Annotated in this window: 52 protein-coding genes and 1 pseudogene (2 of these 53 only partly in view); 31 read left to right on the top strand and 22 right to left on the bottom strand. The window is 61.3% G+C overall.

Features of this window, described 5'->3' with window-relative positions; translation table 11 throughout:
* Positions 1-25 carry the 5' end (the start) of a GAP family protein gene (locus ACFRFQ_RS06945; RefSeq protein ID WP_378654799.1) on the bottom strand. It extends 689 nt beyond the left edge of the window, so only the first 25 of its 714 coding nucleotides appear in the window; the start codon lies at positions 23-25; its stop codon lies off the left edge, out of view.
* A gap of 16 nt (positions 26-41) precedes the next feature.
* Positions 42-698 (bottom strand): GAP family protein, encoded by a 657-nt coding sequence (locus ACFRFQ_RS06950; protein ID WP_378654801.1) that lies wholly within the window; start codon positions 696-698, stop codon positions 42-44.
* A 198-nt stretch (positions 699-896) separates the two neighbouring features.
* On the opposite strand from ACFRFQ_RS06950, the gene ACFRFQ_RS06955 reads away from it, so the two are divergent.
* Positions 897-1109 carry a hypothetical protein gene (locus ACFRFQ_RS06955; protein ID WP_378654804.1) on the top strand — a complete coding sequence of 71 codons (213 nt, stop codon included), beginning with the start codon at positions 897-899 and terminating at the stop codon, positions 1107-1109.
* Between the two features lie 86 nt (positions 1110-1195).
* Here the strand turns inward: ACFRFQ_RS06955 and ACFRFQ_RS06960 are convergent, their stop codons facing one another.
* Positions 1196-1606 (bottom strand): hypothetical protein, encoded by a 411-nt coding sequence (locus tag ACFRFQ_RS06960; RefSeq protein WP_378654807.1) that lies wholly within the window; start codon positions 1604-1606, stop codon positions 1196-1198.
* 115 nt (positions 1607-1721) lie between these two features.
* Positions 1722-3683: a BTAD domain-containing putative transcriptional regulator gene (locus ACFRFQ_RS06965; protein WP_378654810.1), complete on the bottom strand. Its 1962-nt coding sequence runs from the start codon at positions 3681-3683 to the stop codon at positions 1722-1724.
* A gap of 82 nt (positions 3684-3765) precedes the next feature.
* Here ACFRFQ_RS06965 and ACFRFQ_RS06970 point away from each other — a divergent pair, with 82 nt between their 5' ends.
* Positions 3766-4644 (top strand): alpha/beta fold hydrolase, encoded by an 879-nt coding sequence (locus ACFRFQ_RS06970; RefSeq protein WP_378654813.1) that lies wholly within the window; start codon positions 3766-3768, stop codon positions 4642-4644.
* A 3-nt stretch (positions 4645-4647) separates the two neighbouring features.
* On the opposite strand, the gene ACFRFQ_RS06975 is transcribed toward ACFRFQ_RS06970, so the two are convergent.
* On the bottom strand, positions 4648-5625 hold the full coding sequence (locus ACFRFQ_RS06975) for an ABC transporter substrate-binding protein (RefSeq protein WP_378654815.1): 978 nt from the start codon (positions 5623-5625) through the stop codon (positions 4648-4650).
* A 251-nt stretch (positions 5626-5876) separates the two neighbouring features.
* Positions 5877-7223 carry a DUF222 domain-containing protein gene (locus ACFRFQ_RS06980; protein ID WP_378654817.1) on the bottom strand — a complete coding sequence of 449 codons (1347 nt, stop codon included), beginning with the start codon at positions 7221-7223 and terminating at the stop codon, positions 5877-5879.
* A 202-nt stretch (positions 7224-7425) separates the two neighbouring features.
* Here ACFRFQ_RS06980 and ACFRFQ_RS06985 point away from each other — a divergent pair, with 202 nt between their 5' ends.
* A complete protein-coding gene (locus ACFRFQ_RS06985) occupies positions 7426-7698 on the top strand; it encodes an Atu4866 domain-containing protein (protein WP_378654820.1) in 273 nt (90 codons plus the stop codon).
* The gene (locus ACFRFQ_RS06990) at positions 7691-8422 is read left to right on the top strand and encodes an SDR family oxidoreductase (protein WP_378654822.1); all 732 of its coding nucleotides are present in this window, start codon (positions 7691-7693) and stop codon (positions 8420-8422) included. The genes ACFRFQ_RS06985 and ACFRFQ_RS06990 overlap by 8 nt, the downstream gene beginning before the upstream one ends.
* 36 nt (positions 8423-8458) lie before the next feature.
* Here ACFRFQ_RS06990 and ACFRFQ_RS06995 read toward each other — a convergent pair whose 3' ends face one another.
* Both ACFRFQ_RS06995 and ACFRFQ_RS07000 read right to left on the bottom strand, forming a co-directional pair.
* Positions 8459-9325 carry a helix-turn-helix transcriptional regulator gene (locus tag ACFRFQ_RS06995; protein WP_378654824.1) on the bottom strand — a complete coding sequence of 289 codons (867 nt, stop codon included), beginning with the start codon at positions 9323-9325 and terminating at the stop codon, positions 8459-8461.
* 95 nt (positions 9326-9420) lie between these two features.
* Positions 9421-9981: a CHAP domain-containing protein gene (locus ACFRFQ_RS07000; RefSeq protein ID WP_378655090.1), complete on the bottom strand. Its 561-nt coding sequence runs from the start codon at positions 9979-9981 to the stop codon at positions 9421-9423.
* Positions 9982-10148: 167 nt separating this feature from the next.
* Here ACFRFQ_RS07000 and ACFRFQ_RS07005 point away from each other — a divergent pair, with 167 nt between their 5' ends.
* The 4 genes from ACFRFQ_RS07005 (at position 10149) to ACFRFQ_RS07020 (ending at position 13335) form a co-directional block, all read left to right on the top strand.
* The gene (locus tag ACFRFQ_RS07005; RefSeq protein ID WP_378654827.1) at positions 10149-10664 is read left to right on the top strand and encodes a toxin-antitoxin system HicB family antitoxin; all 516 of its coding nucleotides are present in this window, start codon (positions 10149-10151) and stop codon (positions 10662-10664) included.
* Between the two features lie 65 nt (positions 10665-10729).
* On the top strand, positions 10730-11590 hold the full coding sequence (locus ACFRFQ_RS07010; protein ID WP_378654830.1) for a DUF4097 domain-containing protein: 861 nt from the start codon (positions 10730-10732) through the stop codon (positions 11588-11590).
* 15 nt (positions 11591-11605) lie between these two features.
* Positions 11606-12547 (top strand): ATP-binding cassette domain-containing protein, encoded by a 942-nt coding sequence (locus tag ACFRFQ_RS07015; protein ID WP_378654833.1) that lies wholly within the window; start codon positions 11606-11608, stop codon positions 12545-12547.
* Positions 12544-13335 carry an ABC transporter permease gene (locus tag ACFRFQ_RS07020; protein ID WP_378654836.1) on the top strand — a complete coding sequence of 264 codons (792 nt, stop codon included), beginning with the start codon at positions 12544-12546 and terminating at the stop codon, positions 13333-13335. The genes ACFRFQ_RS07015 and ACFRFQ_RS07020 overlap by 4 nt, the downstream gene beginning before the upstream one ends.
* On the opposite strand, the gene ACFRFQ_RS07025 is transcribed toward ACFRFQ_RS07020, so the two are convergent.
* On the bottom strand, positions 13290-14084 hold the full coding sequence (locus tag ACFRFQ_RS07025; protein WP_378654839.1) for a 2-phosphosulfolactate phosphatase: 795 nt from the start codon (positions 14082-14084) through the stop codon (positions 13290-13292). The genes ACFRFQ_RS07020 and ACFRFQ_RS07025 overlap by 46 nt on opposite strands.
* 104 nt (positions 14085-14188) lie before the next feature.
* On the opposite strand from ACFRFQ_RS07025, the gene ACFRFQ_RS07030 reads away from it, so the two are divergent.
* Complete coding sequence (locus ACFRFQ_RS07030) at positions 14189-15202, top strand: ABC transporter substrate-binding protein (RefSeq protein WP_378655092.1); 1014 nt, start codon at positions 14189-14191, stop codon at positions 15200-15202.
* Here the strand turns inward: ACFRFQ_RS07030 and ACFRFQ_RS07035 are convergent.
* Positions 15177-16469, bottom strand: coding sequence for an MFS transporter (locus ACFRFQ_RS07035; RefSeq protein WP_378654842.1), 1293 nt, complete (start codon positions 16467-16469; stop codon positions 15177-15179). The genes ACFRFQ_RS07030 and ACFRFQ_RS07035 overlap by 26 nt on opposite strands.
* A 39-nt stretch (positions 16470-16508) precedes the next feature.
* Complete coding sequence (gene pip / locus ACFRFQ_RS07040) at positions 16509-17477, bottom strand: prolyl aminopeptidase (RefSeq protein ID WP_378654845.1); 969 nt, start codon at positions 17475-17477, stop codon at positions 16509-16511.
* A gap of 150 nt (positions 17478-17627) precedes the next feature.
* Here pip and ACFRFQ_RS07045 point away from each other — a divergent pair, with 150 nt between their 5' ends.
* The 11 genes from ACFRFQ_RS07045 to ACFRFQ_RS07095 all read left to right on the top strand — a co-directional run bounded on the left by ACFRFQ_RS07045 (position 17628) and on the right by ACFRFQ_RS07095 (position 32321).
* A complete protein-coding gene (locus tag ACFRFQ_RS07045; protein WP_378654848.1) occupies positions 17628-18056 on the top strand; it encodes a hypothetical protein in 429 nt (142 codons plus the stop codon).
* 61 nt (positions 18057-18117) lie between these two features.
* Positions 18118-18576, top strand: a complete 459-nt coding sequence (locus ACFRFQ_RS07050) for a hypothetical protein (protein ID WP_378654851.1) — start codon at positions 18118-18120, stop codon at positions 18574-18576.
* A 2-nt stretch (positions 18577-18578) separates the two neighbouring features.
* Positions 18579-19175 (top strand): hypothetical protein, encoded by a 597-nt coding sequence (locus ACFRFQ_RS07055; RefSeq protein WP_378654853.1) that lies wholly within the window; start codon positions 18579-18581, stop codon positions 19173-19175.
* Positions 19176-19259: 84 nt separating this feature from the next.
* Positions 19260-19868: a TetR/AcrR family transcriptional regulator gene (locus tag ACFRFQ_RS07060; RefSeq protein WP_378654856.1), complete on the top strand. Its 609-nt coding sequence runs from the start codon at positions 19260-19262 to the stop codon at positions 19866-19868.
* Positions 19869-19877: 9 nt separating this feature from the next.
* Positions 19878-20738, top strand: coding sequence for a 3-hydroxyacyl-CoA dehydrogenase (locus tag ACFRFQ_RS07065; protein ID WP_378654859.1), 861 nt, complete (start codon positions 19878-19880; stop codon positions 20736-20738).
* A gap of 152 nt (positions 20739-20890) precedes the next feature.
* Positions 20891-21934 (top strand): ParB/Srx family N-terminal domain-containing protein, encoded by a 1044-nt coding sequence (locus tag ACFRFQ_RS07070; RefSeq protein ID WP_378654861.1) that lies wholly within the window; start codon positions 20891-20893, stop codon positions 21932-21934.
* Between the two features lie 181 nt (positions 21935-22115).
* Positions 22116-27584 (top strand): glutamate synthase-related protein, encoded by a 5469-nt coding sequence (locus ACFRFQ_RS07075; protein ID WP_378654864.1) that lies wholly within the window; start codon positions 22116-22118, stop codon positions 27582-27584.
* Between the two features lie 33 nt (positions 27585-27617).
* Complete coding sequence (locus ACFRFQ_RS07080; protein ID WP_378654867.1) at positions 27618-29390, top strand: sulfite reductase subunit alpha; 1773 nt, start codon at positions 27618-27620, stop codon at positions 29388-29390.
* Between the two features lie 37 nt (positions 29391-29427).
* Positions 29428-30330 carry a hypothetical protein gene (locus tag ACFRFQ_RS07085; RefSeq protein ID WP_378654870.1) on the top strand — a complete coding sequence of 301 codons (903 nt, stop codon included), beginning with the start codon at positions 29428-29430 and terminating at the stop codon, positions 30328-30330.
* A gap of 266 nt (positions 30331-30596) precedes the next feature.
* Positions 30597-31712, top strand: coding sequence for an agmatine/peptidylarginine deiminase (locus ACFRFQ_RS07090; protein WP_378654873.1), 1116 nt, complete (start codon positions 30597-30599; stop codon positions 31710-31712).
* Positions 31713-31748: 36 nt separating this feature from the next.
* Positions 31749-32321, top strand: a complete 573-nt coding sequence (locus ACFRFQ_RS07095; RefSeq protein ID WP_378654876.1) for a TetR/AcrR family transcriptional regulator — start codon at positions 31749-31751, stop codon at positions 32319-32321.
* A gap of 3 nt (positions 32322-32324) precedes the next feature.
* Here ACFRFQ_RS07095 and ACFRFQ_RS07100 read toward each other — a convergent pair whose 3' ends face one another.
* A complete protein-coding gene (locus tag ACFRFQ_RS07100; RefSeq protein WP_378654878.1) occupies positions 32325-32972 on the bottom strand; it encodes a TetR/AcrR family transcriptional regulator in 648 nt (215 codons plus the stop codon).
* Between the two features lie 175 nt (positions 32973-33147).
* Between ACFRFQ_RS07100 and ACFRFQ_RS07105 the strand changes: the two genes are divergently transcribed.
* From ACFRFQ_RS07105 to ACFRFQ_RS07130, 6 genes are all read left to right on the top strand, one after another.
* On the top strand, positions 33148-34536 hold the full coding sequence (locus tag ACFRFQ_RS07105; RefSeq protein WP_378654881.1) for a flavin-containing monooxygenase: 1389 nt from the start codon (positions 33148-33150) through the stop codon (positions 34534-34536).
* Positions 34533-35687, top strand: a complete 1155-nt coding sequence (locus ACFRFQ_RS07110) for a serine hydrolase domain-containing protein (protein ID WP_378654884.1) — start codon at positions 34533-34535, stop codon at positions 35685-35687. The genes ACFRFQ_RS07105 and ACFRFQ_RS07110 overlap by 4 nt, the downstream gene beginning before the upstream one ends.
* Entirely contained in the window at positions 35684-36724 is a 1041-nt protein-coding gene (locus tag ACFRFQ_RS07115) for an NAD(P)-dependent alcohol dehydrogenase (RefSeq protein WP_378654887.1), read from the top strand. Before ACFRFQ_RS07110 ends, ACFRFQ_RS07115 begins: the two co-directional genes overlap by 4 nt.
* Positions 36725-36785: 61 nt before the next feature.
* Positions 36786-38405, top strand: a complete 1620-nt coding sequence (locus ACFRFQ_RS07120; protein WP_378655095.1) for a class I adenylate-forming enzyme family protein — start codon at positions 36786-36788, stop codon at positions 38403-38405.
* Positions 38402-40147 carry an amidohydrolase family protein gene (locus ACFRFQ_RS07125; RefSeq protein WP_378654890.1) on the top strand — a complete coding sequence of 582 codons (1746 nt, stop codon included), beginning with the start codon at positions 38402-38404 and terminating at the stop codon, positions 40145-40147. The genes ACFRFQ_RS07120 and ACFRFQ_RS07125 overlap by 4 nt, the downstream gene beginning before the upstream one ends.
* Positions 40137-40925 carry an SDR family NAD(P)-dependent oxidoreductase gene (locus ACFRFQ_RS07130; protein WP_378654893.1) on the top strand — a complete coding sequence of 263 codons (789 nt, stop codon included), beginning with the start codon at positions 40137-40139 and terminating at the stop codon, positions 40923-40925. Before ACFRFQ_RS07125 ends, ACFRFQ_RS07130 begins: the two co-directional genes overlap by 11 nt.
* 2 nt (positions 40926-40927) lie before the next feature.
* Here the strand turns inward: ACFRFQ_RS07130 and ACFRFQ_RS07135 are convergent, their stop codons facing one another.
* The 3 genes from ACFRFQ_RS07135 to ACFRFQ_RS07145 are packed head-to-tail and all read right to left on the bottom strand — an operon-like array spanning position 40928 to position 43244.
* Complete coding sequence (locus tag ACFRFQ_RS07135; protein ID WP_378654896.1) at positions 40928-41407, bottom strand: carboxymuconolactone decarboxylase family protein; 480 nt, start codon at positions 41405-41407, stop codon at positions 40928-40930.
* The gene (locus tag ACFRFQ_RS07140) at positions 41388-42521 is read right to left on the bottom strand and encodes a dihydrodipicolinate reductase (RefSeq protein ID WP_378654899.1); all 1134 of its coding nucleotides are present in this window, start codon (positions 42519-42521) and stop codon (positions 41388-41390) included. Before ACFRFQ_RS07140 ends, ACFRFQ_RS07135 begins: the two co-directional genes overlap by 20 nt.
* 51 nt (positions 42522-42572) lie before the next feature.
* Entirely contained in the window at positions 42573-43244 is a 672-nt protein-coding gene (locus ACFRFQ_RS07145) for an NUDIX hydrolase (RefSeq protein ID WP_378654902.1), read from the bottom strand.
* 60 nt (positions 43245-43304) lie between these two features.
* Here ACFRFQ_RS07145 and ACFRFQ_RS07150 point away from each other — a divergent pair.
* From ACFRFQ_RS07150 to ACFRFQ_RS07160, 3 genes and pseudogenes are all read left to right on the top strand, one after another.
* Positions 43305-44147 (top strand): annotated as a pseudogene (locus tag ACFRFQ_RS07150) (ADP-ribosylglycohydrolase family protein); the annotation flags it as partial.
* A 111-nt stretch (positions 44148-44258) separates the two neighbouring features.
* On the top strand, positions 44259-44768 hold the full coding sequence (locus ACFRFQ_RS07155; RefSeq protein WP_378655097.1) for an O-acetyl-ADP-ribose deacetylase: 510 nt from the start codon (positions 44259-44261) through the stop codon (positions 44766-44768).
* 326 nt (positions 44769-45094) lie between these two features.
* Entirely contained in the window at positions 45095-46171 is a 1077-nt protein-coding gene (locus ACFRFQ_RS07160; RefSeq protein WP_378654905.1) for an alpha/beta hydrolase, read from the top strand.
* On the opposite strand, the gene ACFRFQ_RS07165 is transcribed toward ACFRFQ_RS07160, so the two are convergent.
* From ACFRFQ_RS07165 to ACFRFQ_RS07190, 6 genes are all read right to left on the bottom strand, one after another.
* Positions 46142-46816, bottom strand: a complete 675-nt coding sequence (locus tag ACFRFQ_RS07165; RefSeq protein ID WP_378654908.1) for a YoaK family protein — start codon at positions 46814-46816, stop codon at positions 46142-46144. The two genes, ACFRFQ_RS07160 and ACFRFQ_RS07165, sit on opposite strands and share 30 nt — an antisense overlap.
* Before the next feature lie 29 nt (positions 46817-46845).
* Positions 46846-50589 (bottom strand): NAD-glutamate dehydrogenase domain-containing protein, encoded by a 3744-nt coding sequence (locus ACFRFQ_RS07170; protein WP_378654911.1) that lies wholly within the window; start codon positions 50587-50589, stop codon positions 46846-46848.
* A 99-nt stretch (positions 50590-50688) separates the two neighbouring features.
* Complete coding sequence (locus ACFRFQ_RS07175) at positions 50689-52017, bottom strand: MFS transporter (protein ID WP_378654913.1); 1329 nt, start codon at positions 52015-52017, stop codon at positions 50689-50691.
* 79 nt (positions 52018-52096) lie between these two features.
* Entirely contained in the window at positions 52097-53098 is a 1002-nt protein-coding gene (locus tag ACFRFQ_RS07180; RefSeq protein WP_378654914.1) for a biotin-dependent carboxyltransferase family protein, read from the bottom strand.
* A complete protein-coding gene (locus ACFRFQ_RS07185) occupies positions 53095-53823 on the bottom strand; it encodes an allophanate hydrolase subunit 1 (RefSeq protein ID WP_378654916.1) in 729 nt (242 codons plus the stop codon). Before ACFRFQ_RS07185 ends, ACFRFQ_RS07180 begins: the two co-directional genes overlap by 4 nt.
* Complete coding sequence (locus tag ACFRFQ_RS07190) at positions 53820-54629, bottom strand: LamB/YcsF family protein (protein WP_378654918.1); 810 nt, start codon at positions 54627-54629, stop codon at positions 53820-53822. The genes ACFRFQ_RS07185 and ACFRFQ_RS07190 overlap by 4 nt, the downstream gene beginning before the upstream one ends.
* Positions 54630-54905: 276 nt before the next feature.
* Between ACFRFQ_RS07190 and ACFRFQ_RS07195 the strand changes: the two genes are divergently transcribed.
* Together ACFRFQ_RS07195 and ACFRFQ_RS07200 are read left to right on the top strand one after the other, a co-directional pair.
* On the top strand, positions 54906-56072 hold the full coding sequence (locus ACFRFQ_RS07195; protein ID WP_378654919.1) for a pyridoxal phosphate-dependent aminotransferase: 1167 nt from the start codon (positions 54906-54908) through the stop codon (positions 56070-56072).
* Positions 56073-56228: 156 nt separating this feature from the next.
* Positions 56229-56831, top strand: coding sequence for a TetR/AcrR family transcriptional regulator (locus tag ACFRFQ_RS07200; protein ID WP_378654921.1), 603 nt, complete (start codon positions 56229-56231; stop codon positions 56829-56831).
* 46 nt (positions 56832-56877) lie between these two features.
* Here the strand turns inward: ACFRFQ_RS07200 and ACFRFQ_RS07205 are convergent, their stop codons facing one another.
* Positions 56878-57671: the 3' portion of a glycerate kinase gene (locus tag ACFRFQ_RS07205; RefSeq protein ID WP_378655100.1), read on the bottom strand. The gene runs 169 nt beyond the window's last position; only the last 794 of its 963 coding nucleotides appear in the window; its start codon lies beyond the right edge, outside the window; the stop codon is at positions 56878-56880.

Consider the following 57671-nt stretch of genomic DNA (forward strand, 5'->3'; position numbering starts at 1 on the left):
TCTGCTGCAACAACAACGATCCCATGTCTATCTCCGCTCGGTCAGAACCCGCCGATTCCCTTACCGATCAACACAACCCCGATAACGAGTATCAGCACGCTCATCACCGTCGCGTTGTTGTCCTGCAGCCAGACCTTCAGCTCGGCCAGCGGCGTACGCAACCGATCTGCCGCTATCAGATACCCGATCACGGGTAGGCAGACAGTCGACGCCGAGATGACGGTGAAAACCGCGACAGCGATGACTATCTGTCCAGTCGGCAATGTTGCAGCGCCGATCGAGATGCCGGCGGCGATACACATCATCAGATTCTTGGGGTTGATTGCGGCCAACGCGAATCCGAGCCCGAATCCCTTGGCTGCGGTCATGTCGTCGATGGCCTGCATCCATTTGGGGGTCTCGTGTTCACCGCCACGTCCGCGCCACTGCTTTGCCCCGAACATAAGGAGGAGAACACCCAAGGCGATCTTGATCCACGAGACACCGGCTGAAGAATCGGTTGATTTCTCCAATTGATTCGACAGGAGAACGAATATCACCGTTGCAACGACGATTCCGACTATCCAGCCCAGCGCAAACCCGATGCTGGTACTTCCCGCCCGCTTGGACAGGAGCATCAGGATGGCCGCGATGATCGGAATCGGCGAGATCGCCACTCCCACCGCAAGTGGCAACAGATCTCCGATGACAGAACCCATTTCGGCCTCTTCTCTCTCTCGGTAGAGAGTAGGCAGAAGAGTCTGATCTGACATCACACGAAACGGATGAACGCAGCGTAGGCCCTTTGCGGTATGGCATTCACCCGAAGGGGATGACGTATTCATCACTCATGGAAGCGAAAATGGATGGGATACAGGCTAAGTCGATGAGTGATGACCTGATGGGAGAGAGAAACGATGACTGCTCCCACTCGCTACCAATTTCTCATCGACGGCGAAGTATCAGACCGGGTGAAGGCGGCGTTCCCCGAACTGAACGTGGCACCATCCGCCGGCGGCTACACCAGCTTGTACGGTCCCGTTGCCGATCACAGCGCGATGCGCAGCATCATGGCGCGGCTTGATTCACTGGGGCTGACCGTCGCCGAATTACGCAGACTCCCAGACTGATCGATGTTCACATGGCTGAGGCCCCGGCCGGGGGGAAGCGGTCGGGGCCACAGTGTCTTATGTGGTGATGTGTCTGATGTGACGATCTACGCGGTATCCCACGTTGCAACTGCCCAAATAACCACGATGTCAAGCGCAATCACCAGGATCGACCACATCGGGTAATACGGCAGCCACAAGAAATTCGCGATGATGGAGAGTGACGCAATCACGATTGCCGACGCTCTTGCCCATACCGCACCCGTGAAAAGGCCCAGTGCCACCAAAATTCCGATGATGCCCAGAACGATGTGGATCCAACCCCACGTCGAGATATCGAATTTGTAGGTGTAGTTGATTCCGACGACAAACAGATTGTTGTCGGCGACAGCAGCGATCCCTTGCAGGAGGGCAACGATGCCGGCAGTCAGCAGCAGAATCGCCGCTGCGAACGTCGTACCGACCGCGAACCCCTGTTTGACAGGGTGCTCGGCGGGTTCTCGTGGTGGAGCAGTCATCAGCGTTCCTTTCGACGAGAAAGCACTTCCCCCACTTAGTCTCGAGTACCCATTCAGGGAAGACATCACCCATCGCGGATGAATCCCATCCCCCCAGCGGTCACGGCCCGGGAACTCAGCTGCGCTCGCTGCACCTCGCGAGGTAGTCCGAGACCGGGCCGGCCGTGAGCATTCCACTGCCTGCGCCCGCAATTTCGCCGTCAGCGGGCAAAAGCGCAGCCCGCGCTCGCTCCATAACCTGACGGTCGCCCACAGCGACCGCGGCTGCGGCGATGAGGCACCACAGCGCTTCGGCGAGCAGGTCTTCTGGTGGGTTCGGCAACGCATTCACTGCCTCTGCGGCCTCGTTCACTTTCCCGTGCGCGAGAAGGAGGTGTGGCCGGGCCCAAGATTCGTACGGGCCCCAGTTCGTTTCGGGGTCGAATATCGCCGGTACGCCGCGCCATACCCTGAGCGTCAGAATTGCGAGCGGAAGAATTCCATCCTCGAGGCCGGGCATGCCGGAGCCGGAAAAACTGGCCGCCGCAGCTTCGTACAGCATCTCGCAGTGCGTGGCTTCCGCACCGGTAGCGGCCGTTCGCACGGCGCGGAACCAGGTGGTGAACACCGCTGCCAACGGCCGTTCGTGACGTCCGGCCAATCGATCAACTGTCTCGGCATGTAGCTCTGCCGCATCGAATTGCCCCAGTGCGCTGAGGGCATGCATGCGGATCAGATGGCCGAGGATTTCGAAGGTGGCGAGGCCGTGTCGAACGGAAAGGTCAACCAATTCACGGCCGATGCCCTCCCGCTCGGAAGCCAGGCCCGTTGTCCAGAACGTCTGCATGAACAACCCGTTCAGGGCGAAGGCCAAGAGCCCTGGATCGTCGAGGGCCCGACCGATCTGTACTGCTGCGCGGGCACATTCGAGCCCCTGATCGCCGGGCAGTCCGCGTGATTCGAGTGCGATTGTCGCCAACAGTCTGGCCCGAGCGAGTTCGTTCCCGTCAGGAAGTCGATCGATGGTGCGCTGAGCGGCGTCGATGATCTGCGCGGCCTGCCGAGGATCATCGGATCGCGTCCAGATCCCGGGCACGTCGTAGTTGCCGATAATCCGTGCGGTGAGTTCGACGTCGTCCAATTGCTCAGCAGCACTGATGATCTTCAGTCGCTGCGCTCTAGCAGTCTCCAGCCCACTTCCGCCCGCTACCGCGAGACTTCGGAGCAGGCCGACGGTTGACTCCAATCTCGACTTGGATCCTGCCGCGACAGTTCGGTCGTACTCCGCCGATACCTGAGCGAATATCTGTTCTGCCGCTCCAGGATCCAGGTAGCCCTCGCGGCGAAGAATGTCGGACTCGAGGTCGGCCAGCCGGGGACCGGGGTCGATGCCCAACTCTTCGGCGAGTAGCTTCCGGGCGCGGCGCAGGACTGCCAGAGCGTCGCCCTGACGATCGCAGCGATACAGGGCGAGAGCGAGTAGTCGCCAACCATCCTCTCGCCAAGGGTGTTCCGTCACGTGAGCATCCAGATCGGGAATCGCATCCGCGGCAAACCCGAGATCCAGTTGCGCGGAAGCGAGGCGTTCGACCGCTGTCAGGCGCAGTTCCTCCAAGCGTGATCGTTCCGAACGAACCCAAAGCTCTTCCGCGTACTCCGCATACGCCGGTCCACGCCACAGCTCGAGGGCGACTCGGAGCAGTTCGAGTGATTGCGCCGGCGCCGAATCGGCGGCTTCACGCACCAATCTTTCGAATTTCCAAGCGTCGACCGCGTCGGGTGCGGCATGAAGGGCATAGCCGGGCCCCTCGGTGACAATGGCTTTCGGCTTCGTTCGCGGCGGACGACCGGGTTCGAGCGCACGCCTCAGTGCGGAAACGAACGTACGTATTGCGCTGGTCGCACCGGCCGGAGGATCAACCCAGAGATCATCGACAATCAGGTCCACTGGAACGACGCGCCCACGAGCAACTACGAGGCGAGCGAGGACCGCTCGATGTCGTGGACCTTTGAGATCGATCGGTTCACCCGATTCGTTCCACGCAACCACCGGACCCAGAACTCCGAAATTGGGTCCGCCGACAGTGTGGTCTCGCATCTCTCCACGCTATCGCGCTCATCGAATGCTCATCGAGTGCGGCAAGGCTGATTGCCATCACCCCGACAAACGAGAGCGACCGATGACGATCACGATTCCAGGCTTCGACTACCAGCAGATTTCCACAACTGACGGCGTGCGACTCAACGTCGCCGTCGGTGGAAGGGGAACACCACTCGTTCTTCTTCACGGTTTCCCCCAGACTCACCTCATGTGGCGTCACGTGGCCACCGCATTGGCGTCGGATCACACCGTCATCTGCCCGGATCTTCGCGGATACGGTGCCAGCGACAAACCGGTGGAGGAAAACTCCGACACCTATTCCAAAAGAACAATGGCTGCCGATATTGTCACGGTGGCGAAGAAACTGGGACACGAGAAGTTCGCCCTCGTCGGCCACGATCGCGGCGCATTGGTTGCCGTCAGAGCGGGGCTGGACCATCCGGATGTGATCACGCAACTCGGTTCGTTGGACGTGCTCCCCACCTTGGATATGTGGGACATCCTGCACGGATCGGATGCCGCTGTGGCATTCCATCTCTATCTCATGGCCCAGCCACCCGGCCTCCCCGAGCAGATGATCAGCGCCAGCGCGGACGCGTTCTTCGAGTACTTTCTCGACGTGTGGACGCAGAACCGCGAAGCGATTCCGGCTGACGTGCGGGCGGAATACTTGCGCGCCTCTCGGGAGGCGGTGCCGTCGATCGTTGCCGATTACCGCGCGTCGGCCGGCATCGACATCGAACACGATCAGGCCGATCGGGATTCGGGCAACCAACTGCACATGCCGGTCACGGTCATCCAGCAGGACTGGGGTTCCATGCTCGGCTACGACGCCGAGGCTCTGTGGAAAGCGTGGGCACCCGATCTCGAGCACCGCACGCTGTCCGCAGGTCACTTCATGGCGGAAGAGGCGCCCACCGAAGTGGTCGATGCGATCCGCACCCTGCTGAAGAGGTAGTTTCTAGCGCTTGACCCCGGCCGCCAAGTCGTCGACCAGAACCTTGGCGGTCAGGGCGTATCCCGCGGCCTTGTAGTAGTCGAACGGAATCACTCGGCCGGCCTGTGCGGCGGGCAGTCGCAGCCACGTCGGCGAGGTGTACACGCTGCCGGTGGCGCTGCGATCCAAGGCGAAGATGACGTCGGCCTCTTCCAGACGGTTGAACTGCTCCGGTCCGAGCATCACGCGGAGGTCGGGGCCTTCACGCAAAACCTCGAACCCCAAGTCCTCGGCGACGGCAGTGCGGAAATCGTTCTGGAACCACGCGATCTGGTCCTCCGCGGCGGCGACAAATGCAACCTTCTTGCCGGTCATCAGTGGTTCGACAGTCGGGCGGACCTGGGCCACGTGAGCGTCGTAGTCGGCCAGCACTTCTTCGGCGCGATCACTGCGCCCGATGCCGGTGAGGAAGTCCACCATGACCTTTCGCCACTCCGGGGTGAAGTCCTTTCCGACAGGCAGGACCGGAGCGATCTGCTGCATCCGGTCGTTGCCGTACGACCCGGTGTCCCACCAACCGGCACTGAGCACAAGAAGGTCTGCGCCGAGGGTCGAAATGTATTCGAAGTTGGGATCCGAAGCACCTTCGGCAAAGATCTCGACACCAGTGGCATCCGGTACCTCGCGGCGCAAGTGCTCGGCCGCGCCGGACGGGTAAGCGGTTACCGGGTATCCGGCGAGGATCGACAATTCGAGGCCGTCCCGCGGATCGAGGGCAACCACGTTCTGCGGGTCCGTCGGAATGATCAGCTTCTCGTCGCCGCGCGTGAATTCGAAGGTCTCCGTATTTTCCGGCGTCGAACTCTCCGAACTACTGCACGCAGCGAGAAATGCAGTGGCAGCGACACCGGCTCCGATACCGAAGAATCCGCGTCGGGTCAGGTTGTCCACGATCGCCCAGTAGTCGCGATCGGCGGCGGAGGGCGCAAGGAGTCGAGTCATGCTAATTAGGTTAGCCTTAGAATCTGTCGTCAGGAATGGTGGAACAGCTCCTGTGAGCGCCAAGAAATACGGCGAATACGCCAACTGCCGCAGATGAATCCCGTAGATGAATCCCATTGCGCCGCACTCACCTCTTCAGTTCAACGGGGGAATGCGTTGGACCGAAATAGGGACGAGGGGCATGCGTGTCGGCTTCGCATCGTCTTGATGCGAAGCTTCGCGCGCGGTCTGTGGTTCCGGCAGAGCCGGTTTCAGTCCCGGTGGACGGGGCCGTGGCGGGTGGTGGAGCGTCGGCGTCGTTGTTTCGGGTCGATCGCGGCCGGTGGGATGAACCAGGGTTTGTGATCATCGCCCATCGTGATTTTCCAGATTCCGCGGAACCCGCTGGTGCTGTGCATCAACGTGTGATGACTGCGGCAGAGCAAGGTGAGGTTGTCCATCACCGTCACACCGCCCGTCGACCACGGTTTTATATGGTGCGCGTCGCACCACGCCGGCACCGCATCACAGTTCGGGAAGGCGCAACCCTTGTCCCGGGCAATCAACGCAATCCGCTGCTCGGCCGTGACGAGACGCTTGAGCGGTGTCGCATCCAACGGTGCGCCCTTGCCGTCCATCAACACGGTCGAGAGCATGCAGTCACACGCCAGCATCCGAGTTTTGCTGACGCTCAGTGGTCCCATCCACGGCATGTACCCGACATCGAGATCCTCGAACACAGACTCGTCATCCAGATCAGGCGCGTCATCACCCTCGGCTCGCATGGTGGCGCATTCCCGATGCTCCGCAAGATCTTTCGCGGTGATATGCACATTCACATGCGGACGCTGACCACCATCCACGCCGGTGACAGCGTTGTTCAGATAGCGGCGGATCAACTCCGTGAACGCATCGGCGGTACGTTTCGCTGCCGACCGAGCATCCGGGGTCCCGTCCGCAGCAGGTTTTGGCATCGACAGACCCGACAGCGCAGACAGGAGCATTTCACCGGTCAACGCGTCGAAATCGCCCTTGATGACAACCCGACCGTTCAATGTCGGCGCGATGCGTAACGCATTCAGATCGTTGTCCTCGCCGGGCGGGGGCTCGTCGGATTCGAAGATCCGCTCCAAAACCGCGATCGCATACCGCAGCTTCGTGGTGGTCGCTTCCACTCCGGATGCGGCGGCAAGAAGAGTTTTCAGGCTTGGCATTAACGCGATGTCCGGCATCCCTTTTGGTGGCGATTCACAGAACGCGGCGATCAACGCCGCATGATCGAACGACAGGTCACCCGCCTCGAACTGCGCCGCAATATCGGGGAACGACCGCAGTGCGGCACCGAGAGCGGCGATCTTGTTGCCGGCCGAGTCCTGCAGCATCGTATTGGCCGCCAACCACCGACCCACACCGCGGTAACAGAGCACCTGCTCGTCCGGATTGAGTGCCAGCTCGTCGATCGCGGCAACCCGAATTGCTTCCAACCGAAGAATTTCCGCAGACACCGACACCGCAACGTCTCGAACCTCGGACGGACGCAACCGCCACAACCTGCCACGCACACCCACAGCCGAACCGGCTACAACATCCCCCACCGAAGTTGAATACGTCGTTGTCATCAAGGCCTCCCCACCCGTGACCTAATTATACTCGAACACCCATTCGATTCAAGGGGCATATCAGACACATTCCTCGAATAGTGCTTGCAGACAGAAACATCGACCCACCCCATGACAGGGTGTACGGCACCCAGCCGGACTACGCCCTGCCTGCCAGCCAATTCTCTTGCAAGACTTGGTTCATCGAACTGAGAGGACAGTGATGGATCGATCCGGAACCACTATCGACCGGGCAGACGTCATCGGCATGTGGGTGACATCGGATGGTTTCATACGCCAGGAACTGCGGGCGGACGGTCGCTACGACGAAGCACGTGGCACCCGTACAAGCGCCTACACCGGCAGTTACGCCGTAACCGGAAACCATCTCGATTACGTCGACGACACCGGATTCACCGCAACCGGAGATATTCGCGACGGGGTGCTCTACCACGAGCATCTCGTCTTGTACCGAGAGGCAACAAGTCATGAGTGAGCACAAAGTTGTTCTGATCACGGGGGCCAGCAGCGGAATTGGGGCCGCGACAGCGAGGAAGTTAGCCGCCGACGGTCACCGAGTTTTTCTCGGCGCACGACGCACCGAACACCTCGAACACCTCGTCAAGGAGCTCGTCGATGCCGGGGGCACCGCGGCGTTCCGCAGGTTGGACGTCACCGACCTTGACGATTTCCGGTCATTCGTCGACGCTGCCCATCAACAATTCGGACGGGTGGACGTCGTGGTCAACAACGCTGGAGTCATGCCCCTGTCGCCACTCGGCGCACTGAAAATCGACGAGTGGAACCGGATGATCGACGTGAATGTTCGTGGCGTGCTTCATGGCATCGCCGCAGCACTTCCACTCATGGAGTCTCGAGGGAGCGGTCATTTCGTGAACATCGCGTCGGTCGGGGCATATGAAGTGGTGCCGACCGGGGCGGTGTACTGCGCTACGAAGTTTGCGGTTCGCGCGATTTCCGAGGGGCTACGCCAGGAATCGTCCGGCGACGTCCGCGTCACCGTCGTCTCCCCCGGTGTTACGGAATCCGAACTGGCGGAGAGCATTTCCGATTCCAAAGCGAAGGAGGACATGAAGGCGTATCGCGCCGTATCAATACCGGCTGCAGCAATCGCCAACGCAATTGCGTTTGCTGTCGATCAGCCGTCGGATGTGGACGTGAACGAGATCGTCGTTCGCCCCGCCGCGAGTGTGCAGTAAGTTTCGCGAGCGCACAGCAGCCCTAAAGACCAGGGGTCAGGTGGCGGGTCGACCGGAACTCAGATCCGTGCCGCGCAGCTCCTGATCCCTGGTCGCGGTAAGCGAACCCAGCAACGTCAACGCTCGATCACTGGGCGAACCACGCTCTGCTTGATAGATCACCAACTGCTGTCCGGGTCGGTCGCGGACGTCAAATGTCTGAGAGGTCAAGCTCATTGCGCCAACCTCGGGATGGACCAGTTCCTTGGCGTCCAACGTCTTACCTCGAACATGACCTTCTGCCCAGAACTGACGAAATGCCGGGCTGACCGCCGTGAGTTCGTCAACCAACTGGCGCAAACGCGCATCGGCAGAGGCATGGCCGACGGCTAGTCGAAGTGTTGCGACGGTTGCCTGCGCCGCATGCTGCCAGTCGGCATAGAACTCGACGCCGGCCGGATCCGTGAATACCATCCGCAGCAGATTATCGGTGGCGCTGAACGGGGAGAAGAGCGTGTCGGCGATCCGATTGCGCGCGAGGATGTCGAGCGTCCTGTTCAGCACGAACGCCGGAGTCCAGTCATAGGTGTCCATCAACTGGAGCAGTGCGGGACTCACAGATTCCCCGGCACCGGAACCACGGTCGCTCGGTACCAGACCCGCCAACCGGTACAGGTGCATCTCCTGATCTGCGTCGAGCCGTAATGCGCGCACCAGCGCGTCGAGAACCTGCGTCGACGGATTGCGCTCTCGCCCCTGCTCCAAGCGGGTGTAGTAATCGGCACTCAGACCTGCGATTATCGCAACCTCCTCGCGCCTGAGCCCAGGGACGCGTCGAGTGCCGTAGCTGTGGATCCCCGCATCTTTCGGCGAGACCTGAGCACGGCGCGAGCGAAGGAAATCTCCTAATTCACTGGAAGGCATTCCCCGATGCTAGTTCGGGAATACAAGGCGATGGGTGGGTGCGGTTCACCCACCCGGGAATCACTTCGAACAACTGCCGATTTGTCCTCGCCTGATCAGGGATGAAGCGTCCCGAATCCCACAACCGCAGAATCCGTCGTCCAATCGAGATCATGCACTCGGACCTTGCCGAACTCGTTGCCGCCGACGGTAATTGCCTTGTCCCCGTCGACGGATACAACGATGTTGGTGTGCTGGCCGGACAATCGTGAGCTGTCGTAGATCACGACGTCGCCGATGTCGGGTGTATAGCTACCGTCGTTCTCCGAGTAGGCGTCGATTCCCTGGTAATACTCCTGCAGTGTGTAAACGCCAGGAATACGCCAACTTCCGGAGTTCGGATTGGACAGCGGACGCCCAGCTTCGCGCATAATCCAGCTGACAAAATCGGCGCACCATTCCTCGTCGATGCCATCGGAATAGAAAGTGCCCGGACGTCCCTGCTCGTGCTCGGCCCGCAGGAGCTCGAGCACCCGAACCTGGTCCGTAGTGAGGGCGCTCGAATCGGTAACCGGGAACTCGGCGGTATCCCAGGGAAGATACCGCGATGGTGCGACTGAAATTACGACGGCGCCGGCCACCACGACAACACCGAGAACTGCGGCAATCCACAGCATGACGCGGCGGCGTCGATTCGGTTTGTCAGGATTCACCCTTACCAGTGTGCCAGTCCGCCGCGAATGGGATCGCCCGACACGTCAACGACCTGCATATTCGCATCACATTCACATTCATGTGCCAGCAAACTATTGCCATGGCACCAAAGTGGTGCCATAGTGATGCCATGGACTTGACACCGTACGTCGACAACCTTCGCCACGAACTCGCGGTGGCTGCCGAGGCCGGCGGAGAAGGCGCAAAGACACTCGCCGAACGATTGACCGCACCGCTGGAATCAGCAGTACGACTCACTCTCCTCGACGCATTGTCCACGGCAGCAGCAGAAATCACCCGCGATCTCGCGCCAGGTTCGGTGGATCTCCGCCTACGTGGGCGTGAACCCGAATTTGTTGTGACACCGGCCCTGCGCGAACCGACTCCTATCGACGCCGAGGAGCAGCCGACACCGGTCCCACGCGCCGTCACGGAGTCCGACGATGCCGCGATGACCCGAATAAACCTGCGGCTGGGTCAAGAACTCAAGGACCGAATCGAGGCTGCCGCCCGCGAGGCCGGGATATCGGTCAACGCGTGGCTGGTCCGCTCGGCTGCGGCCGCGCTGGAAGGCGGCGCAAGCCGGAATGCTCCGAGACAACGCGCGTCTCAGGGTGCCGATACCTTCACCGGCTGGGTGCACTGACACCAGATTCACCTGCGCGCCAATTTCTTTCACCAACCGAAGACAACATCATCGGGAGTATCACCATGCCTACATTCAGCACACCGGACCCCATTACCGCGAGCATCGACATCTCTGTCGGACGTATCCGGATCAGCGCAAGCGACCGAGAGGACACTGCCGTAGAAGTGTTGCCCAGCAACTCCTCTCACGACGCCGATGTCCGTGTTGCCGAACAGACTCGCGTCGAATTCGCAGGTGGTCGACTACAGATCAAAACGCCGAAACAGCGCGGTCTCGGCATCTTCGGCAGAACCGGATCTGTCGACGTCTCGATTCAACTTCCCTCCGGCTGCGGACTCGAGGGCACCGCGGCCGTCGCAAGCCTCCACGCCACCGGCACACTCGGAAGATCTCGCGTGAAACTCTCCAGTGGCGAATGCGCACTGGACACCACCGGGCCACTCGACATCAGCACCGGAGCAGGCGCAATCACCGTCGAGCATGTCGTAGGCGACGTCGATGCAAGCACCGGATCAGGAACAATCCGCATTCGCCGAGTTGATGGCAACGCGGTAGTCAAGAACTCCAACGGCGACATCGCTATCGGCGAGATCGCCGGCACGCTGAAGGCCAAATCGGCAAACGGCGACGTCATCGTGGAGCACGCCGAATCTGATGCAACTGCCGCAACAGCCAACGGTGACATTCGCTTGGACAGCATCGAGAGCGGAGTTGTCTCCGCCAAAACCGCTGCGGGGAAGATTCACATCGGCGTTCGATCCGGTACCGCCGCTCGATTCGACGCTCATACCTCCTTCGGTCGCGTCGACAACCAGATGACCACCACTCACGGGCCGGCTGCCACCGAGCGCAGGGTGGACGTCCACGCACATACCAGCTACGGCGACATCGTCATCCGACGTTCGGAGCCTCCGAAAATCTAGCGAAAAGGAACGCTGATGACCCGCAAACCAGCTATCACCGCAACGGGCCTGACAAAGTCCTACTCCGAAAAGACGGTACTGGACGGAATCGACTTGTCCGTCGACAGTGGAACCGTCTTCGCGCTTCTCGGCCCCAATGGCGCCGGCAAGACCACCATCGTGGAAATCCTCTCGACACTCACTACCGCGGACAGTGGCAACATCCGCATCGCGGGGTACAACCCCGCCGACGATCCCGACGCAGTTCGCGCGGTTATCGGTGTCACCGGACAATTCTCCGCGGTGGACGACTATCTCACCGGCGAGGAAAACCTACTCCTCATGGCCGACCTTCATCATCTGAGCCGAGACGAACGTCGCACTCGCACTGATGAACTCCTGAAGAAGTTCGATCTCGTCGATGCTGCCGGGAAACTTGCGTCAGCGTACTCCGGTGGAATGCGCCGAAGGCTCGATCTCGCAATGACATTGATCGGACAGCCTGAGATCATCTTCCTGGACGAACCCACCACCGGCCTCGACCCCCGGAGCCGGCGCTCGATGTGGCAGATCATCCGCCAACTGGTCAGTGATGGTGTCACCGTTTTCCTCACGACGCAGTACCTCGAGGAAGCCGACCAATTGGCCGACCACATTGCCGTTCTCGACCACGGACGGATTGTCGCCCAAGGCACCGCAGCGGAACTCAAACGCCACATCCCCGGCGGTCACGTCCGGCTGCACTTCTTCGACAGAGATCAATTAGATTCTGCTGCAGAAATTTTCGACAATTCTTCGCGTGACGATGCCGCCTATGTTCTACAGGTTCCCAGCGACGGCGGTGTCCGCTCACTGCGCTCTCTTCTCGACCAACTCGACGCTCATTCGATCGACGTCAAGGAACTCTCGGTCCACACCCCGGATCTGGACGATGTGTTCCTGGCGCTCACAGGCACCGAAAGGACCGACGCGCGATGACCACCATGTCGCTTGCCTATCTGGACTCGAAGACCATGCTGCGCCGTAGCATTCGACATATTCTGCGGTATCCGTCGATGACGGTGATGCTCGTCGGGATGCCTGTCGTCTTCCTGTTGCTGTTCGTCTACGTTCTGGGCGGAACACTCGGAAATGGCCTCGGCCCAGGCGGTGGCGGCCGAGCAGAGTACGTCAACTACGTTGCACCGGCGATCATTCTGATGACGGTAGCATCAGCAGCACAAGGCACGGCCATCTCCGTCGCCACCGACATGACTGCGGGGATCATCGCACGATTCCGCACCATGGCAATCACCCGCACGTCCGTGCTGACCGGCCACGTTCTCGGCAGCCTGCTGCAGACGATCGTCAGTCTCGTCGTCGTCATCGCGGTGGCAATCGCCGTGGGTTTCCGTCCGACCGCCGGCGTCGTCGAGTGGATTGCGACGTTCGCGCTCCTCATCTTGGTCGCCATCGCCATGATCTGGTTGTCCGTCGCCTTCGGACTCGTCAGCAAGAGCGTCGAGACCGCAAGCAATCTTCCGATGGTGCTGATTCTCTTGCCCTTCTTGGGAAGCGGATTCGTTCCTACCGACTCGATGCCGACCGTACTTCGATGGTTTGCCGAGTATCAGCCGTTCACTCCGATCATCGAGACACTTCGAGGACTGCTTCTCGATGAACCCATCGGGAACAATGCAATCCTCGCAGTCGGGTGGTGCGTCGCGATCACATTCCTTTCCTACCTCTGGGCCCGGAGTTTGTTCAACCGGCGCCCGGTGCGCTGACCTCGAAACACGCGATCTTCAAGAACGGGCACGGTATCGCTGTCGTCGAGTTCGGAGGCGATGGCGACATCGTGCGAGAATCCAAGAGCGACCAACTCGCGTCCTGAAGCGCACTCACGCAGCCGCTCCTCGTAAGAACCCGATACTGCCACCCACGCATCTGCTGCCATTCGAGCCTCCGGCGATACGGAACCACCCCAACCAGCCGCAATCAACGCCGCGACAACAGCACCGGCGCCCCAGAGATCCTCCACCGCCGGGCGCAATTCTCCACCGGGCCACTTCTCCCCGGACGCAACAATCGCCACACGGGACCGTGAACCAAGCTGGTGCACAATCCAATCGGCAACTGCAGATGCGTTCCGCAACGAAGCACCCACACAGATCGGGGCCACGGCAGCCAGAGCGAACGCGATCGTCGACCCGTTCGGGGACGGCAATACCAACCGTCCCGGACTTTCCGATTCACGAATCGATTTGGGAGACAAACTGATCTGGCCGTCAGTAGCCACACTCCGTCGCACAGCAAGAATCGCGTCGACGTCACGGGCGTACTCGAATGCACTCGCGTCGTACCAGGAATACGGAAAAACGTCGATTCCCGCGTCCGCAGCAACACTCAGAGTGGTCGTGAACGAAAGAACATCGACCACAACGGCCACATCGACATCGGCGGTGATTGCTTCGGCACCCGGGAGACCCCAATCGAATCGCAGGCCGTACTCGCGTTGACGATGCTCGGAATTCATGGCACAAGGATCTCAGAAAGGAGGCAACGACGCTGCGGCAAGAGTTCCTCGACTATGGTTAGGGTACCCAAATTATCTTGAAGGACGAGGTTGCTGTGAACCCCATGTTGAGCCGCCGTGCCATGTTGTCCGTCACCTTCGCCACTGCCGCAGGTTTTGTCCTTGCGGCTTGCGGAGACAATTCGAATGAAGAGTCGGCTGCAGGCGCCCCGGGTGGGCACGCCGAACCTAACGCCTTCCCTGTCACAATCGATCACAAGTTCGGGTCCACAACCATCGAGCAGGCCCCCAGTCGCATCGCCGCTGTCGGTATCGGCGATGCCGATGTCCTACTCTCCCTCGGACTGACCCCCGTCCTGGTTCCCGTGTGGAAGGGCTCGACCGATGACGGCATCGGTGTCTGGGCCGACTCGGCCGTTCAGGGCGCCGAGCCGACACCATTGGCCAATGCCACTACCGAGTTCGATATCGAGACGATTATCGCTTCGGCTCCGGACTTGATCATCGCGGTCAACAACGCAATCGACGAAGACCTGTACAAGCAGCTCAGCGCAATCGCACCGACAGTGCTGCACGCTGCCGATCAGACCGATTGGGTGCTGCCCTGGCAGGAGGTGACGACCCGCATCGGCACCGCGGTGGGCCTGCCCGCACAAGCCAAGCAGGAAGTGCAGGACCTCGAGGATCTGATCGTTCGCACCCGTGCGGAGAACCCGCAATTCGAAGGCAAGACAGCAGCACTTGTCATTCGGTGGAGCGACGGCAATCTACGCGCATTCAGCCCCGAAGCCGCGCGGGCCCAGTTGCTCACTCAGTTGGGATTCACGGCGCCTGCCGCATTGAAGGATCGTTTCGCCGGCAAGTTGAACTACGAGATCTCCGCCGAGAACTACGACCTTCTCGAATGCGATTACCTACTTTTCGACAACTTCGAGAAGGCTCGCCCCGAGATGGAGGCTCAGGCTGCGTTCACCAACCTCAACGTTGTGAAGACCGGCGGCCTGATCAGCTTGGACCCCATCGTCAGTGATGCGGTGTCCATGCCGAATCCGCTCACCATTCCGTTTGTCCTGGAGGATTTTGTCGCGAAGATCAATCAGACGATCGCGGCCCGATAACCTTCGTTCGGCCGGACCACACCCACAACACCACAGCCGAGACGGCCACGCAGACCGACACGATCACCCACGGTGACGCCGGCGCTGCGTGGCCGTTGTCGACGAGGTCGTACACCACACCGACTCCTACGGTTCCCAGCAACGCAAGCAAGCCACCGATCGTGTTGAGCATGCCGAAATGCGCACCGAGATTGCTTTCGCGACCGAGGATCGCGATGGTGTCACGCATCGGCGGCACCATCAGCATCTGGCCCAAGTGAAGTAAGCCGATCCAGAGCGCCAGCCCCACGATCTGCGTCGACGCAGATGCCTCGGTGCTCACACCGGTCGCCAGCGGCACCAGAAACGAACCGGAAATCAACACCAACCCGAAGGTGATTGCCCGGCGATGTCCAATGCGATGGGCCACCGCTACAGTCGGCCCCTGCCCCACTATCACCAGTACCGCCGCACCCACGTAGAACCACCCGAGCGCAGACTGCGAACCGACGCCGCGCTCGAGTTGTTCAGGAAGCATCAGATACAGCTGGCTGTATGCAACGAGCTGAAAACTGCAGAGTGTTGCGAAGAGCAGAAAGTTGTTGTTGGTCAGGACGCTTCGCCAGACATCGCGCAGCGTATACGTCGAAACCGGTCCCTCGTACGCATCGCTCGGACGGGGGAACCAAACGTAGAACCCCGCCCACATGATCGCGAACAGAAGCGCCGCAGCGGACGCCGTCCACGAAAACGGAAACACCAGCAGTGCTGCGCCGAGCGCCGGCCCGATCACGGTACCCAGTCGACTGCACATCTGTTCCACTGCAAACAGATCGGTACGACGCATGACTCCTGACACCTCGAGTTCGCGGCCGTACTCGGCATTGGCCGATTCCACCGCGGGCGCGAACAGTGCAGCCGCAAAGCCCACCAGGAGTACTCCGGTAATCACGCCGACCATGCTCTCGGCCAATCCGAGCATGAGAAAGCCGACTACCCGAACGGCGATGCCCAACAGGATGATCGGACGCTTGCCAAATCGGTCGGCAAGACTTCCGCCGATGAAGAACATGCCCTGCTGACTGAACATGCGGAGCCCGAGTACCAAGCCGACAATCCAGGCCGCAAATCCGAGATCTTCCGAAAGGTGCACCGCAAGAAAGGGGACAACCAGATAGAACCCGATGTTGAACAGCACCATCGAGAGAAGGAGCAGTTTCACAACGGGCGGTAGAACACGAACCTTCGCAAAGGTCTTACTACCGGGGAAACGCGTACTGAGCACCACAACCGACAACACTATGGCCCGCGCGTGCCCCAGCGGAAATTACGTGGCGTTCAGAGAGTGGCCCAGACTATTCAGCGCTTCCACCATTGCTCCGTTGAAACCACCCCCGCCGTGACCGGCGTCGCCCTGCACTACCAACTCGCTACTCGGCCAACTCTTGTGGATGGCCCAGGCAGTATCAAGCGGACCGGAGACGTCGTAGCGCCCGTGTACGAGAATCGCGGGAATCCCCGCAAGACGAGTCATGCCGTCCATGATCTGATTCGGCACCAGGAAACAATCGTGGCTCCAGAAATGTGTCACCAAACGCGTGAACACACATCGAAACTCCGGGTTCTCGTATCGCACACTGGGTGTCCAGCCCGGCATCAACGACACGTGGACGTCTTCCCACCGGCACCATTGCACCGCTGCGTTTTCCCGCACAACAGGATTCGGATCCGCAAGCAAGCGCGCATACGCCGCAGCGATGTTTCCCTCACGCTCATCCAGCGGCACCGGCTCGATGAATTCCTCCCACTCACGCGGGAACACTCGGCGCATGCTCCGGGTAATCCACTCGATTTCGGCGTGGGTACCGCCGGTGATCGCACCCAATGCCATCGCGCTCACACGTTCGGGAAACGCCTGCGCGTACACCAACCCCAAACTCACACCCCAGGAAAGGCCGGTGACGATCCACCGTTCGATACCGAGATGCTCGCGCAGTCGCTCGATGTCATCGAGGATATGCGCGGTGGTGTTCACGGTGAGGTCGGCGTCGGGGCCGTCTGCGAGCGGGCGACTGCGCCCACAACCACGTTGATCGAACAGCACCGCACGGAACCTCGTCGGATCGAAGTAGCGCCGTGCCCCTACAGTGCACCCTGATCCAGGGCCGCCGTGAAGATACACAACCGGAATTCCCGACGGATTTCCGATGCTCTCCCAATACAGAGTTTGACCGTCCGAAGCGTCGAGCATCCCCGACTCGTACGGATCCACCGGAGGATACAACCGCGCACTCATGGGCCGATCCTGTCATGCGAACACTCGTTGGCGGACACGACCTTTCCAAAAATACTGTCGGTCAGCACAACTCGATGACCCGTCAGGCACGATGTTTCACCCTCCGATCTGGGGGATATGCAGGAAGTACGGCCGACAGCTGGAGAACTCATGAGAAGAACGATCGCAGCAGTTATCGTCGCAGGAGCCCTCGTGTCCCTTCCTGCCTGCGGAAACAACGACACGAACACAGACAACGGAACCAGCGTCACCGCCGAATCGACCACGGCATCGCCTACGAAAACCACCACGGTTCGCAGCAGTTCCGTCACCTCCACAGCCGACCTGGGAATGATCGACCAGGCAAAACTGGCCGCCTTTGTTGTGGCCTTCCGCACCGCCTACCCGGAACTCGCTCAGGATCGCGAGGACGAAAGTATCCAGGAAATCGTGTTCACCTCCTGCAACGATATCGCCGCCGGTGTCAGCGAGCAGGAGGTCACCGAAGAGATCCGGGATCTTGCCGCGAACAACGACACGGAAGCGACGCAGGCCCAAGCCGAACAGATCTACAAATTGGTGACACCAGCCTGTCCGTGAGGTCCACACGTCGCCGGTGACTTAACGTGTGTAGGACATCGCGGCGACGGGAGCACACCACATGCGTGAAGGTTTTCGCCTACCCGGGTACGGCGGTGCAGCGGTTTTTCTGCGCAGCCACGCCGTTCCGGCTCGGACGTTCGAGACGGAGGCCCCCACACTCGTGTTCGACATGGGACTACTGCGCCCCGACGAATACAACCAGTACCTCAACCGACCTGCCGGCGACGGATTCGTGGAACGACTTTCGGCATTCTTCTTCCACGCTGCGGCCGATTTCCACCCGGAGCGCTCACTGGATACTTTCAGCGACGAGACCCTCGGCTTGACGATCGCCGTCCGCTCCAGCACCGATCAGCGAGTCGAACTCGAATTCTCGCTAGCCGAAGACGCAACGGAATCAGATTCCGAACGCGATGAAATGGACTTCGAGACAAGCAGAGTCGTCCTGGCCACCTCAGCTCAGTCGGTGGGCCGACTCAGCGGTCGGACAAGCTCGCATTTCGACGGCGAGGTGTAGCAATGGGATTCCTGTTCGAGGTTCTCGATTTCCCCGACGGCAGCCGAATGACCGATCTGTGGAACAACACGTGGGCCGACGAAGCGGTGGGTGACGAAATCGCATCGGGCCACTTCATTCACCTCGGTGGCGACCAACACGTCGACGTCGAAACCAACTTCCTGAGTAGCCATCTGCCGTTCCACGTCTGCGGCTTCGGCGGGGTCTTTCCCGACGGCAAACCCTGGATGTTCATCATGCAGAAAGCGCCCGCCGACGTTGCTATTCTCCTTCGCGGACAGGAAGATCCGCACGCGATGCTGCGCGAGGCACTCGACCGCGCGATGGAGTTCAACCCAGATGCCCTGGTCGCAGAAGAGATGTCCTGGCATCATGCCGACCTCGTGAACATCTACGAAGACGAAGGAGCCGCGGCCTCGTCTGTCGAAAACTGGTCGGTGGCTGATCTTTTGCGCGGACTCGTGGCTCAATGTTGTCTGGCGGACTTGCCCGGCATTGTCGCGGGATTCCCGAGCTGCGCTTTTCCGGATACGGCACACGCGTGCGAGGACGACGTTTTCAGCGACGTCTTTGCCCGATGGGTAGCCGGCCTGCAGTGATGTGACGGACGAGACTGCCACTCGCGATATTTCGGAGTACGCTCATTAATGAGCATGGTCGGAAAGAGCGAAGGAGGTGAGTGAATGCGAGAACTTGGCCGTCGCGAACGCAACAAGCTCGAGAAGCAAACACGCATCTTCGACGCCGCGGCTGAACTGTTTGCAGAAAAGGGCTACAGCGCGGTCACGACACAAGAGATCGCCGACCGCGCCGACGTAGCTGGCGGCACCCTCTTTCGTTACGCCGCTAGCAAAGCCGAGCTGCTACTCATGGTGTACAACGCGGAGTACCGGAAGCAGATCGAACTGGGAGAAGCACGCGAGTCCGAATCGTCAAGCATGGAAGCCCGTGTGCTCGAGCTTGTCTCACCCTTGCTTGTCGCAAGCCGTCAAAACGACGAGAACACCGGCATCTACCAACGAGAAGTGTTGTTCGGCGAGCCCAGCGAATGTTTCCGGGCCGAAGGCCTCGAACTCTCGCAGCGCCTGCAAATGCGGATTGCGCAAATCTTGGACGAGGGTCACCCCCACCACACCACCGAAACAACCACAGCAGCTCGAATGATTTCCAACGTGCTGCACTTCGAAATAGCCCGGGCGGCATTGGACCGGATCACGGCTGACGAACTCACGAACATCGTTGCCGCACAGGTCCGATTGACGCTTGCCGGACTACCCACCGAAAAGGATTGAGGATCGAAAATGACTGAACTGAAGCAGATCACCGTTCTGGGTACCGGAGTTCTCGGCTCGCAGATCGCCTATCAGACCGCCTACCACGGATTCGACGTCGTCGCGTACGACATCAACGCGGACGTCATCGAAAAGGCCAAGGCTCGGTTTGCGTCGTTGGCCGCGGCGTACAAGGCGGAGAACGTCAAGGGCGCCAAGGAAGGCAAGGCTGACGAAGCGCTGCAACGCATTACGTACTCGTACGATCTCGCCGAAGCCGTGGCCAAGGCCGATCTTGTCATCGAGGCAATCCCCGAGGACATCGCCATCAAGCGCGACACCTACGAGAAGCTCGCCGCAGTAGCGCCTGAGCACACGGTATTTGCAACCAACTCGTCGACGCTTCTGCCGAGCAATCTCAAGGAATTCACCGGACGCCCCGAGAAGTTCCTGGCATTGCACTTCGCAAATCACGTGTGGGTCAACAACACTGCCGAGGTCATGGGCACCGAGTCAACCGATCCCGCCGTGTACCGTGAGGTTGTCGAGTTCGCGAAGAACATCGGCATGGTGCCGATCGAACTCAAGAAGGAGAAGGCGGGCTATGTACTCAACTCACTCCTGGTCCCCCTCCTCAACGCAGCTTCCGACCTGCTGATCGACGGCATCGCTGATCCCGACATGGTCGACAAGACGTGGCGTATCGGCACCGGAGCCCCGTTCGGCCCCTTCCAGATCATGGATGTCGTCGGATTGACCACCGTATACAACATCTCTTCCCAGGGCGGCGAGAAGCAGCGCGAATTCGCCGACTACATCAAGAAGAACTACATCGACGAAGGCAAGCTCGGCGTTGCGGTCGGTGAGGGCTTCTACAACTACAAGAGCTGATCAACTTACCGGCTCACCGCGCGGTGGCTACGACGTGAATTCACGTGGTAGCCACCGCGCGGACGTCTGTTGTCAGTACGTCCGAAACCACCCTGAGCGATTGTGACGCAAGCTTCTTCACGTGCGAACCCACCCTCAGGAGAGATCCCCACATGCGTCGTTCCGCCATATCGGCACTCACAACACTGGCACTGCTCGGCGCCGGAACACTGGCCGGCACACCCGCCGTCGCCGCTCCCCTCGCGTGTGGTGGCATCTCCACGGGTTCGTTCTCCGGCTCGGCCGGTGGCTCGGAGTACCTGTGCGCCAAGGAAGGTGACCTCCTGGACGTGCGCATCGGCGACGTTCACGCGACGCAACCTTCGCTCGGATACGACGAGGTGTACTACAAGCTCGGGCGATACACGCTCGGAAAAGACGAGATCAACAAGAAGTTCGACGACTGGTGCGAAGCCAATGGTCAGGCCGAGGCCGCGACCGCCACTCCGGCCTCGACGCTGAAGGATCCGGCATCCTTCACCTGCGCCATACCGGTCGGCTCGGAAACCGCCGAGAGCATCGCACCCATGAAGACGGTTGTCGTCGGGCCGCGCGGCGCGCTCTACCTCACCGACGGGCACCACACCCTCACGTCGTTCTACGAGACGGCAGACGGTGGCCCGGACATGCACGTTCGACTGCGTGTGCTTGGCAACCTCAGCGGTCTGAGTGAGTCGGCATTCTGGGCCGAAATGGAGAAGAACAAGTGGGTATGGACGCGCGACGTCGACGGCAATCAGGTTTCCGTGCAGTCCTTGCCCAAGGGTGTCGGCCTCGCCAACTTCGCTGACGACAAGTACCGGAGCCTCCTGTACTTCGCCCGCGACATCGGATTCACGCCCGGCTCGATCCCGTTCCAGGAGTTCTACTGGGGCGCCTGGGTCCGCGATGCCACTCCGGTCGATCTGAGCGGCTGGAACAACAACGACCTGGCGAGTTACCTGAGCACCGTCAAGTCCGTCTCGCAGGCTCAGACCGCGTTGGCCGGCAATACCGTCGTCGACAGCGGTTTCACCGCCACCGACCTAGGCGTACTGAGCGCCTGGAACGACGGGAAGGCGGAGTCGAAGGGCGAGTTTGCCAAACTCTCGAAGCCGTACTCGGATGAGAAGCCAGGCAAGATCGCGTACTCACTAGCCTACAAAGCAACCCTCTGACCTGCGGCGATCAATTTCACACGGATGAAACTTGACTAAGGTAAGGCTTCACTCAGTATTCTGATCCCATTCGGGTGCCGCTTCAGCGAAGCAGCGACGCCCTGCCCTGACGGATACATGCCGTCATATCTGCCCGGACGAACCACTGCCGGGCAACCAGGACAGGGAGAAGGTTGCTGCATTGAGCACGTCCAAGGTCGGTTTGTACGACCCCGCAGATGACAAGAGCAGTTGCGGGGTCGGTTTCATCACGCGCAAAGATGGCGTGCAGACCCATGATGTTCTGATCCAGGGACGCGAGGCGCTCTGCTCGGTACCGCACCGCGGCGGTATGTCGTCCGAGGGCATCGGCGACGGCGGCGGCGTCTCGGTGGACCTTTCGCTCCGGTTCTTCCGCAAGGTCACCGGGCGCTCTGACCTCCGCGCCGGACGCTTCTGTGTCGGCAACTTCTTCCTTCCCGACGACGACGCTCAGCATGCTCGCGCAGCCGTTCTGGTGGAACGCGAACTTCTCGACCGAGGCTTCACTACCCTCGCCGTGCGCGACGTTCCGATCGACAACTCGGCGATTCGGCCGGCCGCCATCGTGCATCAGCTTCCGATCAGGCAGTGGATCTTCGAGGTCCCCACTCCGCCTCCCGAACCTGCCGTAGTCGATCGCCTCGTTCACGAAGCCCTACTCGCTATCGAGGCCATCGCGTACAACACGCCTGCGCTGCGCGGGCTGTACCCACTGTCGCTCAGCGCGAGAACTCAGGTTCTCAAGGGCCGCTTGAACTCCGACGAAGTGATCCCGTACTTCCGCGACCTGGTCGACCCCGATCACGCCGTGCACACGATGTATTTCCACACGCGATTCTCGACCAACACCGACCCCCATCCCACGATGGCGCAGCCGTTCCGGTTCATGGCTCACAACGGAGAACTGAACACGGACAAGAAGAATCGGCTCTCCGAGGCTGCGGTCGCCAGCGCAAAACGACGTGCGATTGTCCGCCCGCCCGGCCAGTCCGACAGTTGCCGACTCGATCAGACTCTGGAAGCTCGCGTCATCGAGGACAGCGTCGACCTGGTGACGGCTGTGGTCTCGATGATGCCGCCGGCCTGGGAAAACGACACCACCCTCTCCCCCGCAGTGCGTGCGATGTTCGAGTACTTCTCGCTGTACGAGGAGAAGAACGACGGACCGGCAGCGCTGGTGTTCGGTGACGGCACCATCATCGGTGCACGCCTGGATCGCCTCGGCCTACGTCCACTACGCACGATCGAGACACACGACTACGTGTGCGCATTCTCCGAAGCCGGGCAGATCGCATTCCCACCCGAGACGGTGATCCACCGTGGCCGCGTCGAAGCCGGCGGAATGCTCTACTTCGATCATCGCGATCGCCATACCTACACTGCCCGTGAAGCTCTGGAAAAGATTGCCGCACAGCATGACTACCAGTCCTTGCTCGCGCAATCGCGAATCCTGATCGCAGACATTCCCGCCGTCCCGGCAGAGAAGGTGAGCTCACCGACGCGCTACAACGGCACCTTCGAGGTTCATCAGCGCTACATGGCGTACTCCCTGGATCAGGAGAGCTTCAAATTCCTGATGGATCCGATGCTCACCCACGGGGCCGAGAAGGTATCGGCCATGGGCTACGGCAACGCCATCAACGCGTTCAGCGATCGCGAAGGCGGAGTGGCACGCTACTTCTCGCAGCGATTCGCCCAGGTCACCAACCCGCCACTGGACAGCATCCGTGAAGCGGACGGCATGACCCTCCGGGTCGCATTGGGTGCGAAGATGACGGCCGGACAAGGCAAGCAGATCGTCATCGCGTCGCCGATTCTCGGGCATCTGGACATGCTCAAGATCCGTGAACAGAAGCACACTCCGCACCGCCGCTTCGAAATGCTTTACCCCGCTGCAGGCGACGCGCAGGCGATGGTCGACGCGATGACCACGCTCGGCGACGCCGTTGTGGCCTTCGCAGCCGACCAGGGCGGAATCGCCGTCCTGACCGACCGGCACGTATCTCATGAGCGCGCAACACTTCCCGCGATCATGGTTGTCGGAGCGCTGAACCAGCGCCTCATCGACGCGGGCCTGCGATTGCGTGTCTCTCTCATCGTGGAGAGCGGCCAGATCGAGTCCTCTCACCACGTTGCAGCTGCGCTCGGATTCGGTGCTTCCGCCGTCTACCCGCTCTCCGTTCAGTTGCGGGCTGAGGAGAAGTTCGCGGCCGACCCGGACGCCGCGTTCCGACGCTTCGCGAAGGCCGCCGAGAAATCCCTCATGAAGACGATGGGACGCGTCGGCTTGTGCACCGTCGAGAGCTACATCGGCGGAGAATTCTTCGAACCCAACTTCCTCGATACGTCCGACCCTGTTCTGCGCCAGTGGTTCCCCAACATGAAGTCCCCGGTGGGCGGCGTCGGGTTCGAGACGGTTGCGGTGACCTCGAAGCAGTGGCACGAGCGTGCGAGCGAAGTCGGGGGTGAGAAGGACCTGCCACTGCTCGGCCTGTTCAAGGAGCGTGCAGACGGCGCCGGGCATTCGTTCGGTACCACCGCGGTCCGCAAGTACGTCGAGCTCACCGAGGAGAAGATCGCGTTCGACAGTCCCTCGGGAACAGAACAATTCGAGGCTCTGCGTCTCCTTCCCCTCGGACGGCTCGACGACGCATTCCGCCTCGACGCCGGGGCATACCGGGCGACGAGCTTCGACCGGCTGACCACCGAGCAGATCGACGACTTCGACATCACCGCCGGGTACCGGGACTTTTCCACTGTGATGGCTGCGGAACGATCGCGTCGTCCCGCCGCGTTGCGCGACGTCATCTCCGGTCCCGCCGATGTCACGTTTGCAGTGACGACAGCCGAGTTCGCCGAGCAGATCAGCCGATTCTCGGTGCACGGCAACACGACGATCGTGATGCGCGGAATCCAGTGCGAATCCGACGCAGACGACCGGTACACGCTTCGCTTGGACGGTCCCCTGGCCGACGACAGCGCGCGAGTGGAAGCACTCGGCGATGCTCTCACCGCTACCTTCTCAGGCGAGATCACCATCGAAGCCACCGACCCGGATCTGGCGCTGACCGCAACCGGTGTTGCGGCAGAGTTCCTGTCCAAGCTGAGGGTCGCGCCGGCGGGCGTGCCTCTCTCCGAGGTACAGAGCGCCAGCGACATCACTCCGAAGTTGGCGTCGGGCGCCATGAGTCACGGAGCCCTCAATGCTCCGGCACACGAAGCCGTCGCGCACGGCACGAACATGGTCGGCGCGATGTCCAACAGCGGTGAAGGTGGTGAACACCTTTCCCGTTACAACACAATTCGAGCATCACGTATCAAGCAGTTTGCGTCCGGTCGCTTCGGAATCTGGACGGGATACCTCGCCGATCCCATGCTCGAAGAGATCGAGATCAAACTCGGCCAGGGTGCAAAACCCGGTGAGGGCGGCCAGCTTCCCGCCGCCAAGGTCACCGTTGACATCGCTGCGGCTCGCGGCGGAACGCCCGGCGTCGAACTGGTTTCGCCGCCGCCGCACCATGACACGTACTCCATCGAAGACCTCGCTCAGCTCATCCACGACTGCAAGGCAGCGCGTATCCGGGTGATCGTGAAGTTGGTGTCCTCGGAAGGAATCGGCACCATCGCAGTCGGCGTCGCCAAGGCCGGCGCTGACGTCATCAACGTCGCCGGAAACACCGGCGGCACCGGCGCCGCTTCGGTGACCAGCCTCAAGTACGCGGGCCGTGCGGCCGAGGTCGGTATCGCCGAGGTCCATCAGGCTCTGTGCGCCAACGGTCTTCGTCAGAAGGTTGTTCTGCGATGCTCCGGCGCACATCAGACCGGTAGCGACATCATCACCTCGGCACTACTCGGCGCGGACAGCTTCGAGTTCGGTACGTCGGCACTGATGATGATGGGCTGCGTCATGGCCAAGAACTGCAACATCAAGTGCCCCGCAGGTCTGACCACCAACCCGGAACTGTTCGACGGCGATCCCCGCGCCATGGCGCAGTACCTTCTCAACATCGCTCACGAAACTCGGGAACTGCTCGCAAATCTGGGAATGCGATCTCTTCAAGAAGCGCGAGGCCGAACCGATCTCCTGCATCTGATCGATCACCCGTCCATCGTCGGCAATTTGAATCTGGATGCGATGTTCGCGTCGGCACCGGACATCACCATCGACAATCCTGTGTACCTCGAGCGTGAATACGCGCTCGACGAGAAGATCATGGACGAGGTTCGCACGGTGCTCTTCGACCGCGGCGAGGCCTCGGTGACCGTGTCCGGACCTGAATTCGCCGAAGGTGCACTGCACCTGGGCAACCGGAACAAGAGCGTCGGCGGACAGTTGGCAGTCGACCTCGAACGCGAACTCAACTACGGAGCGGCCGGACTTCTCGCTCCGGGAGTGCTGACCGACGAGCGTGGGCGACGGTATCTGGCTCCGGGCAGCGTGCGCGTCCTGACGACCGGATCTGCGGGCCTCTCGTTCGGCGCATTCTGCAACGACGGCATGCACCTGGAGCACACCGGCACATGTAACGACGGTGTGGGAAAGAGTATGAGCGGCGGCGTGATTGCCGTGCGCAGCCCAGGCGGCGGCTCCAGTGACGCCGGCGGAAACGTGCTGATCGGCAACTTCGCGCTCTTCGGAGCCACCGGCGGACGGGTGTTTGTCGAAGGTGAAGCAGGCGATCGCTTTGCGGTTCGCAACTCCGGCGCCAGTGCTGTCGTCGAAGGTGTCGGGGACTTCGCCGGCGAATACATGACAAACGGTGCTGTCGTAAATCTCGGTGAGTTCGGCAAAGGCGTCGGCAACGGCATGAGTGGCGGGTTCTTCTACCAGTACGACCCTCGTGGCGAACTGGCACTGCGAGCAAGTACCGATTCCGTACTGCTGGGGTCGATCACCGCAGCGACCGATCCTCTAGCCGCCGTCCACAACCACGCAGTGCAACTCCTGCTCGAACTGCATGTGGAGGCAACGGGATCCGCGCTCGGAACCCGGCTGCTCGAAAATTGGGAAGTCGAACAGCACTCGTTTGTCTACGCCATGCCCAAGGCGTTGATGCTCTACCAGGACAGCGATGCAATCCTGGCTGCGAAGTCGCACAAAGAACTTCTCGAAGAGTTGGCGTCCGCCATCGCGGCACGGCAGGTACGAACCTTCAAACTCGCGGTGCGTGACGAGCGGCCCGCACTGGGCGGTGCAGTCCCGGGCTACGGCGAAACCGATACCGCCACGATGTACGCCCTCCTGAGCGAGTACACGGTGCTTCACTTCGCCCAACAGCTCGCCGCCGCCCGCACCCCGAATTCATCGGGACCCGATGATCCGGCGCTGCAGAAAGCTGCCCGCAACCTGGTGCTGACCGAGGACTTCGCGCTGGTTCAGCACTTGGTCAAGTACTCGAAAGAGATTCTGGCCGGGTACGACGACGAACAGTTGGCCGCGTTGATTGCAGCCAAGCGGGTCGACGACTACAAGCAGGCGTTGAGCCTGCGCAACGTGCTGGCGATGGACAGCCCGGCGACGTACGGGTGGATTCTGTTTCAAGACAACAAGAACCGGGAAAAGCTCGGATCGCTACCGAACTTCGACGAGTTGTTCGCGTCGCGCGCGATCCCCGACCTGGTCTCCTGACCTCCTCCCCCGAACGTAGGTGAGCTTCATATCATGGAAATCCCGTACATCCCCGAATACGCACCCTTCACCGGCGACCAGCGCGCGTGGCTTTCCGGATTCCTGGCCGGTCTACACTCGCGAACCGTCATGCCCGGGCAAACCGGCACTGCAACAGCAACAGTGGAGAGAACTGCCGGCGCAGCCGTGCAGATCCTCTTCGGAAGCCAGACCGGAAATGCGGAGGCCGTCGCCGAAGACGCCGCTGCGGCTGCTCGTGCCCACGGATTGGAACCCCTCGTTGCCGGCCTCGATACCGTGGACATCGGCGACCTCTCGGCGATGCGCCGGGTACTCGTGATCACCTCCACGTACGGTGAGGGCGAAATGCCTGACAATGCGCAGCTGTTCTGGGACGCAGTCGAATCCGAGAGCGCACCCAGATTGGACGGGCTCTACTTCGGTGTGCTCGCGCTCGGCGACACCAGCTACGACGGCTACTGCCAGTCTGGCAAGAACATCGACGCCCGCCTCGAAGCGCTCGGCGGGGCACGAGTTGTCGACCGCACCGATTGCGACGTCGACTACGAGGATGCTGCGGCCGAGTGGATCGTTCGTGCCGTCGCTGCGGTGGCCGGCGTTGACAGTGATACGGGAGCCGCCGCGTCGCCGGTTGCGCCTGCTCCGGCGAAGACCAAGTCCCAATGGACACGCAAGAACCCCTATCCTGCAACGGTCCTCGTCAACCGACTGCTGTCCGGGGAGGACTCGACAAAGGAAGTCCGCCACTTCACCTTTGCACTCGGCGAGAACGGTCTGGACTACGAGGCCGGAGATGGATTGGGTATCCGTCCGATCAACGACCCCATTCTCGTCAACGCGATCATCCATCAGCTCGGTGTGAGCAGTGATTACGTCGTCACCACGAAAGACGGCTCTTCCGCACCGTTGGACCAGGCGTTGACCAGCGATTACGAGGTCTCGATTCCCTCGCGGGATTTGATCGACGACATCGCCCGACGCAGCGGAGACGCCGAACTGCAACACATTCTCGACACCGAAGATCGGGAAGCACTCGACGCGTGGCTGTGGGGCAAGGACGTTCTCGATCTCCTGCAACTGAAGAACAGCATTCGCCTGAATCCCGAAGAGTTGCTTGCTCTTCTGCGTCCGCTTCAGCATCGGGTCTACTCGATCTCGTCCAGCCCGATCGCTCATGACGGCACCGTGCATCTGACGGTGGCGAGTGTTCGCTACCGCTCCGGTGAGCGCGATCGCGGCGGCGTCTGCTCGACCTATCTTGCGGACCGCGTCGGCGAGGGCGATCGGGTCGGAGTTTTTGTCTCCAAGAACAATTCGTTCCGACTCCCGACCGATGACGCGGCTCCCGTCGTGATGATCGGACCAGGAACGGGGATCGCACCCTTCCGCGCTTTCCTGCACGAGCGTCGCGCACGCAGGGCGTCGGGGCAGAATTGGCTCTTCTTCGGCGATCAGCATCAGTCGAGCGACTTCATCTACGAGGACGAGTTGAACGGGCTGACCCGCGACGGTGTCCTGACGCGTCTGGATCTGGCCTTCTCGCGCGATCAATCCGAGAAGATCTACGTCCAGACCCGCATGCGCGAGCAGGGCCGGGAGTTGTTCGACTGGCTCGAAAAGGGCGCGCACGTGTACGTGTGCGGCGACGCCACCCGAATGGCGAAGGACGTCGACGACGCATTGCACGAAGTAGTCGCCGAGCACGGTGGGTTGGATGCGGACGCCGCCGAGGATTACGTCAACAACCTCAAACGATCGAAGCGGTACCTACGGGATGTTTACTGAGATGTGCCCGCACCGTGGCGAATGCCGTTGCGCGGCTGTGGCACGCCTGTCGGACTTGGATGCGCTGCTTACGCGTCCAGGATTCCGCGGTGGATTGATCGGCACTGCACCCGCGGTAGTCGGTGAAATGTTGCCTCTCTTGGACGACGTCGTCGCCATCACCGTTGCGGGGCCGGTCGCCGTCAACGACTCCGGCAAATACGAGGTTCCGACGGCGCCTGGTGACCCACTGATCTGTTCTCCCGGTCGAATCTCGTTGCGATTGAACACGTCGGCACTCGGCAGCGTTCTCACCACTGACGCGGAGCAGCATCTGCCGCCGACGCTCCGGATGTTCGATACCCACGGATCGAGTTCGCACACCACCTACTTGACCCCGACCTCCGATCGCCTCGCCTTCGAAGCGATGCGAACCGCGCCCGACATTGTCAGGGAAACAAGCCCTCTCACCTCGATGTCGAATACGCCGGCATTCTGGGCGGAAGCCGATCAGCTGACCCAACTCGACTTCATCCTCGCGGACAGCGGCAACGAACGCCGCCGCGGATTGGTCGCTCTGGGCGCCCTGGGTTACCGGAGAATCGATCCTCACCTCATGGCCGCCGGGATGGAGCACCTGTCCTACCACCAGCTACCCGTCACGACCGTCGTCGCAGGTAACGGCTGTCTGCAGATTCATCGTGGTGATCTCGACGCCGCAGCCATGTTCGGCGGGACGTTGACCTTGGCGTCGGACACCTGCCGGACAATGATCGATCTGAACGGCGTCTCGGAGTGCTGGCTGACCCGCACCCACGGCGTTCACGGACTGACCAGCTCGATCGAAGTGTACGACTTCCGACGGAAGTGCGTGGCTGTCTTCACCCAAACGGGCCCAACCGAATCCGCAGTCATGGAAGTCTGGGAAGACGTCATGAATTCCATTTCGGAAGCGTCCTGACAACCGGAGTTGCGCTTTTCGCACCAATCGAAGGTCCCTAGCCGAACAGGGCTGCCGCCATCCCGACGCCCCTCCAACTCCTCGTTCCGGGCTGGGGAAATTTCTTGACTAAATTTTCAGTCAGGGCCTATTCTCTGTGCAAGCAAGTCGCCGCCAGACGCATCTGGCGCGATCGAACAGTAGCTGGATGTTGCCCCGCTCGCGCGCCACGAACAGATTTCTCCAAGACCCGAGCGAGCACGAAAAAAGCAGAAGGAGTCACCGCGATGCACAGACGTCGGTTCATTCAGGCAGGCGCCGCGGCGCTCAGTGGTCTCCTTTTGGCCGGTTGCAGCAATTCCGTCTCAGTCTCAGGCGGGAGCAAAGGCGACGACGATCTACGCGAGTGGGTGATGCCGGAGGAGGGTGATCCACACAAACGCACCTGGATGGCATTCGGCGCGAGTGAAGCGATCTGGGGAGCGGCCCTCCTACCCGAGGTCCAGCGCAACCTTGCGACGATCGCGCAGACTATCGCGCAGTTCGAGCCCGTCTCGATGCTTGTCCGTTCCGAGGAACTGGACTGGGCTCGCACCCTCGTCGGCCCATCCGTCGAACTGATCGCCGCGCCTCTCGATGACCTCTGGATGCGCGACACGGGCCCCGTATTCGTGAAAGGCAACGGAACCACAGCGGGTATCGATTTCAACTTCAACGGGTGGGGCGAGAAACAGGATTTTGATCGGGACGGCCAGGTCGCAGCCTTTGTTGCCGCTCGCGCGGGAGTCGAATCCTTGCCTACCGACCTGATCCTCGAAGGCGGCGGCATCGAAGTCGACGGCGAAGGAACAGCCATCATTACCGAAAGCTGTGTCCTGAACAAGAACCGCAACCCGGGATGGTCGAAGTCGGACGTCGAAGCCGAACTCGGTCCCCTGCTCGGCCTCGACAAAATCATCTGGCTACCGGGAATCGCCGGCAAGGACATCACAGACGGCCACACGGACTTCTACGCCCGCTTCGCGCGCCCCGGTGTCGTGGTCGCAGGCCTCGACACAGACCCGGATTCGTTCGACCACGACGTGACCGCACGCCATCTCGAGATTCTCGAGAACGCGACCGACGCCCAGGGGCGCCAGCTGGAAGTGGTTGTCCTCGAAGCGCCGGTCGCGGTCAGGTCAGACTTCGAATCGAATGATTTCGCAGCCGGATACATCAACTTCTACGTGTGCAACGGGGCAGTCATCGCACCCGAGTTCGGTGACCCCGGGGCCGACCAGGCCGCCAGAAGTGAATTGGAGCGCCTCTTCCCTGGCCGTCGTGTCGTGCAGATCAACATCGACGCCATTGCTGCCGGTGGTGGCGGTATTCACTGCACCACCCAGCAGGAACCCGCGGACTAGAAACCCGTCCCGACCACCCTCGTAGAATTCGGACTCGTGTCGAACCGTCAAACGCAAATCTTGGAAGCAGCAGTCCGCGTAATTGCCCAGCACGGCGTACGCGGGCTGAGGGTGGAGACACTCGCTGTCGAGGCCGGAGTGTCGACGGCACTCATCTACTACCACTTCCAGAACCGCGCCGGTGTGCTGCGCCGGGCCCTCGATCACATCAACGATCGCGCCGCGCTGTACACCGAAAGTGCCTTCACGGAAACAGACCCTCGTGCGCAGCTCGAGCAGATGCTTCTGCTGGAGTTTCAGAATTCGCCGAAGATTCGGGAGAACAGCATCGCCTGGGGTGAACTCCGGGCAAGCGCAGTCTTCGCCGACGAGCTGCGCGAACCGCTACGCACCACGACGCAGGAATGGGCAGACGAAGTCGAAACCTTGATCCGGCAAGCGCAGGACGCCGGACTCGCTGATCCGAAAGCGAGCCCGGTTGACGCCGCCGAACGACTCACTGCGCTGGTCGAAGGTCTGAGCGAACGCTGGCTGAGCGGCTCGATTTCCATCGAACGAGCCAGAGAACTACTCACCGGCGCAATCAGCGTGGAGATCGATCCGAACTAGCTCTTACCGCTCGTCGGCGCTCTTCGATTCCGGCGATAGAGCCGGGAACCAGATGTCGGTGAGAACCTCGGCCGCCTGAAACCGCGTCACGTCGATCGTCCCCTGCACGGCCCAACGGGTGAAGAAACGCTCGAGTTGGCTCACCAGCAATTCGACGCGCAACCGGGCCTCGTCGCGCTGATCCGCAGGCCACCGGTCCAGATAGTTCGGCATCGCGTTCGGCAATGCACTGATCCCGTCGCGGGCCGTGATCCGGAATTCCGGCTCGAGCGCCACCGCCTCGTCCCATGCGGGCAGCAGCCGCTTGTTCTCGTCGAACCAGTCGAATGCACGCCCCAGCCACGCAGTGAATTCCGCGCGCGAATGTGTGTTGAGCACGCGATCGAGATCCATGTAGAAGGTAAAGGCGCTGGCGGCCATACCGGCTTCGCCAATGGTCTTCAGCATCTCCACCTTGCTGGAGAAATGCACATAGAACGTGGCCCTGCTGCATCCGACAGCCGAGGCGATGTCGTCAACCGTGACTGCCGCGTACCCGCGTTCCTCGAACAAGGTGCGTGCTGCGTCCACGAGTTTGGCCCGCGTTGCGCGCTTCTGCTCGTCCCGCAGGGTTCCCCGCTTGCCTTTCCGACCATCCGTTGCCGTACTCACACCGTCTACTGTCGTTTACTTTGCGCTCTCTGGCAAATCGCCGACTCATCGTCACCGAGCAACATTGCGTCATTCATTGACACATCGTCAGTCAATGTTGCACTATGACTCAAGTCACTTTTCGGGCTTCGATTCTTCGTATCGCATGTCCGGATCAGAACAGAAAGCGATGGCTATGAGTCCCACGAATTTGCCGAGAGTCTGCATCATCGGCGCCGGGCCGTCCGGGATCACCACGGCCAAGCGGATGAAGGAATTCGGAATCCCCTTCGACTGCTACGAAGCATCCGACGAGGTCGGCGGAAACTGGTACTACAAGAATCCCAACGGGATGTCTGCCTGCTACCAGAGCCTGCACATCGACACCTCCAAGTGGCGATTGGCTTTCGAGGACTTTCCCGTCTCGGCGGACCTGCCCGATTTCCCACACCATTCCGAACTCTTCCAGTATTTCAAGGACTACGTCGAGCATTTCGGCCTGCGCGAGTCGATCATCTTCAACACCAGTGTTGTTGCAGCAGAACGTGATGCAAGCGGACTCTGGACCATTACACGCTCCGACGGTGAAGTCCGCACCTACGACGCCCTGATGGTCTGCAACGGCCACCACTGGGACCCCAACATTCCGGACTACCCGGGCGAGTTCGACGGCGTGCTGATGCACAGCCACAGCTACAACGACCCGTTCGATCCGATCGACATGCGCGGCAAGAAGGTTGTCGTGGTCGGAATGGGCAACTCCGGCTTGGACATTGCGTCGGAACTGGGACAGCGCTACCTCGCCGAGAAGCTCACCGTCTCGGCGCGCCGCGGCGTCTGGGTGCTGCCGAAGTACCTGGGCGGAGTGCCCGGCGACAAACTGATCACCCCACCGTGGATGCCTCGCGGTCTACGCCTTTTCCTGAGTCGTCGTTTCCTCGGCAAAAACCTCGGAACCATGGAAGGCTACGGTCTGCCGAAGCCCGACCACCGCCCGTTCGAGGCCCATCCGTCGGCCAGCGGCGAGTTCCTGGGACGCGCCGGGTCCGGCGACATTTCCTTCAAGCCGGCAATCACCAAATTGGACGGCAAGCAGGTTCACTTCGCGGACGGCACCGCAGAAGATGTCGACGTCATTGTCTGCGCAACCGGCTACAACATCAGTTTCCCCTTCTTCAGCGATCCGAAGCTGTTGCCGGACAAGGACAACCGATTCCCGCTCTTCAAGCGGATGATGAAACCCGGAATCGACAACCTCTTCTTCATGGGGCTGGCTCAGCCCATGCCGACCCTCGTCAACTTCGCCGAGCAGCAGAGCAAGCTCGTTGCGGCTTACCTCACCGGCAAATACCAGCTGCCGTCCCCCAGCGAAATGCAGGAGATCACCAAGGCCGACGAGGCATACTTCCTCGCCCCCTATTACAAGTCTCCACGCCACACCATCCAGCTCGAGTTCGATCCATACGTCCGCAACATGAACAAGGAAATTGCCAAGGGCACCAAGCGTGCCGAGTCCTCGGGAAACAAGCTACCCGTCACCGCTCGTGCAGCAGCACACGAACCCGAGAAGGCGGATCGCGCATGAGCCTGGTAAATGGCCACTGCACCAATGAATTCGAGCCCGTCCGCGCTGCCTTCGAGGCTCAACTCGAAACCGGGGAGGAACTCGGCGGCTCCATCGCCATCACCGTCGACGGAAAATCCGTCGTGGACCTCTGGGGTGGATACGCCGACGAATCTCACACCACCCCGTGGGGCAGCGACACCATCGTCAACACCTTCTCCATCACCAAGACGATGACGGCTCTGTGCGCTCTCCTCCTGGTCGAACGCGGCCAACTGGACGTCTACCAGAAGGTCGCGCACTACTGGCCCGAATTTGCGGCAAACGGCAAGGAAGACATCGAAGTTCGCCACCTGCTGTCGCACACGTCGGGAGTCTCCGGTTGGGAGCGTCCGATCGAACTGAAGGACATCTACGACCTCGAAACGTCCACCGCCCGCCTCGCAACCCAGTCGCCGTGGTGGGAGCCGGGCACGGCGTCGGGCTATCACGCGATCAACTACGGTCACCTCGTCGGCGAGGTCATTCGGCGCATCGACGGTCGGACCCTCGGCAGGTTCTTTGCCGAGGAGCTCGCCGGCCCGCTGGGCGCCGACTTCCACATCGGAACATCCGCAGAGCATTTCGGCCGAACCGCCACTCTCGTTCCGCCGCCCGCGCTGGAATTCGACCTGTCCACGCTCGACCAGGACAGCATCTTCATCAAGACCCTGACCTGCCCCCTGCTCGACTACCCCGAGGTCAATACCGCTCCGTGGCGAGAAGCCGAGATCGGCGCGGTAAACGGACACGGCAACGCCCGTTCCATCGCTCGGGTCCAATCACTGATCTCGTGCGGTGGTGAGCTCGACGGCCAGAAGTTGCTGTCGCAGAGCACCATCGACCTGATCTTCGAGGTCCAATCCGACGGTATCGACCTCGGGATCATGACTCCGCTCAAGTTCGGTATCGGCTACGGACTGCCGCACCCGGACACCGCACCACTCGTTCCCGACGGGCGCGCGTGCTGGTGGGCCGGGATCGGCGGCTCGATGCTGGTCAACGATCTGGACCGACGGATGACCTTTGCCTACGTCATGAACAAGATGGCACCGGGTCTGATCGGATCCGATCGAAGCAACGCCTATCTGAGCGCCGCATACAACTCCGAGGTCAGCGAGGTCAGTTCATGAAGGCAGCTCAGCTCATGGGGCCAGGGCTCCTCGAGATCAACGACGTACCGATCCCCGAGATCGGCCCGTCGGAACTCCTGATCCGGGTCGGCGCAGCGGGCATCTGCCACTCCGACCTGCACCTCCTGCACTTTCCGTACAAGATGCGCGAAGAACCGCTGACAATCGGCCATGAGATCGCCGGCACCATCGAAGCCGTCGGCAGTGCCGTCGACGGCCGATCCGTCGGGGAACGGGGCGTCGTCTACCTGTGCTGGTCCTGTGGGCAGTGCCGAGAATGTATGAGCGGTAACGAGAACATGTGCCTCGCCGCCGGACGAACCGCAATGCCACCCTGCCCCGGATTGGGCCCTGAAGGTGGCATGGCCGAATATGTGAAGATACCGGCCCGCTCCTTTGTCCCCATCGGAGATCTCGACTTCCTGCAGGCCGCGCCGCTCGCCGATGCCGCGCTCACCAGTTACCACGCCATCCGCGGCGCGCGTGAACATCTGCAGCCCGGCGCTACCGCCGTGGTGATCGGGATCGGTGGCCTCGGACATGTTGCAGTACAGATACTTCGAGCGATCAGCGCGGTGCGCATCATCGCCGTCGACGTCGGCCAGGATCAACTGGACCTCGCGAAGCGGTGTGGAGCCGACATCACGCTCGAGTCCGGACCGGACACCGCGCGCCAGATCCTTGATCTCACATCAGCCCGAGGCGCGGAAGTCGTCTTCGACTTCGTGGGTATTGATGCCACCGCCCAGATGTCCGTCGAATCCGTTGCACCGAACGGCGCCTACCGCATGGTCGGCCTCGGCGGCGGAAACCCCGGCATCACAGCCGAAGCAGCAGGCGGGCCTGGCTGGCCCTGGGGTGCGTCGGTCCGGAAGTCCTATGGCGGCACCAGAAACGACCTTGTCGATTCCATCGCCCTGGCTCGAGCCGGTCTGGTAACGGTAGAAGTGGCCCGCTTCGACCTCGCTGATGCCCGAGACGCTCTCGACCGTCTCGAACACGGCAAGGTCACCGGACGCGCAGTGCTCGTACCCTAATTCTCGAAAGGTGCTACACGTGACCACTCCCGCTGATACACAGGCATACATCGCGTCCGTCATGGCCGGGTTGACCGGCCCCGGTGGGCCTTTCGAAATGGGCGTCGAAGACGTCCTGGGTAGTGCGATGCCTGTCATGAAGAACCGTGACAAGGCACTCGGCGACGTACTCGCTACGTCCTTCGATTACGATTCCCGCGACTACCTGGTGACCAAGGACCGCCGTTTCAGCTACCGCCAGCACGGTGAAGCCGTCGCGGCCTTGGCCACAGCGCTCCGCGAACAATACGGCGTTCGCAAGGGTGATCGCGTGGGCATTCTTGCTGCAAACACCCCAGAATGGGTGATGACGTTCTGGGCGGCCCAAGCACTCGGGGCCATCGCCGTCGGCTTCAACTCGTGGTGGGTGGCACGTGAAGTGGAGTACGGAATCGAACACACCACCCCCACCGTGGTGATCGCCGATGCCAAGCGCACAGAGATCCTCGCCGGATTGAACACCGACATTCCGATTCTCACGATGGAAGCGGATCTACCGGCCCTGATCGAGAAGCACTCGGGATCGCCGCTTCCTCGTACTGTGGTGGACGAGGACGATCCGGCTGTCATCCTCTACACGAGCGGCACCAGCGGACGCCCGAAAGGAGCGGTTCACACCCACCGAAACGTGTTGGCGGTCATCGACTATCACCGCTACAGCGACCGCCTCGCTGCGGCGTTCACCGGGAAACCCAGCGATGGCCGTCCGAGCGATCTGCGCTACCTGTTGACCGCACCGCTGTTCCACATCGCGAGCCTGCACAACTTGGCAGTTCCACGACTGGCCACGGGCGGAGCCGTGGTCATCCACCAGGGCGCCTTCGACGTCGACGAAGTCCTCTCCCTCGTCGAACGCGAGAAGGTGACCAACTGGGCTGTGGTCCCCACCATGGCAAGTCGCCTGCTCGAGCACGGCGACCTCGGGAAATACGACCTGACATCGTTGAGCGCCTTTGCATTGGCTTCAGCGCCGTCGTCTCCGGCCTTGCAGGAGCGTCTGCGCGCACAGCTACCTTTTGCGCAGCACGCTCTGGTGGACAGCTACGGACTCACCGAATCCTCCACCGGCATCTCGGTTGCCACGCCCCCGGAACTGGCCGCGTTCCCCGGAACGCTCGGACGGCCCATCATCGGGGTCAACGTGGAGGTTCGCGACCCCTTCGGTGTTGCGGTCCCTGACGGCGAGGAAGGCGAAATCTGCGCGCGCAGTCCGTATGTGATGTTGGGATACTGGAACGACGAGGCTGCGACTGCTGCCGCCATCGGTCCCGACCGATGGCTCCGGACCGGCGACTACGGAGTTCTCGAAGACGGTCGACTTCGACTCACCGGTCGCAGATCCGATCTGATCCTGCGCGGCGGCGAAAACGTCTACCCCCTCGAGATCGAACAGTGCCTCGACGAGCATCCGGCTGTGCTCGAATGCGCTGTGATCGGTATCGATTCGGCAGATCTCGGCCAAGAAGTGGCGGCCGTCGTCGTTCTGCGCAGCGAGGGCGCCGCGACAGAGGAGGAACTACGCGGCTACGTCGCTGAACGTCTCGCCTACTTCAAGGTGCCGGTAAAATGGACACTGAGCACAACTCCTCTTCCCCGCAACGCAACCGGAAAAACAATACGCGCAAAGGTGGTTGTCTCGTGACCTACGACGCCGTGATCAACAATGGGCTGTGGTTCGACGGCACCGGGGCAAAACCGGCCGTCCGCAATCTGGGAATCCGGAACGGCCTGGTCACCGCCATCTCCCTCGATCCCCTCGACGAAACCGATTGTCCCCAGGTCATCGACGCCCGGCGCAAGTGGGTGATTCCGGGAATCGTGGACATTCATACGCACTACGACGTCGAGATCCTCGAAGGCCCGGCTCTGAGCGAATCCCTCAGACACGGGGTCACATCGATCTTTGTCGGATCGTGTTCCCTGTCCACCATTCACGCCAGCCCGTCCGACGCCGGCGATCTCTTCGGCCGCGTCGAAGCAATCCCCCGCAAGCACGTCGTCGAGGCACTGACGCGGGCCAAGACCTGGAACTCCGCGAGTGAGTACATCGCCGCGCTCGAATCGCTTCCGTTGGGCCCCAATGTGGCAGCCTTCATCGGGCACTCGGACATGCGGGCTGCAGAAATGGGGCTGGACCGTGCAACGCGGAAGGACGTGCACCCCACCGACGCCGAACTCGCGTCGATGGAAGCTCAGTTGACCGAGGCGCTCGACGCCGGCTTCGTCGGAATGTCCGGGCAGCAACTGCTGTTCGACAAACTCGATGGCGAGACCTGCCGCTCACGAACTCTGCCGTCGACGTATGCGACCACGAAGGAACGACGCCGACTCAACGCGATCCTGCGTCGCCGGGGACGCGTGTTTCAAGCCGGCCCCGACCCTACCAACCCCTTGAGTACCGGCGCGATGGCCTTCACCAGTGTGGGCCTGTGGCGTAAGCAACTCAAGACGAGCATGCTCTCGGCGGCAGACATCAAGGCCAACAAGTTCGCCGTGGCGATTCTTGGTCCACTGGCTCATCTGGTCAATCGACTCGGTGGCGACCTGCGCTGGCAGCATCTCCCCGTCCCCTTCGAGGTGTACGCCGACGGTATCGATCTGGTCGTTTTCGAAGAATTCGGTTCCGGCGCAGCCGCACTGCATCTGACGGACGAGATGGAACGCAATGTTCTGATGCAGAGCGAGGAGTACCGTCGGCAATTCCGCAAGGACTACGATCAGAAGTTCGGCGTCAAGGTATGGCACCGCGACTTCTTCGATGCCGAAATCGTTTCCTGCCCGGATGATTCCCTCGTGGGCAAGACCTTCGGTCAGGTAGGTGTCGAGCGCGGCAGCATCCACCCGGTCGACGCGTTTCTGGATCTGGTTCTCGAACACGGAACCAAGGTTCGTTGGCGCACAACCATTTCCAATCACCGCCCCGAGATCCTGGACAAGTTCGCTCAGGACAACGGCGTGCAGCTCGGATTCTCCGACGCCGGAGCCCATCTGCGCAACATGGCGTTCTACAACTTCGGGCTGCGACTGCTTCGCCGAGTGTACGACGCCCAGAAGATCGGTCGGCCCTTCATGACGGTGGAGGCCGCAGTGCACCGTCTCACCGGTGAACTTGCCGAGTGGTACGACGTCGACGCGGGGCACCTCCGATTGGGTGACCGTGCCGACCTGGTTGTGATCGATCCCGCCCATCTCGACGATTCACTCGACACCTACGCGGAGAGTCCGGTTGTGGAGTACGACAATCTCTCTCGCATGGTCAATCGCAACGACCAGACAGTGACCGCGGTATTCGTCGGCGGCGAGTACGTGTTCGGCGACGGCGAAGCAGCACCGGTTCTCGGCAACCGCCGGACCGGGAAATTCTTGAAAGCAGGTGCCCATTAACACGTCCAGATTTGCCGGCAAAACCGCTGTTGTCACCGGCGCAGCATCGGGTATCGGCGCGGCCATTGCGCTGCGCCTCATCAGCGAAGGTGCGCGCGTCGCGGGCATCGATATCTCCGAGGGTGCACTGAAGGAGATCGCGGCACAACATGACGGTTCATTCCTCGCGGCACCAGCCGACGTCACCAAAGAATCCGATGTTGCCGAGGCCATTGCTTCTGCCGCAGCCGAATTCGGTGGGATCGACATCGCGTTCAACGTTGCCGGAGCGTCGCGGGTCGGACCGATTGTCGACCTCGACGAGGCGGATTGGGACTTCACGATCGATTTGGTACAGAAGGGCGTGTTCCTCTGTACCAAACACGAAGCGCGCCATATCCGCGAGCACGGAAGGGGCGGAGCCATCGTCAATGTCTCCTCGCTCAATGCCCATATCCCGAGCCCGTACGGAAGTGCCTACGCCACCGGCAAAGCCGGGGTCGAGATGTTCAGCAAGAATGCCGCGATCGAACTCGCCGCGGCGGGAATCCGGGTCAACGCCGTTCTCCCAGGCTTGGTCGACACCCCACTGGTTGCGCCGGTGATGGGTTACGAACCCGCCCGCGACATGTTCCTGGATCGAATCCCGATGGCCCGAGCGGCAACTCCCGAAGAAATTGCGGCTCCCTGCCTCTATCTCGCGAGCGACGACGCCACCTACATCACCGGAACGTCGCTGGTGGTCGACGGCGGCTGGGAAGTGTCGAACTACCCGGATCTGACCAAACTCGGCAGCTGAAGTCAGCTGCCGGGCAGCACGCACTGCGTGTCGAGGCCGAGGACGTGGTTGAGCCGGCCGAAGGCCAACCACGATCCGAGGCACATGCTCAATTCCACGATTTCGGCCTGAGAGTAGTGGGCACTCATGCGTTCCCAGAACTCTTCGTCCAGGCCATGATGATCGATCGCGTACCGCTCGGCGTATTCGGCGGCCAATCGCGTCCTGTCGTCAAAGAGTCCGGTAGTTCGCCAGTCGGTGACGGCCTGCGCAAATTCGGGTTCGACAGTTGCACCATCACGTTCGGTTCGCCAGTCCTGGCAGAAAATGCACCCGTTGATCTGAGCGATTCGCAGCCGTGCGGCCTCGAACTCTCGCAGACCGAGAGTGGTGTCGGAGTAGACCTTTTGCGAGAACGCGGCTGCGGCCGGACCGATGCCCGGAACCATCTCGCCCCACACATAGCCGATCGGATTCTTGCCCTCAGGGATGTCGATGTTCATATTCGGTCCTCCAGGTATCGGCGCCGAGTTTGCCGACGCCGGGGGTGAGTGGGACGTCGAGCGCGTCGTACAAGCCTGGATCGGCGGCTCGCAACCACGGAATTGCGTTGACGAGACGTCCGACAGCGGTGGCATTTCCACCGGCAGCACGGTTTCCGCCCTCGTCGGTCGCCTCGACGTTTACCTCGATGCGGGGGCGGCCTTCGATGATGACCTTGTGCGCTCCGTCCCCACCGTCTGGTGGCGTCGGCCAATCAGGGGCGCACGACGGGTGGATACGAGTGATGTGTTCGATGACGATCAACGGTTTGCCGTCGACAATTCCCTGAACTTCGAATCGCAAACCACCCTGGGTTCCGGCGGCAAAATCCCCCATGTGTTCGGTGGTCACTGTCTCGTCGAGCGCCCGGCGCAGCAAGGTCTCGCTGATACCGTCGAGTTCAACGCCCAATGCACGCGCGATGAGCCGAATCTGTCCGCCCCACACCATCGTCGGGACGCCGGCTGCGACCATGGGTGGGTCGTACTCCATCGGCTGACCCATACCGACGAGGTAGCGCACCGAATCAGGCTGCTCGTAGGTCGTGTAGTCGAAAATCTCCTGGCACCGAATCTGATCTATGGTGCCGGCCAGCCCCGAGATCATCACCGGCAGAATGTCGTTTCCCCAGCCCGGGTCGACGCCCGAGACGAACAGTGCGCCGCCACCGGCTTTGGCTGCTGCCTCTACGGGATCTCGCACTTCCGGCGGCGTCGAGCGATGGTCGTAGAAGGCGTAGACCGACGGTGTCACCACCACAGCGCCGACGTTCAGCGCCCGGATGATGTCCGCAATCGCGTCGTCCGGTCGAATCTCGCCCGAAGCTGCGTAGACAACGGCGTCAGGAACCGTGGCGAGGACGCCGTCGACATCGTCGGTGGCAACTACGCCCAACCGGTACCCGAGTTGCGCAAGGTCGCCCGCGTCTCGGCCGACCTTGTCGGGATTTGCGACGACTACTGCGCAGAGTTCGAGCGCCGGATTGGCGGCTACGGCCCGAATCGAGGCACGGCCGACGTTTCCCGTCCCCCACACAACCGTCCGGATCTTCGACGGGGCGTCGTGGTCATCCATAATTCGGACAGTACCCATTCCCAGGTAGTTGTCACGGTGGAATGCGCGAATCTACGCGGTAAGGAACACCAAGGCTTGCGGCGGGAGACTTCCGCCGGGGCTGCGCCGATACAGTTCGGCCGGTCTGCCCGTAGTCGCCCGCACATATTCCCCGGTACTGATCAGCGCGTCGACGACATGGCGCCGGAAGCTGTCCTTCTGCAATTCACGATCGAAGAGCACCTCGTACAGTTGGCGCAATTGGGGGACGGTGAACGTGTCACCGAGAAATCCGGCCGGGTCCAACGCTCGCGCATACCGACTCCGGAGGTCTGCGAGCGCCAAGCCGACTATCTCGGAGTGATCGAAGGCCATGTCCAAGGCTCCGAACACATCGAGGAGAATCGCACCAACCGGCAAGTCGGTTTCCGGGACGGCGGCGGCGTGTGCGACCGACAGGACCCATCCCCTGTCATCACGATGCGGGTCGTCGAGAATTGCGAGTTGGTGAAACTCTGCATTCTCGAGGCCCGCCTTGGACCTCAAGGCTCGATCTGCTGCGGCAGTGAGTAATTCGTGTTCATGGAGGAACGTGCCGGGAAGGGCGAACTTGCCCAGCCGATGCTTGACCACGAGCACTTTCACGGCATCGTCCGAGTAGGTCAGAACGGCAACGTCGACAGCGACCGACGGCCTCGGATAATCGGTGAGCGATTTACCACTCGAATCTGTCCATTCATTCACTCTTGCATGTTAGCTCAATCATGATCTATTGTTAGCGCAAAGTTACGCAAAGGGGTGGACGTGAGACTGAACGAACAACAGACCGATCGCGCAGCCGGGGTACTGCTCGGCACGGCAGCCGGAGACGCACTGGGTGCGGGATACGAGTTCACGTATCCGAATGTCGCAGCAACCATCGACATGATCGGCGGCGGCCCGTTCAAGTGGGCGCCGGGCGAGTGGACGGACGACACCTCGATGGCCGTCGCCATCGCCGAAGTGGCCACAACCGGAATCGATCTCGCCAGCACTGAAGGTCTGGATGCCATTGCAGAGCAATTTATTCGGTGGTACGACTCCAAGCCCGAGGACATCGGCAATCAGACCCGGGCAGTGTTGTCTGCCCGTTCTCCGAACGCGGCGGCCATGGCAGCTCGCGCGAAGGCGGTCAGTGGACTCAAGGGCGGCAACGGCTCACTGATGCGCACTGCGCCCGTTGCGCTGGCTTATCTGGACGACCCCCAGGGCGCCGCCGATGCCGCATTGAAGATCGGTGCACTCACACATGACGATCCGCAGGCCGGTCAGGCGTGCCAGATGTGGACCTATGCCATCCGCCATGCCGTGATCGAAGGAAACTTCGACGGCGTCCGCGACTATCTGTCCGTCGCCGATCAGGACGTGGCCGACTACTGGCGACCGCTGCTCGATCAGGCCGAAAACGGAAACCCGCGCGACTTCTCGAAGAATGGCTGGGTAGTCCACGCACTGCAGACGGCGTGGTGGGCCATCACTTCCACCGACAGCAGCGGCGCGCAGCACCTGCCGGACGCGCTCGAAGCCGCAGTCCGGGCGGGCGGAGATACCGACACCACCGCAGCTATTGCCGGTGGCCTACTCGGCGCCCGATGGGGAGCATCGGCGATACCGGAGCGGTGGCGCAGCATCATGCACGGGTGGCCGGGGTACACCTCCACCGACTTGGTTCGTCTCGCGGTAAACACCAGTCTCGCGCGCAACACCACAGGAGAAGCGATGCCCACCATTTCCGTCGTCGAAGGCGACATCACCACTCTCGACGTCGACGCAATTGTCAACGCCGCCAACACCGCTCTCCTCGGCGGCGGAGGCGTCGACGGCGCCATTCACCGCGCCGGTGGTCCGAAAATTCTCGAGGAGTGCGAGGCTCTGCGATCCTCTAGCCTGCCCGACGGTTTGCCGGTGGGCGAAGCCGTCGCCACCACGGCAGGAAAGATGAAAGCGCGCAACGTGATCCACACTGTCGGCCCGCGATACTCTCGTTCACAGGACCGGTCTGCGCAGCTCCGGTCTGCTTATACACAGAGCCTGGCCGTGGCCGACTCCCTGGGCGCCCGGACCGTCGCCTTTCCGCTCATCTCTTCGGGCGTATACGGCTGGCCCAAGGAAGACGCTGCAAGACAGGCAGTTACGGCAATTCGCTCTGCGAATACCGCTGTGGACAACGTCGTTCTGGTTGCCTACGACACGGCATCGGCAGATGTGATCCGGCGAGCACTCGAGTAACTAGCGGACCCTCATCCGGCGGCTCAACTGCCGGCTTCCGAAGTCCAGACCCGCACCGTCACTGGTGGCCAGTGCCGTCAGCACAGCGGCAACGAGCAGTGAGATGACTACTACACCCATGATGCGCACCTCTTTCGAACTCGGAGGGAAACACTTTTCTGAGAATAAGTATATGTAACTTCCGGTTACGTGCAATGTGTTGTCACTCACCTCGATCCAGTGAGCGCGCTCCGAATCACATCGGTCCTGGACAACGGTCCAGACCTTTCGTAGCGTCGTGATCATCGGGCGCCTGCCAACGCCGACACTGCAGACGAGAGGACGCTATGCGCACCCAGAAGATGTCCACCCAAGATCGAATCGCTCGGGTGGTGCTCGACGTAATCGGCGCGCTCCCGACCGGACTCCAACGGGCTTTGGGCGGCACACCGGTGCGCATCGACGGCCAGAGTTTGGAACCCGAAGTGCAACTGGCATTACGACTGCTCAGTGCGGTCGAAGGGGTCAGCTTCGAGCACCTTCCCCTCGATGCCGGACGTGCGCAGATCGACGCGGAATCTGCGCTGTTCGGCGGCAAGCCTACCGAGGTGGAATCCGTGCGCGATCTCGAGATCCCCGCCGACGGCCGGACGATACCCGCGCGGTTGTACCGCCCTGCCGGACTCCCCGAAACTCCGCCGCTGTTGGTGTATTTCCATGGCGGCGGCTTTGTGCTCGGCAGTCTGGAGAGCGGTGACAGCGTCTGCAGATTCCTCGCCCGTCACGCCGACGTTGCAGTACTGGCCGTCGACTACCGCCTCGCTCCCGAACATCCGTTTCCGGCGGGCCGCAGCGATGCGGTGGATGCTTTTCGGTACTGCGTTTCCCACGCAGCCGACCTCGGAATCGACCCGAATTCGATCGCCGTCGGCGGTGACAGTGCTGGAGGCAACCTCGCTGCCACGGTAGCGCAGGAAACTGCGGCGGACGCCGTCTCGCCCGCCTTCCAACTACTCTTCTTCCCATGGGTGGATCTGTCGTCGAAACGACCCTCCCACACCATGTTCGGAACCGGCTTCTTTCTCACCGACGCTCAACTCGACTGGTACACCGAGCACTATCTCACCGGCGATGCATCAGCGACAGATCCTCGGGTGTCTCCGCTCCTGGCACCTGATTTCACCGGCCTCGCCCCGGCGTACATCGCCGTCGCCGGATTCGATCCACTTCGAGACGAAGGTGAGGCATATGCCGAAAAACTGCGCGAGGCCGGTGTTTCCGTTGCTCTGCGCCGACACAGCGGATTGATCCATGCGTTTGTCAACACCGTCGGTGTTGGTCACACCGGGAGAGACGCGATGCTCGAGGCGTGTGGAGCACTGCGCGTCGGCGTCTCAGGAAACCGAGGATCTGTTTCCGCGTAACGGCGTCACACGCCACGCCACAGCCGTCAGGCCGGCAGCAGTTCCCGCTGCCGGCCAGAGTGCGTGAATGCCGATCCACCGATGCGCAAGCGCTCCGAGAACGGCACCGCCGATCAGACCCGCACACATTCCGAAGTGCTGCAGCCACGCCCACCGCGGGCCACCGAGGAATGCGCCGGTCAACCGTTGACCCATTTTCACCAGAGCACCCGTCATATAGGTGACGCCTATGGTCACCTCGCCGTCCCGCTGAAACACCGAATTGACCGTCCCCATGGCCAAGGCCATTGCCGTGACCGCGCCGGGAGTGATCTCGAAGCTACCGAACACGGCACCGACTGCCAATAATGCGGTGACCACGATCAGCACCGCAACTTTGCGTGTCCGGACCGAATAACGTTCCGTCACAGACGTGATCACAGTGCCCAGCGCGATACCGAGCAGAAATACCGCGATCACCGCCGCCGGCACTCGAGCGGCCGCCCACAAGCCGTCGGCGATCGAGACGCTCATCTGAGTCATGTTGCCGCTCATGAACGACACGAACTGCCCGCTGAGAACGATGAATCCGATCGCATCGACGTAGCCGGCAAGCCCGGCCAGGGCTATCGCCAACCCGATGAGTGATCTGCTGTATCCCGACACGCGAAAAGCGTGACACACTCAGCGATGATTCACACCGCTTCCCCTACGGTCTGAACCGTCGACGCGAGCGAACGAATTCTCCTGGCCGCAACGGAAAGCGTCGCAAGGTTACCTCCTCTACCCGCATGGGCGTCTGACAACGTGTACCGCGCGCGTCCGATGATCGCGCTGTTCCGCTCTTCCCAGGATCGCAGACGCGCCGCTGCGCTCGCATCGGGCTCTGCGCCACAGGACGAACTGGCGGACAGCACATCGAGCGTCACCAGGCGGACCGATTCGTACAGCTCGTCGCGCAGAGTGATCCGCACAAGCGAATCCCAGCGGTCGTGGCTGTCCAGCCCGGACACGTCCATCAGAAACCGGTTGATCTCCAGCCGATCCTTGACCATGAAGTACAGCTCGCCGACGAGCATGGGATCTTGGTCGGTGGCCATCACAATCTCGACGACGTCCAACAAGCCGTATAGATCCAGCAAGCCGTACACCTCGTCGACAACATCTCGGTTCACACCTGCCTCCACCACGGGAGCACTGCGCACAGCGACATTGGCTCGGTCGTACTCGTGCATCCAACCGGGGACGTGCGGCGACAGCGTGCTGACCAGCTCTCCGAATCGCGCGATCTCGGACGCGATATCGAGCGGCTGCGGCCGATTCGACAGGAACCACCGCGCGGCACGGTCCAACAGTCGCCTCGATTCGACAATCAGCTGATCTGCGACATGAACGGTGATCTCGCCACCACGAATGCGCTGCCAGATCGAGTCCAAGCCGAACACAGCACGGACAACTTCGAAAGCCCGAACTGCGTCGCCGACATCGACTCCGGATTCGTCCGCCAGTCTGAATACGTAGGAAAGCCCGCCATCGCCCACAACCCGATTCGCGATCACCATGGCAACGATCTCGCGGGCCAGAGGGTGCGAGATGATGTGACCTCCGAACCGCTCACGCAGAAGCGGCGGAAAGTACTCGACCAATGCTTCGGCAAAGTGTTCGTCCTCGATCAGGTCGTGTCGAAGAAGATCGGCCTTCAGGGACAGCTTGACGTGTGCCGACAACGTAGCGAGTTCCGGCGACGTCAGGCCTCGCGCATGGTTTTCGAGTCGAAGCGCAATCTCGTCGTCACTCGGCAGGAACTCCAACTCTCGATCCAAGGCGAAATCTCGTTCGAGCTTGTCGATCTGACGCTGGTGCACATCGGCCATCCGTAACGCTCCGGCTCTCGCGGTGGCCAAGAGATCGTTCTGCGCGCGATTGTTTGCCAGGACCAGGTTCGCGACGTCGTCGGTCATGCTTAACAGCATCGAATTACGCTCGTCCTCGCTGAGCTCGCCACGTTTCACCACCGAATCGAGCAGGATCTTGATATTGACCTCATGATCCGAACAATCCACTCCGGCGGAGTTGTCCAACGCGTCGGTATTGACGTGTCCACCCCGTAGGCTGAAGTCGATGCGCGCCCGCTGCGTCAGTCCCAGATTTCCACCCTCACCGATGACGCTGCACCGCAGCTGATTCGAGTCGACCCGAACAAGATCGTTGGCCTTGTCACCGACTTGTAGATGTGACTCATCGGCAGCCTTCACGTATGTACCGATCCCACCGTTCCACAACAGATCTACGTCAGCCGTGAGCACACGTGAGATCAGAGCCGCCGGGGTTAGCGTGTCGATCTGTGCGCTGATACCCAGCACGGACCGCACCTCTTCGGTAAGGGGTATCGACTTGGCGCTTCGGTCGAAAACACCTCCGCCAGCGCTGATGAGGGCCCGGTCGTAGTCGGCCCACGAACTGCGCTGCAGGTGGAACAGCCTCTCCCTCTCGTCGTAGGACACCGAGGGATCAGGGTTCGGGTCGAGGAAGATGTGCCGATGGTCGAACGCCGCAACCAATCGGAGATGGCGACTCAGCAGCATGCCGTTGCCAAAGACGTCACCGCTCATGTCGCCGATGCCGACTGCGGTGAAGTCGTCTCGATCGACGTCCACGTTCCGTTCCAGGAAATGACGGCGCACACTCGTCCATGCACCGCGCGCGGTAATGCCCATCTCCCTGTGGTCGTAGCCGACCGAACCGCCGGATGCAAAAGCGTCGCCCAGCCAGAAATTTCGCTGCACAGCAACGGCATTGGCCAAGTCCGAGAATCGGGCAGTACCCTTGTCCGGAGCAACGACCAGGTAATAGTCGTCGCCGTCGTGCCGGACGATACCGGGAGCTGGGATCACAGCGGACGTTGGCGAATCCACGTTGTCCGTCAGACGCAACAACGCCGTCACGAACATGCGATAGCAGTCACGGCCTTCGTTGTTCGAGGAGTCCCCGCGACGTCGAGTTGACGGTTCTTTGACGACAAATCCACCCTTCGCCCCAACGGGGACGATGACTGCGTTCTTCGCGGACTGTGCCTTTGCCAGGCCGAGGACCTCGGTTCTGAAATCCTCTCGACGATCCGACCAACGCAGACCACCTCGGGCCGCACCGCCGAATCGAAGATGCACTCCCTCGAACCTCGGCGAATCCACGAAGATTTCGAAATGCGGCCGCGGGAACGGCAGCACGTCGATGTTTCTCGAGTCGAACTTGAGCGCCAGAAACGGGTCGGACACACCCGCGTCCCGATAGAAGTAGTTGGTACGCAACGTGTTGTCGATCAAACTCAGTAGGGCACGAAGGATTCGATCCGCGTCCAGTTCGGCAACGTCGTTGATCGATCCGACGATGCTTGCCGTGAGCAGACCCGCACGATGCGAGCGTCTCTCGGCGTCGAACGCCGGATCGTGTCTGACTTCGAACAATTCGATCAGTGCTGTCGCAATTTTCGAGTGTTCACGCAACACGGATTCGATCCGTGTAAGGCTGTAAGGCAATCCGCTCTGACGAAGGTAGTGAGAATACGCTCGAAGCGCTGCAATCTGCCGCACGTCGAGTTCGGAGCCGACGATCAATGCACCGAGACCATCGCACTCCACCGTCCCGTCCCACATGGACAGAAATGCCTCTGCAAATCTAGACGCCAACGACGGAGAGACGTTACGAGCACTCGCAGCAGTCAGAGTGAATCGGTAGATCCATGCCTGGGATCCGTCGACTCTCTCGACGGGATAGTGCTTCTCGTCGACAACGTCGGTGCCGAGATCGTGCAGGACGGGTAGCACTGCGCTCAGCGGTATGGACCGCCCGAGTGCATAGAGGGAAAGTACATGCGCTCCGGAATTCGCTACATCGAGAACTACGTCGACGGAACCGTTGCCGAGACTTTCCACTCTGAGTACGTCTTCGATCGCCCGCTCCGGGTTCACCTCGTGGCGGTACTCTTCAGGCAGAACCTGCGAATAGTGTTCTCGCAGAGAGGTCGGCACGTTGCGACCCGAAACAAGTGTCGCGAATTCCCCACTCCACCCGCTGACAACACGATGGATCGACTCCTCGATGTCGGTGAGCGTCGACTGTTCGAAAGCGGTACCGGCCGAGTCGAGTACGCAGTGCACGTATGCCTGTGCGCCTTGCGTGAGCGAGAAACTGGGGCGCAGCAACCTCGCTTCCAGTCGGCCACAGAGAATCTCTTCGATCGCAGACACATGTTCGACGGCCAAGCGCCGCGCATCGACCTCCACGATCACTCGCGACGCCGACTCGGCGACGGCGAGTATCTCGACACCCACTCCGACCGGGTTCGCCGGAGATCCCGCTCGCGTGTCGCTGACGTAGCGTTGCAGCCACTGCGCCGAGGCCCGGTCCAGCTGTTCGATATTCGTTGAATCCTTCTTCATACGAGCGATATTCATAACTTGTCAACCCCTGCCGAGCTGTGGACACGGAAATGGAAAACATCGGAGTGAATCTCGGGGAACAACCGGACCGGATCAGTACTAGCTGACCTTGTCCAGAGCGATCCGCGAGTTCTCGGTGGAGATCAAGACGGCAATCGTCGTGCCGATCGCTGTCAGAACAACGTAATATGCTGGAACACTGTGGTTTCCGGTCGCCGTGATAATTGCCGTCATGATCAGAGGAGCAGCACCACCGAAAACCGCAGTGGAGATGTTGAAGCCCAGGGAGTAGGCAGTGCCTCGCACCCGCGTCGGGAACAACTCCACCATCACGCAGTGAATGATTCCCGAATGGCCGGCAAACAGAACCGCCATGACCACCGCTCCGGCGATAGCCGCGCCGACGCTACCCAGGTTCATGAGCATGTAGCACGGGACCACCAACAGCGTCAGTCCGATCGAGGAGGTGAGAAGCACCGGTTTGCGCCCGATTCGGTCCGACAGTGTTCCGGCAATCGGGATGGCGATGATGATGGCGATCAGCGACACCGCCGTCACCGTCAATCCGGCGAGCTGAGTGAAACCCAGTTCCTTGTTGAGATACGACGGCATGTAGCTGAACAGGATGTAGTACCCGGAACTGTTGAGCAGGGTGAGACCGATGGCCAGACCCATCTTCCGACGAGTGGAACTGTCGGTGACAGTCGCTTTCAGCGGGCTGTCGACAATCTCGTCCGACTCACGAGCCTCGGTGAAGACGGGCGTGTCCTGCAACTTCTTTCGGATGTAGTACCCGAGGATTCCGATGGGTGCCGCGATCAGAAACGGTATGCGCCAGCCCCAACTGAGCATGGCTTCCTCCGAGAGCGCACGGCTGAGCAGAACACCCAGAGACGTTCCGGTGAGCAGCGCGCAGAACGAGCCGACCTGACACCAGGACATCAGGAAGCCTCGATGATTGTCCGGTGCGCTCTCGCCCACGAACGACATGGCGCTGGCCACCTCGCCGCCGGCGGAGAAGCCCTGGATCAACCGCATGGCCAACAGCAGGATGGGAGCGGCGATTCCGATCGTCTCGTATCCCGGGAGCAGGCCGATCACCGTGGTCGCACCGGTCATCAAGGTCAGCGAGAGTACAAGCGCCGCACGCCTGCCGATTCGATCGGCAAACGAGCCGATCACGATGCCGCCCAGCGGCCGAACGAAGAACGTGAGCCCGAAGATGCCCCACGTCATGATCATCGCAGCAGGTCCACCGCTGTCCGGGAAGAACACCTTGGCGATGGTGGCCGCGAGGAAACCGTACGCGCCGTAGTCGTAGAACTCGACGAAGACGCCGAGACTGCCGGCGACGGTCGTCTTGCGCAAACGCTTCTTCTCTTCGGCAGCAATTGTTTTCTGCCCTGGCGGTTTGTTGGTTGTAGTCATGACAGTCCTGTGTTTGTGGTCGCCGATCACGGATATCGTTCCTGATCAACGAAATTGAAAGATGACGGCGCCGAAGCGTCTAGAGCTGGACGGATTCTTTCGTGGTTCCGAATGTCATTCCGACAGAATCGAATGCCAGAGAAACACGTTGCCGAAGTGTGTCGAGTCGGCTGTGCACGGCGTCGTTCTTCTCGAGAGCCGACGCTCGTGTGACGAAGTGGAACTGCACCGAGTCGCCTGGACGGAGTTGCCCCAGAGCATCTCGCGACGCACGGGCGACCACTGCGATAACCGGATACCCAGCCGTTATCGGCCTACCGCGCTGCAAGGCGATGAGCGCGCCGGACGGGGGAACTTCGATCGCACCCAAAGGTACACCGCGTGAGAGGATTTCGGTACGGATTGCGCGATTGAATGTCGGACCGTCGAGGCGCGTGCCGACGTGGTCACTGCGTGCGTCGACGGTAAAGTTCGATTCCGTCAGTTCATTGATCGAATCCCCGAACTGGCCCGCTTCGGGGCCGGCGAGGATGTCGAGGTTCCACGCGTGCGCGAATGTCGGTATATGTGGGGAGAATGCGAAGAGTGGCTGCGGCAAGTACGGGTGAACAAACGGGCGGTAGTCCGACTCGATCTCGATCGAGCCGCCCGGTTGCAATGAACACCCCAGCGCAAGAAGCGAATCCGGTGCACAGCTGCCACGAAAGAACTCTGTCGACATGACACCCTTGACGGCCAGATAGGCGTGCATACCGAACCCGGACATACGCAGGTCGATGCGCGCCGACGCCGGAACACACACCGGACTCCACGACGGAACCTCGACTCCGTCAACGAAAAGCCTGGCCGGGGCGCCGGTGACGGCCAACAGAATCGGTACGTCTGTCCGGAACGAGAAGTCGGCCGCCGTTATCTGAATCAACGGCGCGCTGTCGACGTTGCCAACCAGGATATTCGCTACCCGTGCACCGTATTGGTCGGACGCCCCGTTGGACGGTATCCCCAGGTGCGCTGATCCGAACCGTCCGAGATCGGTGATCGCGGCCCGACCCGAGACGAGGACGGTCAAGTTCGCGTTCACGGCCAACCACCCATCGGCACACCGATCAGAGACTCGGCCTCGTCGGCGCTGACGGGCACGAATTTGATGAAATCGCCTGGAACATAACCAACGTGCGGATCTTTCGCGATATCGATGACGGTCAGTGGTGTTCTGCCCACCAACCGCCATCCGCCAGGGGTGTCGATCGGGTAGATGACACCTTGGTGACCGGAGACCGCCACCGAACCGGCAGGCACCCGAAGTCGCGGTTGCTCGCACCGCGCAATCGAGCCAGCGAAGGGAGAACCGTCGTGGACCGGAGCTCCCGCAGGCGCACCGAGAAATGCTATGCGCCACAGAGCATTCGAATGCTGTTCGACGAACTCCGCAGCAGTCAGCCCGAGTTCGTCTGCAACACGGCTCAGATCAGGTCCGTCATCACCGCCGTAGAGGACCGGAACACGGTGTGTGACTGCCTCCCGCCCCTCTTCGAAGGGAGAGCCGTCGGATCGGCGGACCAGTTCGCACAATGTCTCCATCGTCACGTGCCGTGGATCGAACTCGATCAGAATGCTGTCGAAAGTCGCGACGATACCTTCGATTCCGACGACATCGAGGTTCGTCAGACGTCCGGCAAGCGCATGCAACCGTGGCCAGGCCACAGTCGCCGTTGCGCCATCGACCGTCACCATCACAGCTGCGTCACCGTAGTCCTCGACCCGCAGGTCTGCCGTGCGCAGCGGTGACACAGCGGTGGCCGTCACGTGCGGTCCGCCGAGTTGTCCACCGACAGCCGCTGCCGAGCGTCGAGCACCTGGGACATCGGCGCAATGGTAACTCCCGCTGCGTCGAGGCCCTGGCGAATCCTTTGCGCCAATTCCACGGAACCAGGGGTGTCCCCGTGTAACAGAACGGAATCACACGGCGCGGCGATCTCACTTCCGTCGATTGCCACCACCGATCCGTCCCGAACCATACGCACGACTCGGTCCACCACCAGATCGGGATCGGTGATGACGGCACCCGGATTCTGCCGCGAGACCAGAGTGCCGTCCGCGTTGTATGCGCGATCAGCCAGGCCCAGAAGAACAACCCGCACCTCGGCTTCGCGCGCAAGTTCCGCCAGGCGTCCCTCCTGTGTCACTATCAACAGGTCTCGGTCGTAGCGAAGAACAGCATCCAGAACGCCGTACGCGTACCGGTCGTCCGTCACCACCAGATTGCCGAGCCGCCCGTGTGGCGTGACGTGCGAGATCCTGGTTCCGTGCGACACCGCGAAGGCATGCAAAGCCCCCACCTGGTAGAGCACGTCCGAACAGATCTCGTCTCGTGTGAGATCCATAGTGCGGCGGCCGAATCCGACAAGATCCGGGAAACTCGGATGCGCACCCACCGCAATTCCGCGCTCTGCGCACTGTGCAACCGTGCTGTCCATGACACGCGGATCGCCCGCATGGAACCCACACGCGACATTGGCCGACGTCAGGACATCGAGAAGCGCGACGTCATCGCCCAGTCGGTATGCACCGAACGATTCACCGACATCTGCAACCAGGTCCACCATTGTCATGCGCTACTCCTGCTATGGGACGATACGGGAAACTGATACAAGCTTCTCGTTTTGGAAGCGAGAGCGCAAGCCCGCAGATCAAAGTCGAAGGAAATGTAACATCCCCGAAACCCATTGATGCGGATACTTCTTGCCCGCCGACCTCCAGCTTCGGACAGTGACATGAGGGGCGACACGAGACCGCGAGACTGATATAAATGAGAATACGTTCGCATTTTATTTCGCATCGCTCCACCATCCACTACATCCAGCCGTCATTCATTCGAAAGGCCCACCGTGAGCTCATCGTTCGCACCGCCCACCACCGCCGCATCGCACAGCTCACTGGCAGTCGAACGAGTGCGTACCGCATCGCTCCGCCCCGCCGGATCACCACCACCCGCAGACGTCGTCGCATTGAACATGGGCGAACCTGATTTCGATACACCCGCGCCGATCACCGAGGCCGCGATAGACGCCCTCCGCGAGGGCCATACCCACTACGTCGATCTCAACGGCGATCCAGAGCTACGCGAACTGATCGCAGTACAAAGCAGCGCGATTGCCGGTTATCCGATCGGCGCGGAAGACGTACTGGTATCCCACGGTGGAGCGGCCGCGATCACGGCGTCGATCCTGGCGCTGGTCAATCCCGGCGACAAGGTCCTCCTGCCGGAACCTACCTATTCGCTCTACCTCGATGCAATCGAGCTTGCCGGCGGGTCCGTCGTCTACGTCTCCAACCGCGACGATCATCATCTCGATCTCGACATGATCGCCGAACATGCGTCAGACGCGACAATGATCATTCTCTGCAATCCGGTCAACCCGACCGGCGCAGTGTTCGGCAAAGAAGAGTTAGCCGCTCTCACGGAAGTCCTGGACGAGAAGACGCTCGTTCTCGTGGACGAGGCGTATGCAAACCTCATCTACGACGACAAGAACTTCGCGCCTGCACTCGCGGTCCCGGAACTCCGCGGTCGGCTGGTCTACATCCAGACACTGTCCAAGACGTATGCGATGACGGGGTGGCGCGTCGGCTACGTCGTCGCTCCGACACCGATCGCGGCGGATATCCGTCTTGTCCATAGGACGATGAACGGATCCGTCAACGCGGCGGTACAACGCGCAGCACTGACAGCGCTCCGCTCCGGAGCCGAACTCACATCGCCGATGCTGACCGAGTATCGAGCCCGGCGCGACTACGTCGTCGAGCGGGTCGCGGCAATAGCAGGTGCCCATATGGTCGTCCCGGACGGCGCGTTCTATGCCTTCGTCAAGTATCCCGGTACCGCGCTCTCGTCCGACGTCGCCCGCCTGTTGCTCGAGGGTGGTCTGTCGGTACGTGCCGGCGCCGAGTACGGGCCGAGCGGAGAAGGCCACGTACGACTCTCCTTTGCCGCTGACATTCCCACCCTGAAGGAAGGCCTCGACCGACTGGAGAGGGTGTTCGCGCAGTTGTGAGCGGAGAGTGGAACTGCTGGTGCGTTACCATGACCTAGCTCGATGTCGACGCCGCCATCAGTTCAGCTTTGTCGAGACAGCCCGGGGAACTCGCTGATGAGAACGTTATTACTGTCGATTTTCCACTAGGACAACAAGTCGAGAGGAGGAGAAGTGGTGGCACAGCCGACTGTAATTCGGCCGCGAAAGGATGCGGTCCGCAATCGACGAAAGATACTCAAGGCTGCGGGCGAGATTCTGCGCGACGATCCTAAGAACGCAAGCATCCAACTGATCGCCGAACGCGCCGACGTATCGGCTGCGACGGTGTACCGCTACTTCTCCTCCGTCGACGCGCTGATGGACACGTACCTGTACGACGTCGAGGTCCAGCTACGTGACTACAGCCACGACTGCACACTGACCGGCCGGGCACTCTTCGACGACGTCCTCTCGGAGCGCGGCAGGCTGGTGGAGACATACGGTCACGCGATGGCCCTTCTTCGATCTCGAGAAGGTTTCCTGGCCAGGATGCGCCGCGGTGACCAACTGATCCAAACCGTGCGCGACGCGTGGGAACGCCCGATCCGTGCACTCATGCGAAGCAAAGGCATCGACGATCGGCATTTCGATCACGCTCTGTTCTTGTTCAACATCATCTTCGACCCCCGCGAAATCCTCGACCTCCGAGACGACGGACTGGATCTGCCTGCAGCACTGTCCTTGCTGAGCGCCGCGTACTTCGGGGCGCTGGAGGGACTGACAAGCGCGGGTACGTGATTCGGACGAGAACGCAGTCCGAATCACGTACCTCGAGCACCGGAAATCACGGAAGTGATCGGGCAAGTTCCGCGCCCGCGGCGCACAGATCCTCGATCGTCGACGCAATGCGCACGTCGGCAAAACCCTGGTGCCGCTCTGCGTGATCCGCACACGACCCGACGATCGCGTGCACCGGGGTCGACCCACACCGCAACAGAATTTCCGCGATGATCTTCCCCTCTGCAGTCTGCGCGTCCAGGCGCCCCTCGCCGACAACCACTGCATTCGCCGAATTCGCTGCCGCGGCGAAATCGAGTGCATCGAGGACATACCTGGCGCCGGAAACAATGCTCGCGTCGTAGTGTGCCCACAGCGCACCGACCAACCCACCGGCCGCGCCGGAACCGTCGACGGTCTCGGGATCTCGCGGCAACTGTATGCGCGCCTCATCAAGCCGACGGGCCAAGAACTCGACATCCTCAGCGCTCGCCCCCTTCTGCGGACCGAAAACTGCTGCAGCACGGCTGTATCGAGTACGAACGTCACTCAGCACGGTAATCCGGGCGTCGCCGAGGCCGCCGGCGGCCTCGATCGCGGCAACGGCTCCCAGGCCACCGTCCGTCGTTGCCGATCCGCCGGCCGCAACGATGATCTCGGTGGCCCCGTGAGCAAGCGCGTCCACGATCTGGAGGCCGACGCCGTAGGTGTCGGCCGCACGAGGATCGCGCGATCCCGCGTGCGGAATATTCAGACCACACGTTCGGGCGAGTTCGACTACCGCTACGCCGCTCTCGGACAGACCCCAACTCGCATGCAGCGGCGCCCGCCAGGGATTGACACTCTCCGAGAGGACCAGTC

The organism is Rhodococcus sp. NPDC056743, assembly GCF_042790355.1.
Classification (GTDB): Bacteria; Actinomycetota; Actinomycetes; order Mycobacteriales; family Mycobacteriaceae; genus Rhodococcus_F.

What these genes read in the sequence shown, in the direction of transcription:
- ACFRFQ_RS07070 (WP_378654861.1), top strand. Translation starts at nt 20,891, where the DNA reads ATGCGTCGTTCCGCCATATCGGCACTCACAACACTGGCACTGCTCGGC.
- ACFRFQ_RS07120 (WP_378655095.1), top strand. Translation starts at nt 36,786, where the DNA reads ATGGCCGGGTTGACCGGCCCCGGTGGGCCTTTCGAAATGGGCGTCGAA.
- ACFRFQ_RS07115 (WP_378654887.1), top strand. Translation starts at nt 35,684, where the DNA reads ATGAAGGCAGCTCAGCTCATGGGGCCAGGGCTCCTCGAGATCAACGAC.
- ACFRFQ_RS07190 (WP_378654918.1), bottom strand. Translation starts at nt 54,629, where the DNA reads ATGACAATGGTGGACCTGGTTGCAGATGTCGGTGAATCGTTCGGTGCA.
- ACFRFQ_RS07030 (WP_378655092.1), top strand. Translation starts at nt 14,189, where the DNA reads ATGTTGAGCCGCCGTGCCATGTTGTCCGTCACCTTCGCCACTGCCGCA.
- ACFRFQ_RS06970 (WP_378654813.1), top strand. Translation starts at nt 3,766, where the DNA reads ATGACGATCACGATTCCAGGCTTCGACTACCAGCAGATTTCCACAACT.
- ACFRFQ_RS06960 (WP_378654807.1), bottom strand. Translation starts at nt 1,606, where the DNA reads ATGACTGCTCCACCACGAGAACCCGCCGAGCACCCTGTCAAACAGGGG.
- ACFRFQ_RS07160 (WP_378654905.1), top strand. Translation starts at nt 45,095, where the DNA reads ATGCGCACCCAGAAGATGTCCACCCAAGATCGAATCGCTCGGGTGGTG.
- ACFRFQ_RS07010 (WP_378654830.1), top strand. Translation starts at nt 10,730, where the DNA reads ATGCCTACATTCAGCACACCGGACCCCATTACCGCGAGCATCGACATC.
- ACFRFQ_RS07080 (WP_378654867.1), top strand. Translation starts at nt 27,618, where the DNA reads ATGGAAATCCCGTACATCCCCGAATACGCACCCTTCACCGGCGACCAG.
- ACFRFQ_RS06980 (WP_378654817.1), bottom strand. Translation starts at nt 7,223, where the DNA reads ATGACAACGACGTATTCAACTTCGGTGGGGGATGTTGTAGCCGGTTCG.
- ACFRFQ_RS07065 (WP_378654859.1), top strand. Translation starts at nt 19,878, where the DNA reads ATGACTGAACTGAAGCAGATCACCGTTCTGGGTACCGGAGTTCTCGGC.
- ACFRFQ_RS07060 (WP_378654856.1), top strand. Translation starts at nt 19,260, where the DNA reads ATGCGAGAACTTGGCCGTCGCGAACGCAACAAGCTCGAGAAGCAAACA.
- ACFRFQ_RS07170 (WP_378654911.1), bottom strand. Translation starts at nt 50,589, where the DNA reads ATGAAGAAGGATTCAACGAATATCGAACAGCTGGACCGGGCCTCGGCG.
- ACFRFQ_RS07135 (WP_378654896.1), bottom strand. Translation starts at nt 41,407, where the DNA reads ATGAACATCGACATCCCTGAGGGCAAGAATCCGATCGGCTATGTGTGG.
- ACFRFQ_RS06965 (WP_378654810.1), bottom strand. Translation starts at nt 3,683, where the DNA reads ATGCGAGACCACACTGTCGGCGGACCCAATTTCGGAGTTCTGGGTCCG.
- ACFRFQ_RS07105 (WP_378654881.1), top strand. Translation starts at nt 33,148, where the DNA reads ATGAGTCCCACGAATTTGCCGAGAGTCTGCATCATCGGCGCCGGGCCG.
- ACFRFQ_RS07140 (WP_378654899.1), bottom strand. Translation starts at nt 42,521, where the DNA reads ATGGATGACCACGACGCCCCGTCGAAGATCCGGACGGTTGTGTGGGGG.
- ACFRFQ_RS07025 (WP_378654839.1), bottom strand. Translation starts at nt 14,084, where the DNA reads ATGAATTCCGAGCATCGTCAACGCGAGTACGGCCTGCGATTCGATTGG.
- ACFRFQ_RS06955 (WP_378654804.1), top strand. Translation starts at nt 897, where the DNA reads ATGACTGCTCCCACTCGCTACCAATTTCTCATCGACGGCGAAGTATCA.
- ACFRFQ_RS07155 (WP_378655097.1), top strand. Translation starts at nt 44,259, where the DNA reads ATGCCCACCATTTCCGTCGTCGAAGGCGACATCACCACTCTCGACGTC.
- ACFRFQ_RS07000 (WP_378655090.1), bottom strand. Translation starts at nt 9,981, where the DNA reads ATGCTGTGGATTGCCGCAGTTCTCGGTGTTGTCGTGGTGGCCGGCGCC.
- pip (WP_378654845.1), bottom strand. Translation starts at nt 17,477, where the DNA reads ATGAGTGCGCGGTTGTATCCTCCGGTGGATCCGTACGAGTCGGGGATG.
- ACFRFQ_RS07090 (WP_378654873.1), top strand. Translation starts at nt 30,597, where the DNA reads ATGCACAGACGTCGGTTCATTCAGGCAGGCGCCGCGGCGCTCAGTGGT.
- ACFRFQ_RS07005 (WP_378654827.1), top strand. Translation starts at nt 10,149, where the DNA reads ATGGACTTGACACCGTACGTCGACAACCTTCGCCACGAACTCGCGGTG.
- ACFRFQ_RS06950 (WP_378654801.1), bottom strand. Translation starts at nt 698, where the DNA reads ATGGGTTCTGTCATCGGAGATCTGTTGCCACTTGCGGTGGGAGTGGCG.
- ACFRFQ_RS07055 (WP_378654853.1), top strand. Translation starts at nt 18,579, where the DNA reads ATGGGATTCCTGTTCGAGGTTCTCGATTTCCCCGACGGCAGCCGAATG.
- ACFRFQ_RS06975 (WP_378654815.1), bottom strand. Translation starts at nt 5,625, where the DNA reads ATGACTCGACTCCTTGCGCCCTCCGCCGCCGATCGCGACTACTGGGCG.
- ACFRFQ_RS06990 (WP_378654822.1), top strand. Translation starts at nt 7,691, where the DNA reads ATGAGTGAGCACAAAGTTGTTCTGATCACGGGGGCCAGCAGCGGAATT.
- ACFRFQ_RS07175 (WP_378654913.1), bottom strand. Translation starts at nt 52,017, where the DNA reads ATGACTACAACCAACAAACCGCCAGGGCAGAAAACAATTGCTGCCGAA.
- ACFRFQ_RS07015 (WP_378654833.1), top strand. Translation starts at nt 11,606, where the DNA reads ATGACCCGCAAACCAGCTATCACCGCAACGGGCCTGACAAAGTCCTAC.
- ACFRFQ_RS06985 (WP_378654820.1), top strand. Translation starts at nt 7,426, where the DNA reads ATGGATCGATCCGGAACCACTATCGACCGGGCAGACGTCATCGGCATG.
- ACFRFQ_RS07045 (WP_378654848.1), top strand. Translation starts at nt 17,628, where the DNA reads ATGAGAAGAACGATCGCAGCAGTTATCGTCGCAGGAGCCCTCGTGTCC.
- ACFRFQ_RS07110 (WP_378654884.1), top strand. Translation starts at nt 34,533, where the DNA reads ATGAGCCTGGTAAATGGCCACTGCACCAATGAATTCGAGCCCGTCCGC.
- ACFRFQ_RS07050 (WP_378654851.1), top strand. Translation starts at nt 18,118, where the DNA reads ATGCGTGAAGGTTTTCGCCTACCCGGGTACGGCGGTGCAGCGGTTTTT.
- ACFRFQ_RS06995 (WP_378654824.1), bottom strand. Translation starts at nt 9,325, where the DNA reads ATGCCTTCCAGTGAATTAGGAGATTTCCTTCGCTCGCGCCGTGCTCAG.
- ACFRFQ_RS07020 (WP_378654836.1), top strand. Translation starts at nt 12,544, where the DNA reads ATGACCACCATGTCGCTTGCCTATCTGGACTCGAAGACCATGCTGCGC.